Raw genomic sequence first — 56348 nt, 5'->3', positions numbered from 1 at the left:
CCAAGACGCTCAACGACGACGTGCTGGTGCGCGACTGGAGTGAGATGTTCACCATGTGGCCCACCAAGCAGACACCGGGGCTGGTGGCCCAGTCCGACGCCGCTCCGGTGGGTAACCGGCTGCCGGCGTACCAGGCCATCACTGCGCCAGTGCTGGTCATCGGGTTCGCCGACGACGTGGTGCTGCCGCCGCACCTGAGCCGTGAGGTGGCCGACGCGATTCCCACAGCCCGTTACCTGGAGATCCCCGACACCGGCCATCTCGGCTTCATCGAGAGGCCCGACGCCGTCAACGCCGCGCTGCTCGAGTTCCTGGCCGGGCAGACCGGGCAGACCGGCCGGTACTGACGAATAAGGTGGAGTGGTGAACCCCTCGACGGCACAGGCGCGCGTAGTCGTCGACGAACTGATCCGCGGCGGTGTCCGCGATGTGGTGCTGTGCCCGGGCTCGCGGAATGCGCCGCTGGCGTTCGCGCTGTCCGACGCCGACCGTGCCGGCCGCATACGCCTTCACGTCCGCATCGACGAGCGCACGGCCGGGTACCTGGCCGTCGGTCTTGCAGTCGCCGAGCGGTCCCCGGTCTGCATCGCGATGACCTCGGGCACCGCGGTGGCGAACCTCGGCCCCGCGGTCGTCGAGGCCAACTACGCCCGGGTGCCGCTGATCGTGCTGAGCGCCAACCGGCCCTATGAGATGTTGGGCACCGGCGCCAATCAGACCTTTGAGCAGTTGGGTTATTTCGGTACCCAGGTGCGGGCGAACATCAGTGTGGGTCTGGCGCCCGAACTCACCGGGGCGAAGCCGGGCGAACTCATTTCGCTCAACGCCCAGTGGCGCTCGGCGACCTGCCGGGTGCTTGCGGCGGCCACCGGATCGCGTACCGCCAACGCCGGGCCCGTGCAGTTCGACATCCCGCTGCGCGAGCCGCTGGTTCCCGACAGCGCGCACGGGGATGCGTCCTTCCCGCCGGGCCGCCCGGACGGCAAGCCCTGGACCTACACCCCGCCGGTGAGTTTCGACCAGCCGCTGGAGATCGACCTCACCCCGGACACCGTGGTGATCGCCGGCCATGGTGCCGGCGTCCACCCCAATCTGGCGGGGTTGCCGACGGTGGCCGAGCCCACCGCGCCGCTTCCGGAGAACCCGCTGCACCCGCTGGCGCTGCGCCTCGTGCACCCCAAACAGGTCATCATGCTGGGGCGTCCCACCCTGCACCGGCCGGTCTCGGCACTGCTGGCCGATCCGGCGGTGCCGGTCTACGCACTGACCACGGGCCCGCGCTGGCCCGACGTCTCGGGCAACTCGATGGCCACCGGCACCCGCGCGGTGACGACCGGCACCCCGGACCCGGCCTGGCTGAGCCGCTGCACCGAGCTCAACCAGCACGCCGTGGCGGCGGTGCGGCAGCAACTCGCGTCGCACCCGCTGACCACCGGTCTGCACGTGGCCGCGGTGGTCGCCGATGCGCTGCGCCCGGGGGATCAGCTGGTGCTCGGGGCGTCCAATCCGGTGCGCGACGCCGCCCTGGTCGGGCTGCGCACTGCGGGCGTCAAGGTGCGGTCCAACCGCGGTGTCGCCGGTATCGACGGCACCGTGTCGACGGCGATCGGTGCGGCGCTGGCGCACGATGGCCGGACCATTGCGCTGATCGGGGATCTGACCTTTGTGCACGACAGCTCGGGGCTGTTGGTCGGGCCCACCGAGCCGACGCCGCGCAACCTGACCATCGTGGTGTCCAACGACAACGGTGGCGGCATCTTCGAGCTGCTCGAACAGGGTGATCCACGGTTCGCCGACGTCTCGTCGCGAATCTTCGGAACCCCGCACGATGTGGATGTCGCGGCGTTGTGCCGCGCCTATCACGTGGACAGTCAGCAGGTGGAGGCTGACGCACTCGGCGCTGCGCTGGCCGAACCCTTCGACGGGATGCGGGTGCTGGAGGTGAAGGCCGACCGGTCGTCGCTGCGCGCCCTGCACGCGTCGATCAAGGCCGCCTTGTGAGGCCCGCGCAGATCGCGGCGCGTTTGCGGGCGATGGTGCAGCCGCTGATTCCGCACCTGTACGGCGAACCGGGCGAGACGCGGTCCCAGCGGATCATCCGCCGGGTGCGGATCGGCGTGGTGATCGCCGCGTGCCTGGTCACGTTGCAGTCGGTGCTGCTCGTGCTCGGCGCGTGGCGCAATGACCAGCAGATCGAGAGCAACATGGGCGTGGCCGCCGCCGAGGTGCTCAGTGCCGGACCGCGGCGCTCGACGATCGAGTTCGTCACGCCCGACCGCGTGACCTACCGTCCCGAGCTGGGCGTGCTGTATCCGTCCGAACTCGACACCGGGATGCGGATCTACGTCGAATACGACAAGAACAATCCCGATCTGGTGCGGGTCCGCGACCGCGATGCCTCACTGTCGATCATCCCGGCCGGGTCGATCGCGGTGGTGGGCTGGTTGGTTGCGGCCGCGGCGCTGACGCTGCTGGCGTTCCTGCAGCGACGGCTGAGCCGGGTCAGCTCCGCGGCGTAGCCAGCAGTTTGGCCAGCCAGTCAGGGTCGCTGGTGTCGACAACCTGCTCGCCGACGAGGTCGTAGATCGCCGGGGTGGACACCTCATATTGGGTTTCGGTGAGCAGTTCGGCGTTGGCGTCGTTGAGCTGGTCGGCGTCGACGGCGTGCTCACCCGCGGCGATCTTTTCGGTCTGCTCGGCGCCGACCCCGCTGTCGGAGGCCATGGCGGCGATCTGGTCGTCGGTCGGGCCGGGCGAGCCCTCGGGTTCCTGGTGGCCCCACAGATCCTGCACGAACGCCTGGAATGCCGCCCCGGTGGTAGTCGGTCCCGCGGCCAGGAACAGAGCATTGGCCACGTGGGCCGAATACTCGGTGACCGAGCGGTCCAGGAAGGTCAGCGGCCGGTACGTCACCGCCAACTTGCCCTGGCCGACGGCGTTGGCGATAGCGTCGCCGAACTCATGCTGCAGGTGTGCACATGCCGGGCACTGTGGTTCGGTGAAGAACTCGATCCGCGCGGGCGCATCCGGATAGCCGATCTGGACCCCCCAGCCGTCCTGGGTGATCGCGCTGCCGGGTTTGTCTCCGTTGGCCTGCGCGGTGCCGTCGACGAGCCGGGTGCAGCCCGTGGTGGACCCCGCAACGGACAAGGCCAGCACGGCCAGCATCGCTGCAGCAACGCGGGACAAACGCATGCCGCAACACTAGCCCCGCGCATCAGCTTTTAGCGTGTCGTATCCCCGGACGCTACCTAGGCGACAGGTGCCGCTGAGACCATTCCGGTGTGCGCGTTGCGATCGTTGCAGAGTCCTTCCTCCCGAATGTCAACGGCGTCACCAACTCGGTGCTTCGGGTGATCGAGCATCTCCGCCGCACCGGCCACGAGGTACTCGTCATCGCCCCGGACACTCCGCGGGGTCAGCCGCCCGCCGACCGCGTCCATGACGGTGTACGTGTGCACCGGGTGCCCTCACGGATGTTTCCCAAGGTGACCTCGCTGCCGCTGGGTGTGCCGCGGCCCCGGATAGTGAACGTGCTGCGCGGCTTCGACCCCGACGTCGTTCACCTCGCATCGCCGGCCCTGCTCGGCTGGGGCGGCGTACATGCCTCCCGCTACCTGGGGGTGCCGACGGTGGCGGTGTTCCAGACCGATGTCGCCGGTTTCGCCGAGAGCTACGGCGTCGGCGTCCTCTCGCGGGCCTCGTGGGCGTGGACGCGGAGGCTGCACAGCAAGGCCGACCGCACGCTTGCCCCGTCCACCTCAGCGATGGAAAACCTTGAAGCCCACCGGATTCCCCGGGTTTTCAAGTGGGGGCGCGGGGTCGACATCACGGGTTTCGCGCCGTCGGCCCGCGATGAGCAACTGCGGGCGACGTGGTCTCCCGAGGGCAGGCCGATCGTCGGGTTCGTCGGGCGGCTGGCGCCGGAGAAGCACGTGGAGCGGCTGGCCGCGCTGGCCGGGCGGGACGACCTTCAGCTGGTGGTGGTGGGCGACGGGGTGGACCGCGCCAAACTCCGAACAGTCTTGCCCACCGCCGTTTTCACCGGTGAACTGCACGGTGAGGCGCTGGCTGCGGCCTACGCCAGCATGGACGTCTTCGTCCACCCCGGTGAGCACGAGACGTTCTGCCAGGCCGTGCAGGAGGCGATGGCCTCCGGCCTGCCGGTGATCGCTCCCGATGCCGGCGGACCCAGGGACCTGGTGGCGCCGTACCGCACCGGGTTGTTGCTGCCCGTCGAGGAATTCGAGTCCGCCCTGCCCGCATCCGTGGAGCATCTGATCGCCGAGCGGTCGCGCTACTCGGTGGCCGCGCGTCGCAGCGTGCTGAGCCGTACCTGGCCCGCGATCTGCGATGAGCTGATCGGGCACTACGAGGCCGTGCAGGGCCTGCGTCAGTTGCGCGCTGCGTGACCTCTACCCGGCGAGCGAACTCAGCCCTGTGCCAGGACCGACACCGGCTGCCACTGCTCCCAGGTCGCCAGCCGGCTCTCGTAATCGGCCTTCGCCAACTGCAGCGGTAGTTCGCCGAAAAACACTCGCAGCGGCGGGTTTTCGGCGTCGACGATCTTCAGCACCGCCTCGGCCGAGGCCTTGGGATCCCCGGGCTTGGCGCCGCGCTGTGCCCGGGCGCGTTGTGCGGCCGCGCGGGCCTCGTCGTAATCGGCAAGCGGGGCAGCTTGTCTGGCCGAGGATCCGGCCCAGTCGGTGGAGAACCCGCCCGGCTCGATCAGCGTCACATGGATACCGAACGGTGCGACTTCGGCGGCCAGCGACTGCGAGAACCCTTCCAGCGCCCACTTGGACGCGTGGTACATGCCGACCAACGGGAACGCGGTGATTCCGCCGATCGAGGACACCTGGATGATGTGCCCGCTGCCTTGCGCCCGCAGGTACGGCAGCGCGGCCTGGGTGACCCACAGCGCGCCGAAGACGTTCGTCTCGATCTGATCGCGGGCGTCGGCCTCCGACAGCTCCTCGATGAACCCGAACTGGCCGTAGCCCGCGTTGTTGACGACGATGTCGAGGCGGCCGAAGCGATCGTGGGCCGCTTTCACGGCGGCGAAGTCCGCCTCGCGGTCGGTGACGTCCAGCTTGATCGGCAGCAGCGCGTCGCCGTACTTGTCGGCCAGATCGGCCAGTGTCGCGGTGTCACGCGCGGTGGCGGCCACCTTGTCCCCCCGATCCAGGGCAGCGATCGCCCACTCCCGTCCGAAGCCCCGCGATGCACCGGTGATGAACCACACTTTTTCGCTCATGATCAGGTTCAAGTCGTGCCGGTGGGCGCCAATTCCCGGTCGCAGGAAGTTCACAGCGAGGACTACGGGTACCGTCGGCGGCGTGAGTCGCGCGAGCCTGGAGAAGAACCCCCACGAAGTGGCATCGATGTTCGATGCCGTGGCACGGCGCTACGACCTGACCAACACGGTGCTGTCACTCGGGCAGGACCGGTTCTGGCGTCGGCAGACGCATGCGGCGCTGGGCATCGGCCCCGGCGACAAGGTGTTGGACCTGGCCGCGGGGACCGCGGTGTCGACGGTCGAGTTGGCGACATCGGGTGCCTGGTGTGTGGCCGCGGACTTCTCGGTGGGCATGCTCGCCGCCGGGGCGTCACGCCCGGTGCCCAAGGTGGGCGCCGACGCCACCCGGTTGCCGTTCGCCGACGGGGTGTTCGACGCGGTCACCATCAGCTTCGGGTTGCGCAACGTGGTCGACCACGTGGCGGGCCTGCGTGAGATGGCCCGGGTGACGCGGCCCGGTGGCCGGCTGGTGGTGTGTGAGTTCTCCACGCCGACCAACCGTGCGTTCGCAACGCTGTACAAGGAGTACCTGATGCAGGCGCTGCCGCGGATGGCCACCGCGGTGTCGAGCAACCCGGACGCATATGTGTATCTGGCCGAGTCGATTCGGGCCTGGCCGGATCAGGATGAGCTGGCGCGCCGCATCGGCGAGGCCGGCTGGTCACAGGTCAAGTGGCGCAACCTGACCGGTGGCATCGTGGCGCTGCATGCGGCGACGAAACCGGTGTCAGGTCAATAATCGCCAGACGATCATGCCCAGAGGACCAAGTACAAGCGCGGACATCAGGGCCATCTGGAGGTAATCGCGCACCTTGAGCCGGGTCAGATCCTGCGCACCGCGCCGCAGCGGCACCCACCGCTTGCCGGTCGGGGTCTGCATCTGTGCCTGATATGCGGCAGCCCATTGCGACGTGGCCTGGAGCGCCTGGTTGCGTTCTGCGCCAGAATCGAGTTGCGCCTGGGCTTCCCACAGCCGAGCATTGCGCAGCGCCACCAGAGCGTCGGGTGTGGGGCGCGGTTGCTTGGTCATGTGGCCCCTCCGAACAGCCCGGTGACCGGGCCCTGTTGGAGCCGTTCCTCGAGGTATTGGAGGAACAGCACTGCCAACATCAACTCGGGCAGTGGGTAAGGCTTTGGTTGTGGGCTGTCGAGCAGATAGTCGGAGAACGACCGGTGGGTGCTCTTATAACCGGTGGAGTACATCACTTGGCCGTGGATACGGCCGATCCGGGTCCCGGTGCAGTCGAAGATCGGTATGGGTTTGTCCGTTCTGCTTTGGTGTATCTCGGTGGCGCCCAACCACTGCCGGTTCGCCTCCAATCCCAATGTGCCACCGTGGCAACGGGAGAACTGCGCAACCGGAGCGGTGCGGCGGAGGCGTCCCACGAGATGACCGCTCGCGTCAGTGACCTGCATCGCCAGGTCCGGCCCAGCGTGGGACCGCTCATCGAACCAGCTGAGGTACAGCAGAACTGCCCCATCGGGACGGAAGATGGCGAAGTGCCGTTCGCCCTGCATCACAGCGAGGGGTTGGATCAGGGCCAACTGTTGGTCGAAGACGTTCTCGAGCGAACAACAGATGTTGCGATCTTTGGGATCGGTAACGGCGCGCAGGTAGAGCAGAGGTTCGCCGAACGGGAATCCAGCAACGGGCCGGGCGTGCGGAGGCAATTGTGCCTGCGCGGCCGGCGATGGTGCGCTTTCGATGACGGTCCCCCCCTGGTGTACGTCTACCTGGCGACGATGCTAGACCAGAGTTGCGAGTGTGAATCCGCTGCGAGTAGTGGGTACGACCCTAGGATCGCGATGGATCGCTGTGGTGACGAGAGGACCTTGCGTGTACCCACCTGCCGGCGGCCCTCACCAGGGGCCGCAGCCTAACCCGCCGCACCACCACGGCTACCCGCAGCATCTGCCGCCCCGCTACCCGATCGAGCCGATGCCGCCACCGCCGTGGCAGGACCCGTCCATCGCGCCACCGCAGAAACCGAAGGGGCGTGCCAGGTACCTGCCGATCGTCGTATCCGGGCTTTTCGGTGCGCTCTTGGTCACGGTCGCCATGGTGATGCTCCGCGGGGACACTGGTGGCTATTTCGACAGCGGCGATCGGGTGACACCGACGGCTGACGGGCACATGGTGTTCGCCAAAGAGAAGCACCTCGACGGAAAGCCGCCGAGTTCGGTGCGCTGTACCGCGATCACCGATGCCGGCGAGGAGTTGACGCTGCCCGCGCCGGATGAGGTCAAAACCACGTCCCGCGGTGCCCGGCCCACAATCAGGTATGTGTCGGTGGCCGAATTACCCACCGACCGAGGCCCTTTGGCGGTGACCTGCATCAGAGTCGGGTCGGATTTCAGCCCCGAACTGGTGCTGGGCAAGCCGGAATCGTCCACCAGCGTGCTGGTCTTCTTCGCCGGGTATGGGGCGCTGATGGTAGTTCTAATCGGCGTGGTGATCGTCGCGAACCGCAGGTACATGAACCGCTACCCGGCGCCGCAGGGCGATGGACAGAAATGGCAGGTTTGAGCCCCGGCTGAGATTCTTACGACAGCATCCGGCTGGTCAGCACGAACCGCCGCAGGGACCGGCGATCGCGGGGGCTCACCGAAGTGCCGGTCAACTCCGCCGCCCGCGGATGTTGCATGGCCCGGATCGCCCGGCGCGGCACCGCCCGCGGCCACCAGTCCGTCGGCGCGAACATCTGCCGGCGGAACGGCTCGAAATGCTCGCCCGCGGACAACCGGGTACTGCACTCGTCCTCGAAGTACTCACAGAACTCGGGCCAGCTTCCCGGCACCGGTCGGGTGGATATGCCGTAGCGGCGGTACCACGCGCAGCACTCCTGGTAGAGCTGCTCGTGTTCGTGCTCATCGAGCTTCCGGATGAAGGTATTGACCATCATCACAAGGCTTTCCACGTAGGTGGCGTGCTGGAAGTGGAAGACGTCGGGGTTCAGCGCGTGGTACTTCTGCCCGGCCGGGTCGCGGCCCTTGACCTCTTCGTGTGCGAACCGGATGTACGGCCGCATGTCGACTCCGGTGAAGGCGATCCTGATCGCCTGGGTCACCGTGCGTTTGTGGTGCAACCAGACTCGCCGGTGCAGCAGTGCGTGCTGCGAGATCCCGGTGGCGATCGTCGGATGCAGGGACTGCAGGCAGACCGCCCTCGGCAGGACGAACAGGAACCGCCGGTCCCGGAGATACTGCGACAGCAGCGTGTCCGGGACCGGTTGGATGGCCGCCCTGCTCAGATCAGGGCCTTCCTACGGCGGATCCGGCGGCGCAGATCCTTCAACAGCACCGCGTAGTTGCCGGTGCGCAAGGACTTCGGCAGGAAGCGGTTGACGAACGCCACGAACAAGAAGAGATGCTCGAAGCGGCGCCGGTCGGTTTCGGTCCACTCCAGTTCCATGGCGTCGCGGAACACCGGCGCCAGGAAGCCGATGGTCAAGAACCGCAACAGCGGTGCCAGCATCATCCGCATCGGCCAGTTGATCATCCGCAACTCCACCAGAACCATGAGGTAATCCCGCACGAACGGGGTCATCTCGACGCGTTCGCACGCGGTGTTCCAGTACGCGTCGAAGTCGGTCCTGGTGGCCGGCCACATCTCCTCGAGCACCTGCAGAGTGGTGCCGATCGTCATGGCGCTCTGGTAGAAACCTTCGGCCTGCTCCTCGGTCATCTTGCCGTAGAGCAGCTGATGGGTGTCCTCGTAGAAGATGAAAAGGCATGCCGCCACCCACAACTGCAGTTCGCGGTTGAACGCGTTGTACTTGACCGGACTGTCCTCGGTGGAGCGAACCTGCCGGTGCGCGACGTTGACCGCCTCGCGATAGGCGTTCTTCTCCTCGTCGCTGCCGAGGATCGCGACGGTCAGGTACTGCGCGGTGGTGCGCAGCCGCTTCCACGGGTGATGCACCAAACTGCCTGATTCCACCCGGCTTTCGGAGACGCCGTAACCGACCTCTGGCCAGCTCATCTGCATGATGACGTTGGCCGCCGCCCCGGCCGCGGACCAGAAGTCCAGCGCGTCGGACAGGTCGACGTCCTTCTTCCTGATCCACCGCGGCACCCGCTGAGTGACGGTGATGCGGGTCTCGGCAGTGGTCAGCCGCGGCTCGGCGGCCAGATCCACGTATGTCGCTGGCATGGAACTCCTCTCAGGGACGAACTATGGCTAACAGTGGGTCATACGGTCTGCACGTCGTCGACGATCCAGCGGTCGCCGCTGCGTACGAGCTTGACCACCATCCGGTACTTCTGATTACTTCCCTGTGGCGCAGTCACATTGGTGACGTGTTGGTCGACGAACGCGACGACCGTCGCGGTGCCGCCGTCGAGCGAGTCGACGACGACGTGATCGGCCGTTGCGGTCGCGACGCCTTTGCTGGTCACCACGATGTCGCGAAGCGCCTTGACCATCTCGTCGTACTTGGCCGCGAACCCGGGGGTGGAGTTGGCCACGATGTGCTCACGGTTGGCGTCCATCTTCTGGTAGTCGAATGCGGCCATCGCCACCAGATAGTCACGCGACATCTGCACGGCCTCGGTGCGCAGCGATTCGTCCTGGCGGTGGTGGTACTCACTGATCGACAACACCACCAGCGCGGCCGTGGCGGCCGCGGCCAGCAGCGCAACCAGGCCCGCCACGAGCCGGTGCTTGCGCCGGCCGGGCGCGGAGGTTTCGTCTACCTCCGCCTCTACGGCAGTCTCGGGTGCGTCGGCTTCGTCTGCTGTGTCTTCAGCGGGATCCTCCAACGTCAGCACCGATTCAATGCGCTGGTCGCCATCATCGGAATTGCTCACTGCGGGCCACCTTTCAGGATGCTGCGCCACTTGTAGGCCAGCTGGGCCAGGGTCGGGATCTGCACTGGGTCGTTGACCACTTCGGGTCCGATCGGATACCCCGGGGTCTGTGAGTTCTGCAGGCCGAGATCGTTGGGTCGGGGTGCGTTGACCGCACCCCGCATCAGCATGTCGGGCGCGGGTGGGCAGTACATCACCAGGTTGGGCTCTTTCGCGCTGACATCGCCGATGGCCCGGCGGTCGACGTCGTAATTGCACACCGGCCCCTGGGTGGCGATCAACGAGAAATCGGCCCGGGTCTGGCCGGTGGCGTCGACCTTCACGATGGAGGTCAGATCCTGCAGGCCTTTGGGGATCGTCGACAGGCCGGTCTGCAGTGAGTCGGTGCGGTCCCCGATGATCGGGGTGACGGTGGCCAGGTTGGCCAGGGTGGCGCCGAACGTGCCCTGATAGGTGTCCAGAACCCGCTGCAGGGACTTCAGCGCAGCCGGTGAGCGGTCGGTCAGGTACAGGAAGGCCGGGCCGCTGCCGTCGAGCTGATTGGCCAGACGGGCGCTGGCGCCCATGCCGCGGACGAAGGGATCGCCCTGGCCGGCCATGGTGGTGACCAGCTCGGCGGTGCCGTCGATCAGAGGCTGCAGCTGGCCGGTCTGGTTGCGGATGCGGGTGGACATGTCCGACGCGTTGTCGATCAGCATGGCGAGATCGGGGCCCAGCCCGTCGAAAGCATTCGACAGTTCGGTGCCGACCGATTGAACCGCCTGGGTGTCAATGCCTTTCACCAGTTGCGCGGTGTCGCCCATGATGCGGTCCATCTGGATGGGTTGCCGGTCGGCCGGTGCGGCGATGGTGTCGCCCGAGGCCAGGTACGGCCCGGCGTCGGACTGCGGCATGATGTCGACGCTCTGAATACCCGCGGCCGTGCCCATCCCGACGGTCAGGATCGCGTCGCGCGGGATCCGGGTGGCCGGGTCGATCGCCAGCCGCACCATCGCGGTCCCGTCGGGGGCCAGCCACACATCGTCGACGGTACCGACCTGCACGCCGCGTACGGTGACGCTGGTTCCCGCGGTCAGGCCGAACGCGTCGGTCATCGTCGCGGTCAGGGTCATCGGTGTCCGGAAGCCCTGGGGCCCGGCCACATAGCGGATTCCGAACGGGATGACGATCACGGCGATCACCGCGAAGATCGCCAGCTGAACCACTACCAGGCGTCTCAATTCAGACCTCCCGACAAGAACCCCTCCAGGGCCACGTCCCCGGTGATCGGGGTGCCGTTGACGATCAACCCTCCGGTGAGCAGTTTGTCGATGGTGCCCGGAATGTCCAGGGCGCCATCGAACATCAGGTAGTCGCCGTGGACGGAGTTGCCGAACTTCTCCAGGAAGGTGTTCATCGCGGTGAGCATCCCGCCGAGCCGGTCGTTGAAGGTGCCCATCATGCCGATGACGGTGCCCGCGTCGGTCACCATCGCGTTCAGGTCGGTCGACGACAGCACACTGTTGGCCGTGGCGGCCAGCGCGGTGGTCGAGGAGAACAGGGTCTGCAGCTTGGCGCGCTGCACGTCGAGCATCGCCACGACTTTGGGTACGGCGTCGAGGTATCCCGCCACGGTTTTCTGCTCGCGGCCGAACTGCCCGGTGATGTTGGCGGCCAGGCTCATCGCCTGATCGAACTCGCCCTGGTGCTCAGAAGCCTTGTCGGCCAGCAGCGACATCGAGTCGATCAGCCCGCGCACCTTGTCGCCCCGGCCTCCGAATGCCTTGTCCAGTTCGGTGACGATGGTGGCGAGCTGGTCGACACCGCTGCGGGACAACAGCGCCCCGAAGGTGGCCAGCGCACTTTCGATCTGCGGCCCGAGCTCGGTGTGGCTGGGCGGGATCACGTCGCCGTCGCGCAGCGCACGCTGGGGTGCCAGCTGTGCGCTGCTGAGCCGGACGAACGGATTGCCCAGGGCCGATGGGAGTTCCACGCTGGCGACGGTTCCGGAGTCGAGGCCGTCGGCGTCGGCCAGGCTCAGCTGCACCGAGGCTCCCGAGGCGGCCAGGCTCATTCCGCTGACCCGGCCCACCACCTTCTGCCCGTTGCGGACGTCGGCGCCGATGGTGATGCCGTCGGCGGTCGGCAGCACCACCGTGACGGCCATGGTGTCGGTGGGGGAGGTGCGGCCCAGGGGAAGGTCCTGAATTCCGATATCGCTCAACGCCCATACGCCTGCGGCGGCCACGACCACCGCGCAGCCGGTCGAGAGGCGAACCAGGGATCTAGACATGACCGTTCACCTCGGGTACTTCGGGTTCGGCGGCGGGGTGTTGCCGGTGACCGCGGTGACGATGCCCAGCGGGTCCGACCGACTGATCGGGTAGGAGATCGGGTTGGTGATCCCGGCCCCCACGCACATCGGCAACATGTTGCGGTCGCAGAAGTTCTGCGCCGCGGCGAACTGGGTCAGCACCGTGGATACGTTGAGCCGGATCCGGCCGCGCCGGTCGGGGCCGACGGTGTTGGACAGGTTCTGCATCATCAGCGGTACCAGGTCCATGAATTCGGCCAGCTGGGGTTGATTGGCGGTCAGTACGTCGCCGACGGCGTTGAGGTTGGCCGCGATGGTGCCGAGGTCGTCGCCGTGCTGGGTGACGAAGGTGTCGACCTGATCGAGCACGACCTTGAGATCGGCCATGGGCTGGGCGATGTCGACGTTGGCGTCGGCCCAGCTTCCGCCGACCTGGCCGAGTTCGTCGACCATCTGGTTCAGCGACACCTGCCGCTGGTTGAACGCGGCCATCAGCGTGCTGAGGTTGTCCACCACCGCGCCGATGTCCTCGGCCCGGGCGCCGAGTACGCCGCTGGCGGCGCTGAGGTTGCGCATCGCGGAGTTGAACAGCTTGCCCTGGTCGTGCCACTGTTCGGCGCCTCGGGTCAGCACTGCACCGATGTCGCCCTGTTGCGGGCCGATCGCCGAGGTCAGCGTGCTCAGGCTGCCGAGCATGCTGTCGAAGGTGATCGGGGAGTGGCTGTGGTCGGCTCCGATCACATGCCCGTCGGTCAGGGTGGGCCCGGTTCCGCTGTAGGCCGGGCCGAGTTCGACACTGCGGTCACTGATCAGCGCCGGGCTCACCACATAGGCGTCCGGTTCGGCGGGCAGCATGACGTCGTCGGGAAGGGTCATGGTGACCCGCACCGTGGTGCCCTGCGGCGTCACCGCGGTGACCCGTCCCACCGGCACCCCGAGCACGGTGACCTTGCTGCCCGGGTAGATGCCGTTGATGTAGCCGAAGTCGGCGTGCACGGTCCGGGCCCGGTCGGTGCGGCCGAACACGTACCAGCCGCCGGCGGCCAGACACAGGACCACGACGAGTACGGAAGCGATGCTCCGGTTTTCACGAGTCATCGGCACTCCCGCTGAACGTTGAGGAAGCACAACAGGTTGTCGGGCATCACCACGGACGGTGAGTTGACGTCGGCCCAGTTGCCGTTGCCGGTGGCGTTGGTGACCGCCCGGATCGCCGGGGGCATCTTCTGCAGGGTCTGGTCGATCTTGTCCACGTTGGCCTTCAAGGTTCCGGTGACCGCGGTGAGGCCGGTGATCAGACTGCTGAAATCGGCCTGCTTCTCGGTGTAGATCGCGGCCAGGTGCCGCATGATCGCGGTCAGGTTGTGAACGATGTCGGTCAGTGCCTGGCGCCGCGCGGCCAGTGAGGACACGATGTACTGCGCGTTGGCCGCGGTGTCGGCCAGTGAATCCGTCTGGTGGGACAGCATTTCGGTCATCGACCGGCTGATCCGCAGGATCTCGTCGATCTTGTCGCCGTTGTCGGCGAACGCCGAACTGGCCGCGCTGATCCCGGCCAGGGCCTTGCCGAGCTCGGTGCTGTTGCCCGGCATCGTCTCGGCCAGGGTGCTCATCATCGCCGTCAACGGCTGCTGGTCGACGTGCTCGGCGGTGTCGGCGGCCTTACGACCCACCTCGTCGAGGCTGTAGGGGACGGTGGTGCGCGACAACGGGATGACGTTGGAGTCCAACCCGTTGATGGTCCCGGCGGGCATCACGTCGAGGAACCGCTTGCCCAGCACCGTCCGCAGTCGCACCGTGACGGTGGTGCGGTTGCCCAGCGCTTGAGCCTTGTCCAGCCGGAAACCGACGCGGACCCGGTCGCCGGCCAAGGCCACGTCCTCCACCCGCCCGGCCGGGACCCCGGCGACATACACCGGATCGCCACCGGACAGTCCGCTCGCATTGGCCAGCTCGGCGACATACGCGTTGGTCCGTATGTGGTAGACGGCGCGGGGGATCCCGATCGAGACGACCATGATGGCGACCAGGGTGATCGTGCCGATCATGCCCAGCGCCAAGGGGATTGACGGGTTGTGTTTGCGCTGATCTTTGACGAAGAGGAAGATCACCGCGCCGACGAAGAGGTCGATCAGTTTGACGAGGAACATCTACAAACACACCTCGGAATGTCTGCTGCCGAAGATGTTGGCTTCGTGGCTGCGAATCTTGAGGGTGAAGTTGCACAGGTACAGGCTGACGAACCCGCCGTAGCTGGAAGTCCGGTTGATCGCATCGCCGAACTCCGGGAGCCGGGCCAGCAGCGTGGTGAACTGCTCGGTGTTGGGCTGCCAGGTCTGCAGCATGGAATTGAGATTGGTGATGGTGTCTCCATAGGCGGCGCTGGAGTTGTTCACCGTGTTGGCCAGAGTGGCCAGCACGGCGTTGCCCTGGTCGATGAGCATCTCGAACTGCCGGTCGCCGGAGGTCACCGCGGCGCTGAGCCGGTTGAGCCCGGTGAGCATCTGTTCCAACTGCGGCTGACGGGTGTTCATGGTCCGCATGAGTGCCGACATGTTGTCGATCAGCTGGGTGAAAATCCCAGCGTTGTTGGTCAAACTCGATGTCATGGCTGCGATCTGGGTGAGCAGCGTCGTCAAGGTCTGGGCCTGGCCGCTGAAGGTCTCGACGAATCCGCGGGTAAGGGTGTTGACCTGCTCGGGGGCCAGCGCGTCGAACAGCGGCTTGAACCCGTTGAGCAATGCGGTCAGATCCACCGCCGGCGAGGTCTGGGCCAGGGGGATGACGCCGCCGGCGGCCAGCCTGGCCGGCGGTTCGTCGGTGGAGACGTCCATGATGGCGCCGCCCGGGTCGGACAGGGCCACGTAACGGGCACCGAGCATGTCGCCGTAGCGCACCGCCGCGGTGACGTTGCCGGTCAGGGTGAAGTCGGAGTTGACCTCGATGTCGACGTCAGCCCGGCTGGTGCCGTCGGCGTTGGAGGCGAACCGGATCGAATCCACCCGGCCGATCCGAATACCGTTCATGGTCACCGGGTTTCCGACGTTGAGGCCCTCGACGCTGGTGAACTGCGCCTGGTAGGTGACGGTGCTACCGCGCACCGGCACCGACAGGGTGTTGATCACCAGCACCGCGCTGAGCATCCCGGCCGTGCCGAAGGCGCCCAGCTTGGCCCACGACTGCCAACCACCGTTGCGGTTCATGAGACCTGTACTTCCGTGCCGCGCACGAGCGGGCCCAGCATGAGCACCGTGGCGATGTTGGGTTGGGTCGAGGGGGCACCGGTCGGGGGGATCAGTTGGTCCTGCAGGACCGCCAGGGCATGGGCCTGGCGGTCGGCGTCGACGACGGCTGACGCGGGTGCGGCCCCTGGAACCGCCTCGGCGGGAAGCGGTTCCGTGGGGATCGGCGCCGACTGCGGCAACCCGGGCCCCGGCGGCAGGAACGAATTCGTGGGCAGGTGCGGGGCCGGCGGGGTAAGAGGATTGACGGGTAGGTCGGCGGCCGGGCGGGCCAGGACGTCGGCCGGCTGATCCGGCACCTCGCCCGACGGTGCGGATTCGGCGCAGCGCGCGCCCTGGGTGTTGCCGTAGACCGGACAGTCCTGCAGCGAGTACGGCATCGGTCCGGCGAAGGTCGCCACGGCGGTGATGTTGAACTTGCCCGTCGCGAACACCTTGGCGCCGGCCTCGCCGAACGACTGTGCGCCGGCGAGGGTGTCGACCAGACCCAGGGGCTGGGCGGCGGTGGTCGCCATGATCTTCCCGGCCGAGTCGACCACGGTGATCAACTGCTCGCGGTGATCGGACATGAACGAGGTGAGCACTGAAGAGAACCGGGCGAAACCGTCGATGGCCGAGGCGAACTTCTTCTGGTCGTCGACCATCCGATTGGACACCGACGTCGCCGCCGACAGCGTCGAGATGATGTCGGGGGTCGCGGTGTTCAGCGAGGCCATCACATCCCGGAACTGCGGTGTGGTGTCGAGGAATCGCACCAGCGACGGCGTGAGGACCTGCGCGCTGGCGCTCAGGTTGTCGATCGTGGTGCCCAGCTCGGTGCCGCGGTTACGCAGCGACTGGCTGATCGCGGTGAGGGCGGTCTGCATGCGTTCGGGTTTGATCTGCGAGAACAGTTCGACGATCTTGGTGAACACGTCGTAGAGCGCCATCGCGTCGGGGCTGTCATCGATCGCCACGGTGTCTCCCGGCTTCAGCCCGGTGGCCGACCGGTTGCCTTGCGGGTCAACGAGTTGCAGATAGATGTCGCCGAAAAAGGTGCGGGGCACGATCCGCGCGACCGCCGAGGACGGGATGATGCCCAGGCTGTCGGGTTCGATCGCCAGCCGGACCCGTGACGTGCGGGTGCCCGACTCGATGTCGGCGATGCGCCCGACGTTGACACCGTGGTAGCGGACCGGGGATCCGCCGGTGATCAACCCGGCCGACACCGGCACCCCAACGAACACATCGGCGCTGCGTTCCAGATGTCCCGAGGCTCGGGCCACCAGCACGGATGCCACGGCCATCGCCACGGCGGCCGCGGCCAGCCCGCGCAGCGCCAGTTTCGCCCGGCTGGGGTCGGTGCGCCTGCTTCGCTTCCTGGATCTGCCTGGCCCGTTCACATTCCCATCCCGGGGATCTCGGGGACCAGGCCCCACAGCGCGAAGGTCAGCAGCACGTCGAGGATGCCGACCGCGAGGATCGCGGTGCGCAGTGCCCGTCCCGCGGCCTGCCCCACCCCGGCGGGCCCGCCCGAGGCGAAGTAGCCGTAGGTGCAGTGCACCAGCGCCACCACGATCGCGAAGACGATGGCCTTGATCCCGGAGTAGAGCAGGTCTCGCGGACCGAGGGCCAGGTGGAAGAAGTAGTCGTAGGTGCCGGGGGAGGCGCCGTTGAAGATCACCACCACGGTGCGGGTGGACAGGTAGCTCGCCAGCAGTCCGATCATGTAGATCGGGATGACGCAGACCACCGAGGCCAGCACGCGGGTGCCGACCAGGTAGGGGATGGAGCGCAGCGCCATGGCGTCGAGTGCGTCGATCTCGTCAGAGATCCGCATGGCCCCGATCTGGGCGGTGAATCCCGTTCCGACCTTGGCGGCCAACGCGATTGCCACCACCACGGGCGCCAGTTCGCGGGTGTTGGCGATCGCGGCGAGCATGCCCGAGAGCGTGTTCATCCCGACCAGATCCAGGCCGCGCTGGGTCTCGACGCCCAGCATCATGGCCGCGGCCAGCGACATGGCGAACACGATGCCGATGGTTCCGCCGCCGGACAGCAGCGAGCTGGTGCCGAAGGTGACCTCGCCGATCTGTCCCAGGGTGTGCTTGCGGTAGCGGACGAGGGCGTACGGCAGGGACCCCAGGACTTTGGCGTAGAACGTGACGTGCTGGCCGGCGACGGCGAGTGCGTCGTACCCGGCGCGCGCGGGCCGCGAAATCCGGTGCAGGGCAGCGCTGCTGGTGATCGCGGTCACCGGTAACTGCCCACGGCCGGAACCACCACGGTGTACAGCGCCGACATCGTGGTGTTGAGGATGAAGACCAGGGCGAAGGCCAGCACGACGGCCTCGTTCACCGCGTTGGCCACGCCGCCGGCCCCGCCCTTGGCGTGCAGGCCCTTGAAGGTGGCGACCAGGGTCGCGGTCAGCCCGAACACCGCCGACTTGATCAGTGCCATAACGAAATCCGACACCTGACCGTATTGGCTGAAGGTGGCCAGGAACGTTCCGGCGGGCAGGTGCTGCACGCTGATGTGATACAGGTAGCAGGCCATCACGCCGCCGAAGGTCACGATCGAGCACAGGGCCAGCGCCACGATGACGGAGGCGACCAGACGCGGCGCGACGAGACGCTCGATCACATCCAGCCCCATGACCTCCATCGCGTCGATCTCCTCGCGGATGGTGCGCGATCCCAGGTCGGTGCAGATCGCCGAACCGGCCACACCGGCCATCATCAACGCGCACACCAGGGCCGCGGCCTGGCCGACGATGATGAACGCCACCACTGCGCCCGAGTAACCCCCGGCGCCGATGCGCCCGGCCAGCTCACCGACCGACACCGCGATGAACACGCCGATGGGCATCATCAGTAGCAGGGCGGGACCGGTGCATACCCGGCCGATGAACAGGGTCTGGGTGACGACCTCGTCGAGCACCAGGCGCCGGCGGACCACCGCGGTGACAACGCTGACGAGCGCCTGCACCGAGAAGCCGAGCACGTAGCCGCCCTGGACCAGGACATCCCGTACGGGACCCTTGGACGCCGGTAGCTCGTAGGTCATCGAGTTCCTTCCGCGCTCGTCGTGGCATGCGCGGGGCCGGCCGGTGGCACCGGCTGTGCTGAGCACCGTTTCGACCCCCCGGTCGTCTGTGGAGCATGTCACATTTCATGACGTCGCCGCAACAATTAAGTGAATGAGCATTCTCGAGTCGCAGTACCCGTGTTGTGGCCTCTGTAGTGGTTCAATCCCGAGTGATGTGATCAATCGATCGGATCAATTCGGACGGCATTCAGGTCGGCGTGTCGGGCCTGTTCGTTGGAGAATCGCCGTTAACTTAGCGCGCACAGGGGTTGCCGAACTGAGGTGGTGTCGGTATGTCGGGTGGGGTTGGGGAGCGTCATGTTTCGCGGCGGTCGTTTCTGGCCGGCACGGCCACGGCTGGGGTGGCCGCGGCCGCGCTGAGCAGGCCGGGAGCCGCGCGCGCAGCGCCGGGGTCCACGGTCGCGGTATTCGGTGCCGGGGTGGCCGGCCTGACCGCCGCGCACGAACTGGCCGAGCGCGGGTACCGCGTCACGGTGTTCGAACGGAAAGCGCTGGGCGGCAAGGCAAGGTCGATCCCGGCGCCGAGCGCGACGGGCAGTCCGCTGCCGGCCGAACACGGCTTCCGGTTCTTCCCGGGCTTCTACCGCAACGTGACCGACACCATGCGGCGCATCCCGTTCGCCGGCAACACCTTCGGAGTTTGGCAGAACCTGACCCGGGCCACGTCGTACCTGCACTCGGGGCTGGGGCGGGCGGATCTGACCATCCCGCTGCCGTTTCCGATCCCGACGCTGCCCAACCCGATCACCCCGAAGGCGTTCACCGAGTCGGTGGCCGCGGTGTTCCAGACGTTGTTCCGGCTGCCGCCCCTGGAGGCGGTGTACGCCGCTCAGAAGCTCGCGGTCTACGTCACCAGTTGCGACGAGCGCAAGCTCGGCCAGTGGGACAACATGACGTGGGAGAGATACATCGGAGCGGACCGGAAGAGCAAGGAGTACAACCGGTATCTGGCCGACGGCATCATCCGGAATCTTGCCGCCTCCAAATCCAAAGACGCCAGCGCACATTCGATCGGGTTGGTCGGTGAGGCCTCGGTGTGGTCGATCCTGTTGTTGGGCAACGATATCGACAACAAGGGATTCGACCGGGTGCTCAACGGGCCCACCAGCCTGCAGTGGATCGACCCCTGGGTGGCGCACCTGCAGTCGCTGGGAGTGACGTTCCGGCTCGGGCAGGCGCTGGCCCGGCTGACTCCCAACGGCCGCCACATCGCCTCGGCGACGGTGGTCGACGGCAACGGGGTGGCTCAACCGGTGGTAGCCGACTGGTACATCTCCGCCGTGCCGTGCGAGAAGCTGGCGGCGGTGTTGACCCCCGACGTGATCGCCGCCGATCCCAAGCTGGCCTCGGTGGCCGCGCTGCGCACCGAGTGGATGAACGGCCTGATGTTCTTCCTGCGGGAACGCGTCGACGTCACCAAGGGCCACGTCAACTACGTCGACTCCGGCTGGGGGCTCACGTCGATCAGCGAGGCACAGTTCTGGAAACGGCCGCTGACGTCGTACGGCGACGGGACCGTCAAAGACTGTCTGTCGGCGATCCTCTCGGACTGGAGCACCCCGGGCAATTTCAACGGGCTCAGCGCCCGGCAATGCACGCCACCGCAGATCGCGGCCGAGGCCTGGGCGCAGATCAAGGCCCACCTCAACGACACCGGCATAGTGCTCACCGACGCGATGCTGCACTCGTGGTTCCTCGACCCGGCGATCATCGACTCGGGCACGCCGAATGTGCGCAACGACGAACCGCTGTTCATTCAGGACCCTGGGTCGTGGGCGCGCCGGCCGGAAGCCACGACCGGGATCGACAACCTGTTCCTGGCCGGCGAGTGGATCAAGACCGACCAGAACGTCACGACGATGGAGGGCGCCAACGAGGGCGGTCGCTACGCCGCCAACGGGGTGCTGCTGGCGTCGGGCTATGCGGGCCCGAAGGTGAAGATCGTCGAGCTGTTCCAGGCGCCGTGGTGGGCCCCGTTCAAGGCCGCCGACAAGGCGCGGTACCGGGCCAAGCTGCCTAACGTGCTGGACATCGTCGATGCCCGCTGGCCGACCTGACCTGCTCAGATGAAAACCATTCCCAATAACCCTACGATGGCCCGGTGACGTCGACCGGATCCGTACCCGTGCTGGCGGTCGCCGGGCATCTCGGCGCCGGCAAGACCACCCTGCTCAACCACCTGCTGCGCAACAGCCGCGGCGTCCGCATCGGTGCACTGGTCAACGACTTCGGCGCGGTCAACATCGACGCCATGCTGGTGGCGGGTCAGGTCGACGCGATGGCGTCGCTGTCCAACGGGTGCATCTGCTGTGTGGTCGACGGCGAGGAAGTCGGCGAGATGCTGGGCAAGCTCGCCGCCGTCAAACCCCGGCTGGATCTGATCGTGGTGGAGGCCAGCGGTGTGGCCGAACCGGCCTCCCTGGCCCGCACCATCATCACGGTCGACGATCCCCGCTTCCACTACGCCGGGTTGGCCCTGGTCCTCGACGGACTGCAACCCGACCTGAGTCACGGGCTGCCGGTCGCCGATCTGGTGGTGCTCAACAAGGCGTCCTCGTGCACCGACGTCGAGGGATTACTCGCGCGGATCCGCGAGCTCAGTCCTCGGGTTCCGGTGCTGCCCACCGACTTTGCCCGCATCGACCCCGAGATGCTGATCGAACCGCCGAAGCGGGCGCCGCAGGCCCAGCTGTCCTTCGACGAGCTGCTGCACGACCAGCATGACCACGACCATCCCGAGTATCAGAGCGTCGAGTTCCGCACCGATGCCGCGGTCAACCCACGCTTGTTCATGGAGTTTCTGCGGGATCGCCCCGTTGGGCTCTACCGTGCCAAAGGTTTCGTCGACTTCGGCGCCCAGAGCTTCCTGCTGCAGCTGGTCGGCAGCTCGCTGCGCTTCGAGAAGCGGCGCGCGGGTGCCACCGAGTTGGTGCTGATCGGCACCGGGATGGACACGTCGGCAGTGCTGGCCGCACTCGAGCGGTGCGCCGGTGAGCCGGCCGACGAGAACGCGATGCTCGGGGTGCTCAAGTACGTGGTGTAGCTGGTGGCGGGTGCTTTTCGCCCGGGTATTCTGACCGCTCACCCGACTTCAAGGAGCCGCATTGTTCAAGGTCAACGAGTACTTCGGTGGCGACGTCGCATCGATCGGCTTCACGACGCCGGAGGGGCCCGCGACCGTGGGCGTCATGGCCGTCGGCGAGTACGAGTTCGGCACCACCCAGCTCGAGATCATGCGGGTGGTTTCCGGTGCGCTCACCGTCAAGCTGCCCGGCAGCGAGGATTGGGAGACCTTCGCGGCCGGCACTCAGTTCACCGTGCCCGCCGACAGCAAGTTCCAGCTGCGCGTCGAGACCGAGACCGCCTACCTGTGCGAGTACCGCTGACGCTAGGTCGTTCTGCTCAATCGTCACCGTTTTCTACGCCAGGGTTGTTCAAGGCGCGAATCACGACCCGGGTGTAGAAATCGGCGAGCAGCACGTGGGTGTGCGCGCCACCCGATCGGGGTAACCACACCGGCATGCGACCGATCACCCTGGCCAAGACGGCCACTGCGGCATTGACCACCGCGCTCGTCGGCGGGCTGGCCAGCAGGCCCGCGCAGTCGAACTGGTACGAGTCCTTGCGCAAGCCGTCGTTTCAGCCTCCGCGACAAGCGTTTCCGATCGTCTGGCCGATCCTGTACGTCGGTATCGCGGTGGTGTCGGCCCGCACGATCGACCGGCTGCGCACCGACGGGCATCAGGATGAGGCCCGCGCCTACACGGTGGCATTGGCCGGCAACCTCGCCGTCAACGCCGCATGGTCATGGGTGTTCTTCTCCCGCCGCCAACTCGGCGCCGCGGCCGTCACCGCCGCCGTGCTGACCGGCAGCAGCGCCGACCTGACCCGCCGGGCGGTGCAGGCGCAGGGCGCGTCGGGCGCGGCGCTGGCGCCCTATCCGCTGTGGTGTGCATTCGCGACGGCGCTGTCCGCCCGGATCTGGATGCTCAACCGCAACTGATCGCGATCAGCTGAACGGTTTGCGCTGATCGAGTCGACGCGAGGCCAGCCCGGCCGTGCGCCACACCCGTGCGACCCAGTCGTCGTCCTCCTCGGTCACGAGGTTGCCCATCACCCGCACGGCGATGTTCATCAGGAACGACGAGCGGATCGCCAGCGGGCCGGAGGCCGGTAGGAACCGGGGCAGCGTGAGCAGCAGGGCCAGCCTTCGGGCGATCGAGAACCCCTGGGCGTAGTGGTCCTGCAGTAGTGCGGGCCAGGCGTGTGAATAGTCGCCGGACCCCAGCAGTTCGGCCGCCAGCCGGCCGGTTTCCAGCCCGTAGTCGATACCTTCGCCGTTGAGCGGGTTGACGCACGCCGCTGCATCGCCGACCAGCATCCAGTTGGGCCCGGCCACCCCGGATACCGCGCCGCCCATCGGCAACAGCGCCGACAATGCGGCCCGCGGCTCCCCGGTAAATCCCCATTCCTCGCGGCGCAGCTCGGTGTAGTACGACAGCAGCGACCGCAGCGCGGCGTGGGCGGGACGTTTGGCCGTCGCCAGGGCGCCCACGCCGATGTTCACCTCACCGTTGCCCAGCGGGAAGATCCAGCCGTAGCCGGGCAGCACCTGGCCCTCGGGGGAGCGCAGCTCCAGATGCGAGGTGATCCACGGCTCGTTGGCGCGCGGTGAGGCGATGTAGCCGCGGATCGCGGTGCCGTAGACGGTTTCCTTGTGCCAGGTGCGGCCCAGCACGCGGCCCAGGGTGGAGCGGGCCCCGTCGGCCACGATCAGGTGCGTGCAACCGATCGTGGCGCCATCGTCGAGCTGTACGGATTCGACCCGCCCGCGCGAGTCGTAATTCACTCCAACGACTTTGGCGCCCAGGCGCATCTTCGCGCCGTCGTCGGCGGCGACCGAGCGGATCCGGTCGTCGAGTTCGGTGCGCGGGACCGCACTTCCGGTGGACGGGAACGACGGCCCGGGCCACGGGACTTCGACGTCGGCGCCGAATCCCGACAGCCGCAGGCCGTGGTGCCGGATCCGGGTGTCGAGCCACGGGCCCATGCCGAGCCGCTCCAGCTCGGCAACGGCCCGCGGCGTCAGCCCGTCGCCGCAGGACTTGTCCCGGGGGAACTGCGCCGCGTCGACCACCTGCACGTCGCGACCGGCTCGAGCCGCCCATGCGGCGGCCGCCGACCCGGCCGGTCCCGCGCCGACGACGACCACGTCTGCCTTGATATCCATTGCTCCCAGTATGTTGGACGAATGAGGACACCAGCGACTGTGGTGGCAGGCGTTGATTTCGGGGACGCGGCGTTCGCCGCCGACGTCCGGGACAGCGTCGCCAGGATCGAACAACTGATGTCTGATGAGCTCGGCAAAGCCGATGAGCTCATGGCCGAGGCAGTCCAGCACCTGTTCCAGGCCGGCGGAAAACGGTTCCGCCCGCTGTTCACCGTGCTCTCGGCGTCCCTGGGCCCCCGGCCCGACGATCCCGAGGTCGCGATCGCGGCTGCGGTGATCGAGCTGGTGCACCTGGCCACGCTGTATCACGACGACGTGATGGACGAGGCCCAGATGCGACGCGGGGCGCCCAGCGCAAACGCCCGCTGGGGTAACAACATCGCCATCCTGGCCGGCGACTACCTGTTCGCCACGGCCTCGCGGCTGGTTTCACTGCTCGGGCCCGACGCGGTGCGTGTGATTGCTGACACATTCGCGCAACTGGTGACCGGTCAGATGCGCGAGACCCGCGGCGCGGCCGAGCATGTCGACTCCGTGGACCATTACCTCAAGGTGGTCTACGAGAAGACCGCGTGCCTGATCGCCGCCTCGGGGCGGTTCGGCGCGACGTTCTCGGGGGCCGACGCCGACCAGATCGACCGGCTCCACCGGTTGGGCGGCATCGTGGGCACCGCCTTCCAGATCTCCGACGACATCATCGACATCGACAGCGATCCCGACGAATCGGGCAAGGTCCCGGGCACTGACCTGCGTGAGGGCGTGCACACCCTGCCGGTGCTCTACGCGCTGCGCGACTCGGGCCCGGACTCGGACCGGTTGCGTGAGTTGCTGGCCGGCCCGGTCGAGCGCGATGAGGACGTCGCCGAGGCGCTGACGCTGCTGCGGCGGTCGACCGGTATGGCACGCGCCAAAGAGACCGTGGCCGAGTACGCGGCGCAGGCTCGCGACGTGTTGGCAGACCTCCCGGCCGGGCCGGGGCGGGACGCGCTGGCCACTCTCGTGGACTACACGGTCAATCGTCACGGCTGATTCCGGAACCACGGGCGGTAACTGAGCGTTTAATCAGCGATGGTTGCCGAGTAGTTGCCTAGGAGGAAACTGCGATGACGTGGAACCCGCACGCGAACCGGATCAAGACATTCTTCCTGCTGGTCGGAATGTCGGCATTTATCGTGTTCGTCGGTTCGTTGTTCGGCCGCAACGTGATGTACCTGGCCGTGCTGTTCGCCGTCGGCATGAACGCCTACGTGTACTTCAACAGCGACAAGATGGCGCTGCGCGCCATGCACGCCCAGCCGATCACCGAGGTACAGGCGCCCGAGATCTACCGGATTGTGCGGGAGTTGGCCACCACGGCGCATCAGCCGATGCCGCGCCTGTACATCTCCGACACCGCGAACCCGAATGCGTTCGCCACCGGACGGAATCCGCGCAATGCCGCGGTGTGCTGTACCACCGGCATTCTGCAGCTCCTCAACGAGCGTGAACTACGTGCGGTTCTCGGCCATGAGCTTTCGCACGTCTACAACCGCGACATCCTGATCTCGTGTGTGGCGGGCGCGATGGCGTCGGTGATCACCGCCCTGGCCAACATGGCCATGTTCGCGGGAATGTTCGGCGGCAACCGTGAGGGCACCAATCCGCTTGCCATGCTTCTGGTTTCGCTGCTGGGTCCCATCGCGGCCACCGTGGTGAGGCTGGCGGTGTCGCGTTCGCGTGAGTATCAGGCCGATCAGTCCGGTGCCGAATTGACCGGTGACCCACTGGCATTGGCCTCGGCGCTGCGCAAGATCTCCGGTGGGGTCGAGGCGGCGCCGCTGCCCCCGCAGCCCCAGTTGGCCGATCAGGCGCATCTGATGATCGCCAGCCCGTTCCGGGCCGGCGAGCGCATCGGCAAGCTGTTCTCGACGCATCCGCCGATCGACGACCGGATCCGCCGCCTGGAGGACATGGCCGGCCGCGGCCCGGGCCACTACTGATTCGCGCTACGTACCGTCGTCGCCGTCGCGCAGGCACCGGATCATGCTCTGCAGGGCCCGGAACGCGTCTGACTGCTCGGTCTCGGTCATGCCGGCCAGCATTCTGACCTCGACGGACCGAACCGCCACGGTCGCCTTGTCGAGGCTGCGCCGTCCGCGCGCGGTGAGCCGGGTGGGGAGAACCTTCCCGACGGGCGCTTCCGCGGGCCTGGTCACGTAGCCCTCTCTTTCGAGGGCCTGGAGCAGCACGTTCATCGACTGCCGAGTCACGAAGGCGCCCCGGGCGAGCTCGGAGTTCGACAAGCCCGGTCGTTGAGCCAGCAGCTCGAGGCAGGCGTAGCGCGTCACGTTCATCCCGAGCGGCCGCAGCGCCTCCTCCATGGCTGCGCGCAGGACACTGGACGCCTCTTTCAGCAGATAACCCAGTGACGTCTGGAGGTCGACGCCGTCTTGACTCATGTCAGCATTCTGACATAGCTTCGTTCGTGTCAGAAAACTGACACGAACGAAGGAGCATCGTCATGCCCGCCACCGGCCCCGACTTCATCTCTCTCCAAGCGCGCGACCTCGAAGCTTCGCAGGCGTTCTACGAGCGGTACCTCGGCCTCGTCCGCTCGCAGGCGGGACCTCCGCACGCTGTTGTCTTCGAGACCGAGCCGATCGCGTTCGCACTCCGGGAGGTCCTTCCCGGAACCGGCCTTGCCTCTGTTGCTCAGCCCGGCATCGGGGCCGCGATCTGGCTGCACGCCACGGACGTTCAGGCCATTCACGATGCTCTCGTCACCGACGGGCACACCATCGTCTCCGCGCCGATCGACGGACCCTTCGGTCGGACGTTCACCTTCGCCGACCCTGACGGCTATCAGGTCACTCTCCACGACCGCGCCTGATCAACTGGAGGACTGACAAGACACCGCGAGCGTGCGTGAACTGCTGCCGAGACACAGTGTGTCGGGCACCAGACACGCACACTCGCGGTGCAAGCCGTGCGGGGAGAGAACCTACGCGGCGTCGGCGAGGGTCTCGACGTGCGTCGGCGTCACCCGCAGCACGCCGGCGCTGGCGATGTCGTAGAACAGGCCGATCACGTTGACCCGTCGCGCCAATGGGTGTGCCTGCAGGGTCTGCACCTGGACTGCGATGTTGACCATCGACAGCTGATCCACCGTGCCGAAGCCTGCCTCAGCCGCCGACAGCGCCACCGGGTGACGACCCTCATCGAATGCGTCGACGGATGGATTGCCATGGGCCAGCCAGGATTCCAGGTGTTTATCACCCGCGTCGGTCTTGCCCATCATCGCGGTCATCGCGCCGCAGCTGGAATGTCCGCACACCACGATCGAGGAGACGTTGAGCTTGTCCACCGCGAACGCGATGGCCGCTTCGATCGAGGCGTCCGCCTGGCCGGCCGGCACCATGTTGCCGACGTTGCGCACCGTGAACAGGTCTCCCGGACCGCTGCTGGTGATGACGTTGGGCACCACCCGCGAATCGGCGCACGTGAGGAACAGCGTCTCGGGCCGCTGCGCATGCGCCAGTTCCTGCATGTGCGGGCGCAGCATCGGGGCGGTGCGACGGTGATAGGCGGCCAGGCCGTGGAGTACCGAAGCCGACTCCTCGCGCTGCCAGGAACTCCACGGCACCACGCCGGAGCGTTTGTCGAACGGTGTGAAGCCCCGCATCGGCGGACCGGTGACGGCGCTACCCATCTCGACCACACCGACGTCGTGGATGTCGACCGTGCCACCGGTGGCCACGTGCTGGCGCTGCCATTCTTCGATGGTCTCGTGGGCGGCGTGGTCGATGAAGTCGACCGACAGCTCGACGGTCACCGCCGTACCCGACGGCACCTGCGCCAGCGCACTGGTCAGCGTCGGCAGGGACAGGAACGTGCAGGAGCCCTCGATCGCGACCCGCCAGGTGTCCTTACCGGTGGGCTCGGCGACGATGTTGGTACGCACCACCCGCCACACGGTCAGCGCGACCGCCAGTGCCAGTCCGATCAGCACGCCTTCGAGCAGGTTGAGGAACACCACGCCGACCACGGTCACCGCGTACACCGCGAGATCACCTGTGCGCCGGGCTGTTTCGATGTGCGCACGCTTGACCAACTGGCAGCCGATGACGATCAGCAGGCCGGCCAGGGCGGCGGTCGGGATCATCTGGGCCAGGCCGGCGAACGGCACTGCGAACGCCAGGATCCACACGCCGTGCAGGATTGCCGCGGCCCGGGTGCGGGCTCCGGCCGCGACGTTGGTGGAGCTGCGCACGATCACACCGGTGACGGGCAGCCCGCCGATGGCGCCGGAGGCGATGTTGGCGGCGCCCTGGCCGATCATCTCGCGGTCGAAGTTGGTGCGCGGGCCGGTGTGCATACGGTCCACCGAAACCGCCGACAGCAGGCTCTCGACACTGGCGATCAGTGCGACGGTGAGCACACCGGCGGCGAACGCGCTCCAGTTGCCGTCGGGCAGGCTGGGCAGGGCCAGCGCGTCCAGCAGCGAGCCGTTGATCTGGATGCGGGTGACGTCACTGAACGGGGCCAGCAGCGACAGCGCGGTGACGCCGACGATGGCCACCAGCGGGCCGGGCACCTTCTTCACCGCTGCCGGTGCCCAGCGCCACGCCACCAGGATCGCGATCACCAGTGCGCCCAGGATGACGCCGTGACCGTGGGCGTTGACCAGCTGACCTGGCAGTTCTGCGACGTTGGCCCAGGCCGAGCTGTTGGAGCTGCCGCCGAGCAGCACGTGGATCTGCTGCAGCGCGATGGTGATGCCGATGCCGGCCAGCATCGCGTGCACGACGACGGGGGAGATTGCCAGTGCGGCGCGCGCCACCCGGCTCAGGCCGAACAGCACCTGCAGCACGCCCGCGCACACCGTGATGGCGCAGGTGACCGCCCAGCCGAACTGTGAGATCAGTCCGGCCACCACGACTGTCAGCCCGGCCGCGGGCCCGCTGACCTGAAGCGGCGATCCGCCCAGGGCTCCGGCGATGATGCCGCCGACGATGGCGGCGATGATGCCGGCCAGTACCGGAGCGCCGGAGGCAACGGCGATACCCAACGACAACGGCAGGGCGACCAGGAAGACCACCAGGGAGGCGGGTACGTCGTACCGCAGAACGGCCCGGGCCCGTTCGGCGAGTTGGGTGGTTTGCTGCATGGTGCGCCTCCGTCTGGAGTTGGTGATGCGCGGACCCGCCTCGTTGCGGACCCGCACAAAGTTATTGACGTCGTTGTCGGTAAACAACTTCGAAAGGTGTTGGAGCACAGTGCGACACAAGTCGACTTATGGCTCAGTTGTAGCTCGGCAACACCCAATTACTGTGGGCGAGAGTATTTATCGCTGTGAGCGCGTGCAAGGAAGTTTGGGCCATGCATAGAGAACCCAAATGTTTCGGCGGAGTATCGAGCCGCGCGAATATGCCTGGTGCGCAGGGCAAACCATTCAACAAATGGTTGCAGGCGGCACCAATTGTTCACCTACTCGTTTGAAACTGTATGTATCGCAATGCGTTTGATCTAGATCACCACTGGTCACGAACGTGACGACGGTCATAGAGGAATCATAGAAACAGCATTCCCTTAGAACTCCATATGAACTCCGTGACAACACTCTGTGTACTCCGCACAATGGAAATATGACGACGATGTCCGTATCCCCCCGAGCCCAGCAACCCCGCCAGGCCATCCTCGGACAGTTGCCGAAGATCCACCGCGCCGACGGATCAGCTATCCGGGTGTTGCTGGTCGATGACGAGCCGGCGCTGACCAACCTGGTCAAGATGGCCCTGCACTATGAGGGCTGGGAAGTCGAAGTGGCCCATAACGGCCATGACGCGGTAGCAAAGTTCGACGAGATCGAACCGGATGTGGTGGTCTTGGACATCATGCTGCCGGATATCGACGGGCTGCAGATCCTGCAGCGGATGCGTGAGGCCGACGGCTACACGCCGACGCTGTTTCTGACGGCCAGGGATTCGGTGCTGGACCGGGTGTCCGGTCTGACCGCGGGGGCCGACGACTACATGACCAAGCCGTTCAGCCTCGAGGAGCTGGTGGCCCGGCTGCGCGGGCTGTTGCGCCGGTCCAGCCACACCACACCGCCGGCCGACGAAACCCTGAAGGTCGGCGACATGGTGCTCGACGGCGCCAGCCGCGAGGTCACCCGTGCCGGTGAGCCGATCAACCTCACCGTGACGGAGTTCGAGCTGTTGCGTTACCTGATGCGTAACCCGCGCCGGGCGCTGAGCCGCGCCGAGATCCTCGACCGGGTGTGGAACTACGGCTTCGGCGGGAAGTCCAGCATCGTGGACCTCTACATCTCCTACCTGCGCAAGAAGGTCGACACCGACCGCGAGCCGATGATCCACACCGTGCGCGGGGTGGGTTACATGCTGCGGCCCGCGTCGTGACCCGCTGATGCCGCCCAAAACCAAGTGGTGGTGGCCGCGCTCGCTACGCCGCCAATTGGTGCTGGGTGTCAGTGCGATCGTCACGGTGGCGCTGGCCGCGGTCGGCGCGTTGTCGGTGTACAGCCTGCACACCTATGTGTCGACGATGAGCGATGCCGAGGTGACGCGGTCGTTGGCGGCGTTCAGCCACTCCTATGAGAAGTGGCGCGAAGGCCAGACCGGGCACGTGCTCACCGCGGATGCCGAGGCGCTCACCGCGTTCGTCGGACAGGCGCCCGGCAACCTGATCGCGGTGCTGCACGACGGCGAGGTGATCCAGTCGGCCGTGTTCTCCGACGGTGAGCCGCACCCGGCCCCGGTCTCGGTGACGCGCGCCCTCGACCAGTACGCCTGGACCGACGAGCACCCGCGCACGGTGAAGCTGCCGGTGCTCGGCTCGTATCGGCTGGCCAGCCAGCCTGCGGGCAACGGCGATGTGCTGGTGTCCGGGGTGTCCATGGAGAGCGCGAACCTGGTGATCGCGCGCAAGACGGTGACTGTCGCGGTGATGATCGTCGTTGCGCTGATCGCCACGGCATTGGGCACGGTCGCGGTGGTGCGTATCGCGCTGCGGCCGTTGCGCCGGGTCGCGGCCACCGCCGCCAAGGTGGCGACACTGCGGTTGGACGCCGGCGATCACCGCATCACGGCGCGGGTGCGTGACAAGGACACCGATCCGGACAACGAGGTCGGCATCGTCGGCGAAACACTCAACCAGCTGCTGTCCAACGTCGACAGTGCGCTGGCCGAGTTGGCGGCTTCCGATCGGCGCACGCGGCAGTTCCTCACCGATGCCAGCCATGAGCTGCGCACCCCGCTGGCGGCGATCCAGGGTTATGCCGAGCTCACCCGGCAGGACAGCGCGAACCTGCCGCCGACCACCGAATACGCGCTGGCCCGCATCGAGGCCGAGGCGCGCCGGATGACCGGGCTGGTCAGCGACCTGCTGTTGTTGTCCCGGCTCAGTGAGGGCCAGGACCTGGAGACCGACGACATCGACCTGAGCGATCTGGTGGTCGACGCGGTCAACGACGTGGCAGTGGGCGCACCCGAACATCACTGGGTGGCCGAACTGCCCGACGATCCGTTATGGGTGCGCGGCGATTTGGCCCGGCTGCACCAAGTGGTCAGCAATTTGTTGACAAATGCCCGGGTGCACACGCCGCCCGGTGTGACGGTCGCCATTGCATTGACCGAGACCGATGAATTCGCGGAATTGACCGTTACCGACGACGGGCCGGGAATTGATGCGGAATTGTTGCCGAATCTCTTCGGCAGATTCGTCAGAGCCGATAAATCGCGGTCGCGAGAATTGGGTAGCACCGGGCTGGGCCTGGCCATCGTGGCGTCGATCATCGAGGCCCACCAGGGCACCGTGGCCGTCGCCTCGAAGCCAGGTGAGACGGTGTTTACTGTGCGTATCCCGCTGGCCGGCGAGTCCGCTCCGGACGCTGCCGGGCACCTGAAAAATATGAATTCCGCCTGAATATTCAATGCCCGGCAATTCATATGCGCTCATTCGTATGTGTTCAATATGAGTTGATGGACGCGGGTGAATTACCTGAATAGGCTGAAATCAATTCAGCAAGGAAGGCAGGTAGTTCAATGAGGAACACCGTCAAAAACACCGTTGTCGCCACCGTCGGGGCCGGTCTGGCCCTGAGCGCGCTGGCACTGGCCGGCCCGGCCGCGGCGGCACCGAGTGGCGCCGGATCGGCCCAGCAGACCATCAAGCAGTTGGAGGACGAGGGCTACCGCGTCATCTTGTCCCGAGTCGGCAGCGGCTCGATCGATGCCTGCAACGTCAAGGCGGTCCGTCCGGGTCGTGACATCACCGAACTCAAGGCGGCGCCTCGGGGCAACACCGAGGAGCGGGTCCGCTACACCACGGTGTACGTCGACCTCGCTTGCGGCCAGGGCAAGTAGCCGAACCCGGAGCGGTGGACCGCACTATCGCCCCGGGTTAGGGTGACGGCGTGCTGAGCAGAGTGGTGATTGGCCTGGTGAGCGCCGCGGGGGCGGCAGTGATGAGCGTGCCGCCGGTGGCGGCCGCGGAACCGGCGCCGGCTCCCGCCGTCCCCAACGTCAACGCGTACGCGCCGGTCAAGACCTCCGAGTACGCGGTGATGGACAACAACTGGTACGCGTTCGGCATCCCGGACGGCATCACCTGCGTACTACAGCGCTCCGGCACCTACGGCTGCAGCGGACCGATCCCGGCCGCACCCAACGGGGCCAATCTGGTCAGCGGCGGGCCCGGGGTGCCCGGGTTCGCCAGCTCGCCGGCGCCGGTGTTCGGCGTCGTCGAGAACCCCAAGCCGTTGCCGCCGAACTCGCGGATCAGCTACCAGACGATCAGCTGCGGCACCGACGGCGTGACGACCTCCTGCATCGATGGACGCAATCAGTCCGGCTTCGTGATCAGCCCGGCGGGCAGCTTCGTCATCGGTAAGCAGGAATCGGACTTCAAGCCCACCTTCACCATCGGCTGAGACCGCCATCGGCTGAGTCAGCCGATTCCTTCGAGCGTCTCCATGTCGCTGGTGCCGATCTTCGCGATCACTTCCGGTGACCGACGGCTCAGAATCCAGTACCAGGCCAGCGCGGCGGCAACCGTGGCCAGGAACAGCCACGGGATCACATTGAGCGGGTAGGCCGGCACCGGATACACGTTGGCGTAGAACACATATGCCATTGATCCGATGGCCAGCGCGGCGGCCGGCCAGACCAGCGGGACGCGGACCTTGATGCTGCGCAGGAAGACGACGGCCGCGATCGCAGCGGCGGCGTACGCCACCATGTAACCGTAGGTCCCATAGGTGTCCACCCAGGTCACCACGTCCATCGCATCGACGCCGCCCAGGTACAGGACCACGGGCACCGCGATCACCAGTGGGCTGACCGAGATCAGGGCGCGGTGCGGGGTCAGGTGCGTCGGGTGGGTCCGGCCGATCGCCGACGGCACCACACCCTCTTTGCCCATCACGTACAGGATGCGGCCGATGACGTTCATCGGTGCGACCACCACGGCGAAGAACGATGCGGCGATACCGAAGTTGAGGATCGGGTTGAACCAGCCCGGCATGCCGACCAGGGTCGCGAGATCGTTGAGCGGCTGCGCGGATTCGCCGAGGTCGGGTCCCAGCGCGGCCACCTGGGTGTAGGCGGCGAAGACGTACAGCACACCCACGCCGGCGGCGCTCCACATGATTGCCCGCGGCACCGCGCGGTAGGGATCTTTGGCCTCCCGGGCCAGGGCGTCGGCGCTGGAGAATCCGACGAAGCCCAGGATCGCCAGCACCATGCCCACCGCGATTCCCGACGGCTTGGCGCCGCTCAGGTCGAACTGGTCGGCGTCGAAGGCGTCCGCTCCCAGGTGCACCAGGGTGAAGACCAGCAGCAGGGTGATGATGGACACCGAAACCAATTCGAGCACAAGGGAAACCCGTGCGGAGAGGCGGATGCCGCGGATGGTGAACAACGTGGCCAGTGCGCCGAGAACGGCGGCGAGCACGATCTGTGCGGCCACCCCGTGGACCGGAATGCCGAGTTGGTTGAGCAGGGTGGCGGTGTAGGCCACCGAGCCGCTCAGTGAGCCTGCGGCGATACCGAAGCATCCGATGATCAGGCTGACGCCGGTCAGGTAGGCGCCGAACGGTCCCAGAGCGGTCGCGGCATAGCTGTACAGCGAGCCCGCGCTCGAACGGCGCTTGGCGAACTGCGAGATGCAGTACCCCACCGCGAGTATGACCACGGTGGCCAGCGCGAACGAGATCCAGGTGCCGTTACTGGCCGTGGTGTAGATGGCGGCAGCGGTGAACGCGATGACGGCGCTGGGCGCGATGTTGGCGATGGCCTGTGCGGCGAGTTCGCCGCCACCCATCACTCCGCGGCGCAGGCCGGCATCCCCGTTCGGGGTCTCGGCCCGGGTCTGAAGATCTTCAGTCACTTGGGATCTCGATTCTTCTCAGGCGTTCGGGACGAGTAGTTGGCGCAGTGCGTGGCCGGCGGCCAGATCATCGAGGGCGGCCGCGGCTTCGGCCAGTGGCCGCCGGGCGGAGATCATCGAGGCCAGGTCGAGGTTGCCCGCCATCACCTCGTCGACCAATTGCGGGATGTCCCGCTCGGGCACCGCCGAGCCGTAATTGGAGCCCAGTATCCGTTGATCGGCCTCGGCCAGCGCGAGCGGGTCGAAGCTGGCGCGTTCGCCGGCCGGTGGCAGGCCGACGATGACGGCGGCCCCGCCGAGGCCCAGCGCGGCGATGGCCTGTTCGGTGGTGGCGATCTTGCCGATGGCGTCGAAGATGTAGTCGTATCCGTCGGGCACCGCCTCACGCAGGGCGGTCACCACGTCCTCGACCGCCGAGGCGTCGACGGTGTCGGTGGCTCCGAGTTTGCGTGCCAGGTCGAGCTTTTCGGCGACGACGTCGACCGCCACGATGCGTGAGGCGCCGGCCAGTCGGGCGCCCTGCACGCAGGCCAGGCCGACCCCGCCGCAGCCGATCACCGCGACGGTCGAATCGGGTTGTACGCCGGCGGTATTGCGCACCGCGCCCACTCCGGTGGCGATCGCACAGCCCACGATCGCGATGTCTTCCAGGGGCGCGTCCTTGCGGACCTTGACCGCGCCGCTGCGGGGAACCACGACCTGCTCGGCGTAGGAGGACACCCCGAGGTAGTGGTGGATCTGGCCGCGTTCGTTGGACAGCCGGGTGGTTCCGTCGTACAGGGTGCCGCCGGTGGCCACGACCGACGCGACCAGCGCGCATTGGGCCGGTCGGCCGGCCAGGCAGGCGCGGCATTCGCCGCAGCCGGGCACCCAGCTGAGCACCACATGGTCGCCGGGTTCGAGGTCGTCGACGCCGGCACCGACCGCGGTGACCACGCCGGATCCTTCGTGTCCCAGCACCACCGGCGCCGGGACGTCCCAGGCTCCGGTGGTGACGTGCAGGTCGGAGTGACAAACGCCGGCGGCGGCGATCTTGACCCGCACCTCACCGGGGCCGGGGGCGGCCAGGTCGACGTGCTCGATGGTGATGGATCCGTTGCCGTCGAGTACGGCGGCCTGAATCCGCGTCGACTCGCTGTTGGGCTCGGTTGCAGGTGCAGACACCGCGTGCCTTTCTGTGCTTCGGGGGGCACCGCCACGTGTAGGGTTCAATGCCATAAAACGATGGAACGTGTTTTACACCACTAAACGAACGTGCGTCAACAGGAAGGGGAAGCTTCAGTGGGGGACGGCCAGCAGACCGGCACGGAGACCGGCATGGGGCGGGCTGGGGCACGGCTGCGCGAATTTCGTGGTCAGCGCGGATTGAGCCTGACCGAGGTGGCCGCCCGGGCCGAGGTGACCAAGGGTTTCCTGAGCCTGGCCGAGCGGGGGATGACGAATGTCTCGGTCCCGGTGTTGATCCGGATCTGCGACGCACTGGAGATCGGCATCGGCGACCTGTTCGAGTACCCCTCGGCGCCGGTGGTGCGCAGCGGGGCCGGGGCGCCGCTGGAGATGGGCGGCCACGGGGTCCGGGAAGAGTTGCTGACCCCGAAGTCCGAACACCATGTGCAGGTGATGCACACCGTCATGCGGCCGGGCGGAGGCTCCGGCGGGGCCTACCGGCTCGATGCCGCAACGATTTTCGTCTACGTGCTCAAAGGCGAGCTCAGCATCACCGTCGAGGGGCAGGCCACATTGCTGAACACCGGCGACAGCATGACCTTCGGTGCGACCCAGCTGCACGACTGGCACAACCCGACCGAGGGCGAGGCCGAGGTGCTCTGGACCATCGCCCCACCGGTCGGGGCCGAGGACTTCCGCGCTGCGGTGCGGGGCGCCTGAAGACTCAGAACCCTGAGCCGTGCACCTCGTGCCCCGGCTTCTCGACCATCAGGCCGTAGTACGCGTCCTCCACCTTCGCGCCGTGGTTGATCACGCGGTCCACCTCGCGGGCGATGGGCATGTTGAGCCCGTACTTGTCGGCGAATTCCATGATCACGCTGGCGGCCTTGACGCCCTCGGCGACCTGATTCATCGAGGCGATGATCTCGTCGATCTTCTTACCCGCGCCCAGTTGCTCGCCGACGTGCCGGTTGCGGCTGCGCTGGCTGGTGCAGGTGACGATGAGGTCTCCCATGCCGGCCAGGCCCGCGAAGGTGTCGCGGTGTCCGCCCATGGCCTCGCCGAGTTTGGACATCTCCCGGACCGCGCGGGCCATCACCATCGCGCGGGTGTTCTCGCCGATGCCCAGCGAATAGCCCATGCCGACGGCGATGGCGTAGACGTTCTTGAGCGCCCCGGCCATCTCCACCCCGATCACGTCGTCGGTGGTGTAGGTGCGAAATCGCTTGGTGCGGAACAACTGTGCGAGATTCGCCGCGAGGTGTTGGTCGGGCATGGCCAGCACGGCGGCGGCGGCATAGCCCTCGGCGACCTCGCGGGCGATGTTGGGCCCGGCCAGGATCCCGGCCGGATGCCCGGGCAGCACCTCGTCGACGATCTCGCTCATCCGCCGGTTGGTGCCCTGCTCCAGGCCCTTGACCAGCGAGACCACCGGCACCCACGGCCGCAGTTCACGGGCCAGCTCGGTGAGCACCCCGCGGAAGCCGTGTGACGGCACGCCCATCACGATCACGTCGGCGCAGTTGGCCGCCTCGCTGAAATCGTTTGTGGCCTTCAGGCTTTGCGGGAGTACGACTTCGTTGCCCAGGTAGCGCGTGTTGCGGTGGTTGTCGTTGATGTCCTTGGCGGTCTCCTCCGAGCGCACCCACTGCAGCGTCGGCCCGCGCCGAGCACAGATGGAGGCGACGGTGGTGCCCCAGGATCCTCCGCCGAGGACGACGACGTTGGGTTCGCGTTGCGCTGGTGCCATGGCGATCAGAGTATTGCCGCGACGCCGTTGCTGAGCCCAAGTTGTCGAACTGGGTCAGTCGGTGCCGGTTCCGCGTCGACTCAGTGCGCCGATGCCCGCGGCGGCCAGGCAGGCCGTCGCCACCGCGGCGGCGAACCACGGGAAGACGGTGGCCAGGTCCCAGCGGGTGGCGGCCCAGCCGGCCAGCAGTGTCGGGACGGCCATCGCGGTATAGGCCAGCAGGTAGAACGCGGACATGGTCTCGCCGCGCTGGTCGGCCGGGACGACGTGCGACAGGTGCCGCAGCGATCCGCCGAAGCCGAGCCCGAACGTCGCGCCCAGCATTGCTGCCGCCGCGAACACCAGGGGCCAGGATTGGGTGAGCAGCACCGGAACGGTCAGGCCCAGGGCGATCGCCATTCCCACGTCGCCGGCGATCGCGGAGCGGTGTGCCGGGATGCGGGTGGCGGCCAGTTGGGCCATCGCTGCGGAGAACGCGGTGATGGCCACGACTCCGCCGCCGAACACCAGGTTCTCGATGTGGGTCTGGTGTGCGGCCAGCGACGGATACAGCGAGAGCAGCACACCCAGCACCGACCAGGATGCCATCGCGCCGAGTGCGGCGAACCAGAAGTCGGACCGGATCTCCTTGGCCACAGCAGGTTTCGAGATTCGGATAGGGCCGGGGGAGCGGGTGGTGTGGGTTTCGCGCAGGGCGAGGACGCCGACGCCGACCAGGACGCAGATCACCGCCACCACGGCGTAGGGGGTGCGCAGTGGGTGTGGGGCGTATTGCGCCAGGACGGCGGAGCCGATGATCGCGACGGTCATGCCGATGTTGAATGCGACGCCGCTGAGCTGTCCCGAGCGCACACCGCGGTGCGGACGCAGGTCGAGCAGCGCGGCGGCGGCCACCACCACGATCGAGCCGACGGCCGCGCCGTGGATGGTGCGGGCCAGCAGGAGCAGGGCCATGTTGTCGGCCACCAGGAAGACGCCGAGTCCGATGATCATCGCGATGAGGGCGCCCACGAGCACGGGCTTACGGCCGATGACGTCGGATATGCGGCCGGACACGAGCACAGCGGCCAGCGCGGCCAGTGCGTAGACCGCGAAGACGATCGTGGTGGCCAGCGGAGTGAGGTGCCAGGCGGTTTCGTAGATCCCGTACAGCGGCGCGGGCAGACCCGAGACTCCGAGGGCGACACCACTGAGGATCAGTAGCAGCGGGTAGGCCCAACGCTGGTTGTCCGGGCCGAGCGAACCTTCCGCCGAAATCCCCGCCATCGTCATGCCCCGTCCGGTAGGTTTGACGTTCATCGAACCTGGCTGAGCTTACGCCCGGTTTGACGTTCATCAAACTTATTTTCCGGTGGCGGAGGGCGCATGGCAGAGGCTCCGGCGGTCGAGGCGCAATGTCCCGTCGGGGCGTTGCCTCAGTTGCTGGCCGCCCTCCAGGACCCGATCCGGCTGGAGATGGTGCGTCGTTTGCACGAGGTCGGTGAGCCGGTGAAATGCGCGGCGCTGTATGACGGCATCAACAAGTCGACGGCGACCCACCACTTCAACATCTTGCGCGACGCCGGGCTGACCGAGCGGGTGGTCAGCGAGGGGCACATCTATCAGCGGCTGCGCACGCGGGACGTGGACGCTGCGATGCCGGGCCTGCTGGATGCGATCGTGGCGCAGGCGAACCGGGAATCCGGCCGCCACTGAGCGGGTCCTGCCGGTGCGCGCACGAGATGTTCCGAAACCCGACTGACATCGCCTGTAGTCAGTAGACTTCGGCGCAACGGCGCGGCAGGGGTACCGGGCGCCACCCGTCAGCAAGATCTGGCAACTTTTTCCGCGGTTTCGACACGATCGGCAAAGTTAACGTGCATGCCGGGCACTGATTCCGTGGTGAGTTTGTCCGTGGGGCGCGAATCCCTGACCGTTCGGGGTGTGGCCCTTACGTCGGCGTCAATGCGAATGGCGCTCACTTTGGCCTGAATGCACTGCATTTACACGTGATACGGGAAGTGGCAATTGATCGCCCGCACGTGGGAGCGGCGGTGGCGGTGCGCCGGCGGTGACGACGGATTTGCCGGAAATTGATGAGCCAATCTCGCTAAGTGAATGAGAATTCGGCAAAACATTGACGGGGGATGAGCGCCGACGCTACGGTGCCAACCACTGCGAGTTATCCGGCCGGCGGTGGCCATATCTCTGCCTGGGGAGGGATGGATCTGTGTTGGTTCTGCTGCTTAATGAGAGAGGATGACGGCGCCGCCCGAGAGCGTGGCTGATGGGGTCGAGTCGGAACGGGGAATCGACGCCATCGAGAACTGGGCCACCGGCTATGCCAGGCGTCATCCGCTGGCCTCGCTCACCACGGTCGGGGACCAGTTCGTGCTCGGAGTCCGGACCGTTCAGATTCTCTTCCTCGACCTGGTGACGGGCCGCTTCCAATGGCAGGAGTTCGTCCGCCAGGGTGCCTTCATGGCCGGCACGGCCGTGCTCCCCACCGTGCTGGTGGCCCTACCGATCGGCGTCACCCTCTCCATACAGTTCGCCCTGCTGGCCGGGCAGGTCGGCGCGACGTCACTGGCCGGTGCGGCCAGTGGCCTGGCCGTGATTCGGCAGGCCGCGTCGCTGGTCGCGGCCGTTCTGATGGCCGCCGCGGTCGGGTCGGCGATCACCGCCGACCTGGGTTCGCGGACCATGCGTGAGGAAACCGACGCCATGGAGGTCATGGGCGTCTCGGTGATTCAGCGGCTGGTCGTGCCGCGCTTCGTCGCCGCGATCATGATCGGCGTCGCGCTCACCGGGGTGGTGTGCTTCGTCGGCTTCCTGGCGAGCTTCCTGTTCAACGTCTACTTCCAGAACGGTGCCCCCGGCAGCTTCGTGGCAACCTTCGCCTCGTTTGCTACCACCGGTGACATGATCGTGGCTCTGTTGAAGGCGGTGATCTTCGGCGCCATCGTGGCCGTGGTGTCGTGTCAGAAGGGGCTGTCCACCAAAGGCGGCCCCACCGGCGTCGCGAACTCCGTGAACGCGGCAGTGGTGGAATCGATTCTGTTGCTGATGGTGGTCAACGTGGCGATCAGCCAGCTCTACATCATGTTGTTCCCCCGGGTCGGGCTGTGACATGACGGCCTCCACATTCGTCCCACCGTTGTTCGCGCCGTGGGTGCGGCTGTACAAACGGGCCTCCAAGCCGGTGATGCGCTTGGGCCACATGATGGTGTTCTTCGTCCGGGCACTGGCAGCGGTACCGATCGTGCTGCGGCACTACCGCGCAGAATTCGTCCGGCTGCTGTCCGACATCGCCTGGGGCAACGGCTCACTCGTGGTCGGCGGCGGAACCATCGGGGTGGCGGTGGTGCTGGGCATCACCATGGGGGCGCTCGTCGGCATCGAGGGATACAACTTCCTCGACCTCCTCGGGCTCGGCCCGGCCACCGGCATCATCTCGTCCCTGGTGAACACCCGTGAACTGGCGCCGATCGCCGCCTCACTGGCCTTCGCAACACAGGCCGGATGCCGGTTCACCGCGCAGCTGGGGTCGATGCGCATCGCCGAGGAGATCGACGCGCTCGATTCCATCGCGATCCGCCCGATCCCGTACCTGGTCACCACACGGCTGATGGCTGCGGTGGTCGCGGTGATCCCGCTTTACGCGCTCTGCCTGGCGGTGAGCTATCTGACCACCCAGCTGGTGGTCTTCCTGATCAGCGGCGGCTCGACCGGTTCCTACCTGCATTACTTCAGCCTCATGCTGTCCGGGCAGGACATCCTCTACTCGGTACTGAAGGCGGTCATCTTCGTGTGGATCGCCTCCACCGTGCAGTGCTACTACGGGTTCTACGCCTCGGGCGGGCCGGTGGGCGTGGGCGTGGCCGCCGGCCATGCCATGCGGGCCAGCATCACCGTGGTGGTCATCGTGAACATGCTGCTCACCATGGCGCTGTGGACGGTCGATTCAGGAGCGAGGTTCGGCGGCTAGATGGGCAACTCGCTGGAAATGGACGGGCGTGGCCCGACCGACCGTCAACTGCTCGGCTGTGGTGCCGCCGTACTTGTTGTGGCAGTACTGATTTCGACATTCCTTCTGGTGAAGGCCACCGGGCGGCTCGACGCGCGGGTGCCGGTGGTGGCCGCCCTGGTCAACGTCGGCGACGGTCTGCCGCAGCGGTCCGACGTGAAGTATCACGGCGTGCTCGTCGGGATGGTCGACGACGTCGTCCCGGCCGCCAACGGCGATCCCAACTTCGTCCACATCGACCTCAACCCCGAATACGCGGGCGCCATTCCGAACACGGTGACGGCACGTGTGGTGCCCAGCAACGTCTTCGCGGTGTCGTCGGTGCAGTTGGTCGACCGCTCCGACGGACCGGCTCCGGCGATCTCCGCGGGCGCACAGATCCCCGAGGACACCGAACTGCCGACGGTGTTGTTCCAGACCACGATCAGCAAGCTGCGCGACGTGCTGGCCGCCACCGGGCGCGGTCGTGAGGACAAAACGGTGGGCATCCTGGCCGCGGTGAACGCCGCGACCGAGAACCGCCGAACCGAATTGCTCACCAGCGGAGCGCAATTGAACCGGCTGATCGATCAGCTCGACTCGGTGGTGGCCACCGAACCCGGCCAGACCACGGTCTCCGCACTGATCGACGCGACCCACGGGCTGCAGCAGACCGCGCCGGATCTGCTCGATGCCCTGCACAAGGCGGTGCAGCCGATGCAGACCCTGGTCGAGCAGCGCTCCCAGCTGAACACCATGATCAACGGTGGGATCAACACCGTGGGTACGACGCACACCGCGCTCGGCAACCACGCCGACCAGCTGGCGAAGACCACGTCGAACCTGACGCCGGTTCTGGGTGTGCTGGCAGACACCTCCAACAACTGGGTGCCGGCCTTCGTCAAGCTCAATCAGCTGTCGGGCAAGTTCTTCGAGCACGTCTGGATGTCCGACCATGACATCGGCAACATGCGGGTGAACCTCTCGTTGACGCCGAGCTACGCCTACACCCGTGCCGACTGCCCGCAGTACGCCGGGCTCAAGGGGCCCAGCTGCTTCACCGCCCCGCTGGTGCCGACCCGGCCCTCGCTACCGGATGTGCTGTTGCCGCAGAACTTTCAGCCACCGGCTGATCTGATGCCGCCTCCCGGAACGGCGCTGGGCGCCAATGGGAATCTCGTCGCGGTCGGTCCGCCGTTGGTCAATCCGAACCCAGACCTGTCCGACCCGAATCCGCCCCTGCCGCCGTGGATGCCGGCGTCCGGACCGGTGCCGGGAACGGCGAACCCTGCACTGATGCCGGCGCCGCCCCCGCCGGTGCCACTGTCGCCGGTCGCGCCGGTGGCCCCGGGCGGCCCGCTGCTGCCCGCGGAAGCCGCACCCGCCGCCGGACAACCCGTTTCTGGAGAGGGAGGCCGATGAGGTACCGCGGTGCGACGATCGGCCTGTCGCTGTTCATGGTGGTCGCGCTGGGGCTGACCTGGCTCGTCTATGTCACGCTGCGCCGTGACGTGGCCGGCAAGACCGTGCCCTACGCCGCCCTGTTCTCCGATGTGTTCGGCCTGCGTGAGGGTGACGACGTCCGGATGGCCGGGGTACGGGTGGGGCGCGTCGAGAAGATCGAACTGCAGGGCGCCCTCGCCAAGGTGTCGTTCGTGGTGCAGGACAACCAGCCGATGTACGGCCGGACCGCCGCCTCGGTGACCTACCAGAACATCGTCGGGCAGCGTTATCTCGGCTTGTCGCTGGGCAATATCGGTGACCCCGGCCCGCTTCCGGCCGGGAGCGTCATCCCCGTCGAACAGACCGATCCGTCCTTCGACGTCGGGACGCTGCTCAACGGGTATGAGCCGCTGTTCAGCGTGCTCAACCCGCGCGACGCCGACAATCTCACCAAAGGAGTGATCGCCTCGCTGCAGGGCGACAATTCCTCGATCGTCGCGCTCGTAGACCAGACCGCGCAGCTGACGGATTCCTTCGCCGGACGGGACCAGGAACTCGGAGAGGTGATCAACAATCTGAACGCGGTGGCCAAGAACCTGGCCGAGCACAACGACAGTCTCGACGAGGTGATCACCCAAACCCGGGGAATGGTCGCCACATTCGACGCCCGCCGGCCGGAGATGGTGGACTCGCTGGGTTCGATCTCCAAAGTGGTGCGCCAGTTGTCGACCATCAGCGGTCAGGTGTACCCGTCACTCAACGAGCTCGTGACCCGGGAACCCGGGTTCGTCTCGCACATGGTGGGCATCGAACCGCAACTGGCGTTTACCGGCGCGAATCTCCCGCTGCTGCTCAAGGGATTCGCCCGGATGACCAACGAGGGCGCCTACGCCACCACCTATGCGTGCGACCTGAATGCGACGGGATTCTTCCCAGGCCTCAACGACGTCACACCGATCATCGTCGACGCCGCCACCCCGGGGAACAAGGCGCAGTACACCCCCAAATGCAGGAATTTGGCCAATGGTTGATCAGCTGACGAAACCGGAGACACCGACGGTGCCGGAGGCACCGAAGAAACCGCGCCGTCCACTGGAGAGCTACAACCGGACGCGGCTCGGGATCATCGCGATCGCCGTGGTGGCCGTTCTGATCGGGGCGATGTTGATCGTCAAGGTCGCCGATGTCGGCTACCGGCAGTACACCGCGCGGTTCCAGCAGGCCGCTGCGCTCAAGGCCGGTAACCCCATCACCGTTGCCGGCATGCCGGTGGGCGAGGTCAAGAGCATGAAGCTGGCCGGCGACCACGTCGAGGCCAAACTCAAGGTGCGCGATGACGTTCCGCTCGGAAAGGACTCCCGGGCAGTCATCAAGATCACCACCATCTTGGGATCGCGTTATCTGGCCCTGCAGCCCGCGGGCTCAGGTTCCCTGCCCGACAACACCTTTGACCTCACTCACACCGAGGTGCCGTATGACCTGCAGGAGGCGCTGGGGGACGTCACCACCACCTTTGAGCAGGTCGACTCCGACAAGTTCGCCCAGACGCTGAGCATCCTCGGCAAGCAGATGGAGGGCCTGCCGGCAGTGGTGCCGCGGGCGCTGCAGAACACCCACACCCTGGCGACCATCATCGCCGACCGGCGGAACCAGCTGGGTTCCCTGCTGGAAACCACTGACCTGGTCGGCAACACCCTGCGTCGCCAGCAGGCCACGATCGGCAGCCTGGTCAACCAGGGCAACGACCTGGTCGGCGAATTCGTCATGCGCCGGGCGTCATTTCAGGCCATGCTCGCGGCCCTGACCAATCTGGTCCAGACCCTCACCGGCATCGTGGTGGACGACCGGCCACAGCTCGAGCAGCTGCTGACGAACCTGCGCGACCTGTCGAACATGTTGGGTCAGCACGACGATCTGCTGCGCAGCGTCCTGCAGTCGGGTCCGGTGGCCCTGCGCGGACTCGCCAACGCCACCGGCAATGGCAATGCCGGGGAGATGCACGTCGGCAACGGGTTGCTGATCGACTCCTGGATGTGTGCGATCAGTGGCCGGGCCAAACAGTTCAACATGATCCAGTACTACAAGGACTGCAAATGAGGGTGATCCGTAGCAAGGTGTTGGCCCTGTGCGTCGCCGGTGCGGTGCTGATCGCCGCAGTCGTCGGCACCGGCTGGTGGTTTGTGAAGGAGCGGACCAATACCATCACGGTGACGGCCCAGTTCGACAGCGCGGCAGGGCTTTACGAGGGTAATACGGTCGCCGTGCTCGGTATGAAGGTCGGCAGCGTCAACAAGATCACGCCCAAGGGCAACTATGTCGAGGTCGAGTTCACCGTCGACAAGGATGTCCAGGTGCCGGCCGACGCGCAGGCGGTCACCATCTCCAATTCGATCCTCACCGACCGCCAGATCGAGCTGACCCCGGCCTACCGGGGTGGGCCGACGCTGCAGAATCACGACACGATCGGTCTGAATCGGACCAAGACGCCGGTCGAGTTCGCCCGTGTGCTGGATGTATTGGACAAGTTGTCCTCCTCGTTGAAGGGTGACGGCAAGGGGAACGGACCCATCGGGGACGTCGTCAATGCCAGTGCGGCGATCGCCGACGGCAACGGTCAGCAGATGAAGGACGCCCTCGGTGAACTGTCAGACGCGTTGCGGCTCAGTTCCGATCGTGGAGCGGTGACCCGCGACCAGCTCACCACGATTGTGCGCAACCTGAGCTCGCTGTTCGAGGCGGCCTCCCGCAACGACGCCACGCTGCGGGAATTCGGTTCGTCGGTACGTCAGCTCAGCCAGATCCTGGCCGACGAGAACTTCGGTAGCGGCACCACCGGCAAGAAGATCAACGAGGTGATCACCCAGGTGGGCGAAGTGCTGCAGACGCACCGCGACGAGGTCAAACAGATTGTCCTCAACGGGAATACCGCGCTGACCACAACGGTGGACCAGCGGCGAGATCTGGCCGAGTTCCTCGATCTCGCGCCGCTGACGCTGGACAACATCTACAACATCGTCGACCAGACGAATGGCTCGGCGCGGGCCCACGTCCTGGTGGACAAGGTGCTTTTCGATTCGCAGACCGTCAAGGAGGTCTGCAACATGATGGGGCTGCGCCAGTTGGGGTGCAGCACCGGAACCGTGCAGGACTTCGGTCCCGACTTCGGGCTGTCCTACATGCTCGACGGCATGGCGGCGATGGGACAGAGATGATCAGACCGGTGCGCAAATACGTTCTGCCCGTAGTGATGACGGCCTGCCTGACGATCTCGGGATGTGCCTCCGAGGGCCTGGCCAGCCTGCCGTTGCCGGCGCCCGGCGTCGGCTCGGGCGGCTACAAGCTGACCGCGATATTCGCCAATGCCCTGAACCTGCCGGCCAATGCCAAGGTGAAGTTGGCCGGTGCCGATGTGGGTGAGCTCGAGTCGATGGTGGCCAGCAACTACACCGCGGTGACCACCCTGCGCATCATGGATGGTGTCCGGTTGCCCCATGGCACCGAGGCCGAATTGCGTTCGGCGACACCGCTGGGAGATGTGTTCGTCTCGCTCAGGCCGCCGACCCCGGTCGACCCGAACGCGCCACTGCTCAAGGACGGCGACACCATCGACCTGGATTCGACACAGGCCGCCGCGACCGTCGAATCGCTGCTGGGTTCGGCGGCGATCCTGGTCAACGGTGGTGCGGTCCGTAACTTCACCAACATCATCAACGGTATGGGTAAGGCCACCGGTGACCAGGGCCAGGCGTTCGGCAATCTGATCGCCAAGACAAACCACACGCTGGGCACCCTGAACGCCCGCTCCGACCAACTTTCGACCGCGATGACCGAGACATCGCGGCTGTTGCGGCAGATCGAAGACAAGAACCAGACCGTGAGTGAGTTGATGGATGCGGCCGGGCCGGCTACGAACACGTTGGCCGAGCACACCACCCAGATCGCGGATCTGATCACCCAGATCGGCGACACCTCGGCGCAATTGCGCAAATTCCCGTCTGTTGCGGGCACCGACACCAGCGGGCGCAGCGTGATCGCCGATGCCAACAAGGTGGCGGGCGCCTGGAATGATGTGGCGCTCGCTCCCGATGCCTCGCTGTACGCGCTCAACCGGATGATGCCGCCCTTGGTGAAAGCGACTTCCGGCAGTGGCCTTTCGGTGCGCGCCAGCATCGACCGACTGATTCTCGGGTCGATTCCCGATATCGGGTTCGCCGGTGATCCGGGACTGCACGGCCCCAAGCGGTACAACTGGCATCAGCTGGTCGGCTCATTGCAGTACACGTTGTTGCGCCTGCAGGAGCGCGTCGTCGGCCGGGGCCCTTCGGTGCCGCAGATGCCGGTGATCCCGAGCCCGACCGAGCCCGGCGCGATCGTTCCCGCACCCGAGGCTCCGGCCGGGCCACCGCCCGGGGAGGTTCCGGCACCGGCACCGGCGGAGGCGCCACGATGATCAACGCACTCGCGGATTTCGTGGTCGGCGTGGTCCGGGCCGGGTACCGGCGCCGAGCCTGGCTGTCGGCCGGCGCGCTGGTGATGACCCTCGTTGTGGCCGGCGCCTACCTGATGATCGGGGCGCTGAGGGTCAAGCCTTTCGACTCCAGCTACCGCATCACCATCGAGTTGCCGGAATCCGCCGGCCTGCTGCCCAATCAGGACGTCACCCTGCGCGGCGTGCGGGTCGGGCGGGTGGAGCGGCTCAACATCACACCCACCGGGGTCCAGGCGGTGGTGAACGTGAATTCGGCCGTGTCGATTCCGAAGTCCAGCGATGTGCGGGTGTCCGGGCTGTCCCCGGCCGGTGAGCAGTACGTCGACTTCGCGGCGAACACGGCAGACGGCCCGTTCCTGACCGACGGCAGCGTGATCGGCCTGGGCAAGGCCACGGTGCCGGTCAGCCTGGCCCAGTTGCTCGCCGATGCCGACGGCGCGCTGTCCCAGGTCGATGTCGGCAAGCTCGAAGTGATCCGCCGGGAACTGAGTATGTCGCAAGCCGGTCCCCGCAAGTTGGCCGACGTCATCGACGGCGGCACGTTCCTCCTGTCGACGCTGGATTCGGTGCTGCCCGAGACGGTGAGCGTGCTGCGCAACAGCCGCGTGGTCTTCAACCTGATGTCGGAGAAGAACGCCGGCGTCGCGGTGGCGTCGGACAATTTGAGTTCGACGTTCGACGGGATCAACAAGATGCGCGAGGGCTTCCGTCGCCTCACGAACCAGACCCCGGGAGCGTTGAACTCCGTCGACAACCTGTTCGCCGACAACTCCGACACCATGGTGCAGCTGCTCGGAAGCCTCGCCAGCACTTCGCAATTGCTGTACCTGCGGGTGCCGGCGTTGAACGCGCTGTTCCCGAACTACCGCACGTCGGTGCTCGACGCCCTGGGCAGTGTCATGCATGACAACGGGCTGTGGGCCACCGCGGACATCTACCCGCGCTACACCTGCGACTACGGGACACCGCGTCGGCCACCGGCGTCGGCCGACTATCCGGAGCCCTACATGTACACCTATTGCACCGACGATCATCCGGGCGTCCTGGTCCGCGGGGCCAAGAACGCGCCGCGCCCCGCGGATGACGACACCGCGGGGCCGCCGCCCGGGGCAGATCTCGCGCGCACCACCGACCCGACACCGCGGGGGCGCTACACCATTCCGACTCCCTACGGCGGCCCGACCCTGCCGATCGAACCGCCCCGCTAATCCACCCAACCTCACCCAAAGGAGATGACGGTGACTGTTACGACTGACAAGAAGGCCGACGAAGATCTGGCCGAGATCGTCGACGACGCAATTGGTATCGAAGAGACGGCCGACGAGATCGTCGAGCCCGAAGTCGATTCGGACACCGAGGACAAAGAGGAAGCCAAGGCTGAGCCCGAGGCGGAGGCCGCGAAACCGGGCCGGCGCAAGTGGGTGCTGGTCGGCATTGTGGTTGCGGTATTCGTTGCCGTCCTGGCCCTTTCGGGCTTCCTGGGATGGACGGTGTTGCAAAACCAGCAGGTGGCACAGGCCGGCAAACAGGCCCAGGACGCCGCGGTGTCCTACGCCCAGATCTTGACGAGTATCGATTCCGACAAGGTCGACGAGAATTTCAACCAGGTGCTGGCCGGTGCGACGGGCGAGTTCAAGGACATGTACTCGCAGTCGAGCATGCAGCTGCGCCAGTTGCTCATCGACAACAAGGCCTCGGCGCACGGCGTGGTGATGGAGTCCGCCGTGCAGTCGGCGACCAAGGACAAGGTCGTGGTGCTGTTGTTCGTCGACCAGTCGGTGTCCAACAGCACCGTTCCCGATCCGCGGATCGATCGTAGCCGCATCAAGATGACGATGGACAAGGTCGACGGGCAATGGCGCGCAAGCAAAGTGGAACTCGCCTGAGCCGGCCCATGATGCGCATCGGCAAGCTGATCGGCGCGGCGGCCGTGGTGGCCGCGGCCATCACGACCGCGCCGTCCGCCGCGGCGTCGGCGGCATCTTTCTGCGACGACCTGGGCGCCCAGTGGGATGGGCAGTCCTGCCACACGTCGGTGACCTCGGACCGAAAGGCGGTTCGTGACATCAAGATGGCGCTGCCCGGCGATCTGGTGGAAAACCCCGTCATCCGGCAGTACCTGACCAACCTGATGAACAACTGGCGCAACGCCGCGCAGAAGATGGCCGCCGACAGCTTCGGCGAGGAGCAGTTCGAGATTTTCCAGCATGGTGACGCGATGACGGCCGTCTTCCATGAGATGTACTCAGGGACGGTCGGTACCGACGCCCTGTCACACCCGAACGCGCCTATCGTCAGCGACGCCTACCGCACCTTCACGTTCGCGGGCGGGCGGCAAGTGCAGCTGGCCGACCTGTTCAAACCGGGCGCCGACTACCGGGCCGAGATCCCGCGCCTGGGTGAGCCGTTCATCGTCGCCGCACTCGATGCCGCGCCGCCGCCGCACCAGCCCGGCACCTATCCGTTCACCCCGGACCGCTGGACCCCGGACAACGTCTACTCGGGCGGGTACAAGGCCTGGGCGCTGACACCGGACGAGCTGATCCTCTATATGCCGGACTATCCGGTCGGGCGGGACAGTCCGGTCGATTTCACCCCGGGCCGGATGCAGTGGGCGATGGACGGCGGCACGGTGCAGGCGCACATCCCGCTCTCGGCGCTGGCCCCGGTGCTGCAGCCGCAGTTCGGCGGCGCCTGACCCGGTCACAGTCGGCCTATTCGATTCTTCGCGAGGCTAATGGGTTACCCGGCCTGAGTTTGTTGCCACCATGAGCCGCACCAATCAGTGCGACTCCATGGGGGACAACGGCCATGCGCCTATTCAGTTCGGTACTCGCGATGCTCAGCGCACTCGTGGTGGTACTGACCGCGTGTGGCTCATCCGGTGAGTCGGCGCGCACGGAAGACGGCAAGACCGTGGTGCGTTACCAGGGCTGGGCCGGTGAGGTTCGATTCCAGGAGCTGGCCGAAGACCTCGGCTACTACCAGAAGATCAAGCTCGATTGGGTCGGGAACACCACCAGCGGTCCGCAGGACATCCAGTCGGTGGCCACCGGCGATATCGACGTGGGTGAGGCGTTCAACGGTGCGGTGGTCAAACTCAACGCCGCCGGCGCGCCGATCACCTCGGTGCTCAGCTCCTACGGCGCCGACGAGGGCGAGTACACCGGGTACTTCGTGCTGGAGAACAGTCCGATCCACTCAGCTCGGGACCTGATCGGCAAGAAGGTCGGGATGAACACCCTTGGCGCCCACCACGAATTCCTGACCCGGGAATGGCTGGCCAAGGAGGGACTGACCAACGACGAGATCAAGACGGTGACCCTCACCGTGGTACCGCCGGTCAACACCGAGCAAGCGTTGCGGGAGAAGCAGATCGACGTCGCGGCGCTCAACGGGATCTGGCGCGAAACCGCGCAACAACGCGGGGGGATCCGGCCGCTGTTCACCGACAAGTCTCTGTTCGGGGCGTTCAGCTACGGCACCTACGTGGTCCGGGACGAATTCCTGGCCAAGAACAGGGATGCGGTGGCCGATTATGTCCAGGGCACCGCGCGGGCGATCCGCTGGACCCAGGTGACCCCGCGCGACGAGGTGGTGGCCAGGTTCCGAGAGATCATCAACAAGCGACAGCGCAACGAGGACACGCAGTCCATCGAATACTGGCGCAGCTCGGGCATTCCGGTTCCCGGCGCGGTGATCGCCGAACGCGAACTGCAGACCTGGATCGACTGGCTCGTGCGCAACGGTGAGCTCAAGGAAGGCCAGCTGAAGGCGAAAGACCTCTACACCAACGAGCTCAACCCGTACGCGAACGGCACTTACCCCGACGGCAGCGGCCCCGATGGGAAAGCGCTGGCACACAAGTGAGTACGCAACCCAAGCTGCGCCTGCGCAATGTGACCAAGCAGTTCCCGATCCGGGGTGAGAAGGCAGGTTTCACGGCACTCCAGGACATCAGCATCGACCTGGCGGCAGGGGAGTTCCTGGTGCTCGTCGGGCCGAGTGGCTGCGGCAAGTCGACGCTGCTGGACCTGCTCGGTGGGCTGACCCAGCCGACATCGGGGGAGATTCTCCTCGACGGCAAGCCCGTCACCGGCCCGGGGCTGGATCGTGGCATCGTCTTCCAGCAATATGCCCTGCTGCCGTGGCGCACCGCCCGCAAGAACATCGAATTCGGCCTGGAGGCAAAGGGTTTACCCTCGGGCAAGCGGCGCCGGCGGGCCGAGGAGTACCTCGAGCTGGTCGGGCTGCAGGGCTTCGCCGATCGCTACCCGCACGAACTGTCCGGTGGAATGAAGCAGCGCGTCGCGATCGCCCGCAGCCTGGCGTTCGATCCCGAGGTGCTGCTGATGGACGAGCCGTTCGCCGCGCTGGACGCCCAGACTCGCGAATCCCTGCAGGACGAGCTGCTGAGGATCTGGCGGGCGACCGGCAAGACCATCCTGTTCATCACCCACGGCATCGACGAGGCGCTGTACCTCGGTCAGCGGGTCGCGGTGCTGACGTCGCGGCCCGGCCGGATCAAGCAGATCGTCGACGTCGACATCGATCGCAGCACCGACGACATCCGCTCCAGCGAGGGATTCCGGGCGCAGCGCCACCGCATCTGGTCGCTGCTGCACGACGAGGTGCAACGCGCCCGGTCCGAGGAGGTTCAGCATGTCTAGCGCCATCGCGGTCGCACCCGTCGAGTCACAAGTAGAGATTCCAACCGAGACGTCGGCGGCGCCGGAGCACGAGCATCGCGGCCCCCGGTTACAGGCCCTGGCCTGGCGTCTGTTGCGGCTCACGGTGGTTGTCGCCGCGTTCCTGGCGCTGTGGGAGGCGGCCCCGCGGATCGGGCTGGTGGACAAGGTCTTTCTGCCGCCGTTCTCCGAAGTCGTCAGCGCGTGGTTCACGCTGCTGGGCAACGGTCAACTGGCCGAGCATGTCTCGGCCAGCCTGTCGCGCGCCCTGGCCGGATTGGCGATCGCAATCGTGGTCAGCATCCCACTAGGGGTGGCGATCGCCTGGTACCGCCCGGTCGCGGAGTTCCTCAACCCGATCCTGGAGTTGTTCCGCAACACCGCCGCGCTCGCTCTGCTTCCGGTATTCATCCTCATTCTGGGGATCGGGGAAACATCGAAAGTGGCGCTGGTGATCTATGCCGCGTCGTTCCCGATCCTGCTCAACACCGTTTCCGGGGTGCGCACCGTGGACCCCCTTCTGATCAAATCGGCCCGCTCCCTCGGGCTTTCCCCGATCCGGCTGTTCCACAAGGTGATCCTGCCCGCGGCGGTGCCGACCATCTTCACCGGTCTGCGCATGGCAGCGGCCTCTTCCATCCTGGTGCTGATCGCCGCCGAGATGGTCGGCGCCAAGGCGGGTTTGGGATATCTGATCACCGCATCACAGCTCAACTTCCAGATCCCCAACATGTACGCCGGCATCGTCACGATCGCCCTGGTGGGCGTCATCTTCAACGGCATCGTGGTGGCCATCGAGGGGCGGCTGTCGGGCTGGCGGGCCACCACCTAACCGAAGGACTTTCCATGACGCGACAACTTCATCTCAACGCCTTCCTCATGGGAGTCGGGCACCACGAGGCGGCGTGGCGGCACGAGCGCACCGATGTGCGAAACCTGACCGACGTCAAGCACTTCCAGCGGCTCGCGCAGGTGGCCGAACGCGGCAAGTTGGATTCGGTGTTCTTCGCCGACGGGTTGGCGGTGGGGCCGCGGGTGAAGCACAACACGCAGGCGATCTTCGAACCGATCACGCTGCTGACCGCGATGGCGACGGTCACCGAGCACGTCGGTCTGATCGCCACCGCGACCACCGGCTACATCGAGCCCTACACCCTGGCCCGCAGCTTCGCCTCGCTGGATCACATCAGCGGCGGCCGGGCCGGATGGAACATCGTCACCTCGGCCGGTGAGGACGAAGCGGCCAACTTCGGTGTCGAGGGCATCCCGGACCATGCCGGCCGCTATCGGCGGGCCGCTGAATTCGTCGATGTGGCAACGGAACTGTGGGACAGCTGGGAGGACGACGCTCTGGTCCTCGACGAGTCCACCGGCATCTTCGCCGACCCGGACCGGGTACACCGGATCGACCATGACGGCGAGCACTTCACGGTGCGGGGCCCGCTGAACTCGCCCCGGTCGGTGCAGGGCCGTCCACTGTTGGTGCAGGCCGGGTCTTCTGAGTCCGGCAAGGATTTCGCCGGGCGCTACGCCGAGGCGATCTTCACCGCGCAGCGCTCGGTCGACGAGGGCAAGGCGTTCTACCGCGACGTGAAGGCCCGCGCGGTGAAATTCGGCCGCAGCGCAGATGAGGTGAAGATCCTGCCCGGCATCGTGCCGTTCATCGGTCCCACCGAGGAGGCCGCGCTGGAGCTGGAACAGCAATTCACCGACCTGATCTCGCCCGAGTACTCGTTGCGTCAGCTGTCGCAGATGCTGGGAGTGGACCTGACCGCGCATGCGCTCGACGCGCCGCTGCCTGCCCTGCCGCCCATCGAGCAGATCCAGGGCAACAAGAGCCGCTATCAACTGGTCAAGGATCTGGCCAGCAGTGAGTCACTGACCGTGCGGCAGCTGATCGCCAAACTCGGTGGCGGCCGCGGGCACCGGACCTTCGCGGGCACCGCCGAGCAGGTGGCCGACAACCTGGAGCTGTGGTTCACCGCGGGCGCGGCCGACGGCTTCAACATCATGCCGCCGTATCTGCCGGGCGGCCTGGAGGATTTCGTCGAGCAGGTGGTGCCGATCCTGCAGCGGCGCGGACTGTTCCGGACTGACTACACCGCGACGACGCTGCGCGGGCATTACGGGCTGGCGCACCGGCCCAGCCGTTACACGGTGACGGCGGCCGAAACCAGCGCGTGAGCGAGGGTGTCCCCGGGGTAATCCGGTGTGACGGCCGTGGACGTGTTGACGGGCGTAGGTAACGGGCTCGGCAACGGCGTGATCATGACGCTGGGTGCCGATGTGGCGCCCACTGTGCGCTGAGTGCGCCGACTGTGCGCTCAGATCGCGATTTCGTCGTCAGACGCGATCTGAGCGCACACTCGAAGGTCGGCCCTAGCGGTAGTTGACGAACTGCAGGGCCACGTCGAGGTCCGAGCCCTTGAGCAGGGCGATGATCGCCTGCAGGTCGTCGCGCTTCTTCGAGCTGACCCGGATCTCGTCACCCTGGATCTGCGCCTTGACGCCCTTGGGGCCCTCGTCGCGGATGATCTTGGTGATCTTCTTGGCCTGCTCGCTGCTGATGCCCTGCTTGATGTCGCCGGACACCTTGTAGGTCTTGCCGCTGGCCTGCGGTTCGCCGGCGTCGAAGGCCTTCATCGAGATGTCGCGGCGGACCAATTTCTCCTTGAACACGTCGACCGCGGCCTTGACGCGCTCCTCGGTGCTGGAGGTGAGTTCGATCACCTCTTCGCCCTTCCAGGCGATGCTGGTGTCGGTGCCGCGGAAGTCGAACCGGGTGGACAGTTCCTTGGCGGCCTGGTTGAGCGCGTTATCGACCTCCTGACGGTCGACCTTGCTGACGACGTCGAAGCTGGAATCCGCCATTGGACGCCCCTCCTCTTTCCTCGCTGAATGCTGCCGGTTTGTAACTTGGGTACATCTTCGTTGTACCCTGCTAGTCGCACCAAACCGGAAACGGGGCGGGGCGAAACCAGGCAGATTGCCCGAGCGGCCAATGGGAGCGGACTGTAAATCCGTCGGCTTACGCCTACGCAGGTTCGAATCCTGCATCTGCCACCCAAGTCAGGCCCCCTTTCGAGGGGGCCTGATTGGTTTCGTGGGGCTCGATCGTCACGGCTTGTCACAGGCCGTGTTGATCTCGACGTCCACACCAATCGAGGGGCTGCGGTTGATGGGTGGTCGGCGCCGCCGAGGGGGCATTCGTGGCGGTCGAGGCTGTGATCGCGGAGGGACGCGCCAACTGAGCAGGTAGTTCCGGGGTTCTAGGAGCAGGTTGCTCAGGCTTCAACCGGGGCTGACGGCTTTCTCGGATCTCGGACTGATCTTGCCGCTCAGGCATTGGTGAGGCGGTGTTTTGGCGCTGTGATGACAAGATGCCGATTTCAGCTTTGCCCGGAGTGGTGCGTTTCTCTGACTGCGCTGAGGAACCGTGGGCGAATGGCGGTGGGAGCACGCGAGTAATCGCTGTCGGTCCTGCCGATTCGATGGTCGGTGGATTCGATTGGCGCTTGAGCGTCGCGTCGGTCACAAGTAGTGCCTTCTCCCAGTTCCCTGGAGTGGACCGGGTGATCGTATTGGCCGAGGGGCCGACGATGACGTTGGTGATCGACGGTGAAGAGTTCGAGCTTGATTCGTTTCGTCCCAGACAGTTCGCGGGTGAGTCGGTCGTTGCGTGCGAGACATCGACGCTGTCTTTTGATTTCAATGTGATGACGCGCCGACAGGTGTGTCGAGCTGAAGTCAGCATTCGTGTGGGTTCGGGCCATATCGGCGCGCCGCATGATGGCCTGACGTTTATCGTGGTGCTGGCAGGGTGTGCGACTGTTCGGTCAGCGGACGGTGGCGCGGTGAGACTCAGTCGCTTCGACAGCGTGAGGTTGTCGTCGGCATCTGAGCTATCCGTCGAGGCACAGGGGCGGGCGGCTCTCGTGCGTATCAGCTACACCGATCACCCGTGACGTGCTGACATAGATTCTGTTGACGCCGCCATGTTCGGATCGGATGTTGTCATGGCGAGATCCACTGGGGCCGGGTGTATCCGGTGATGTCGTCGTGCATGCGGGGTTCCCGCTGGCCGGGTTCGCAATAGGGGACGAGCCGCTACATTCGTCGCAGTCAGGTGCGGGGGGTGGCGTCGTCTGGATGGCCTTGGCCGGCCACCACGGTGTGGGCGATCAGGTTGACACCCGGCCGGTACGCCAGATGCAGATAGGTCGGTGCGTGCAGCCGGACGAAGTCGGCGCGGTGACCGGGATACAGCGCGCCGATGTCGTTGCGGCGCAGTGCTGCTGCACCGCCTGCGGTGGCGGCCCACAGGGCTTCAGCGGGAGTGAGATGCATATCGCGCACCGCTAGGGCGATACACAGCGGCATGCTGGTGGTGTAGGAGCTGCCGGGGTTGCAGTCCGTTGCGAGGGCCACCGTGGCACCGGCGTCGAGGAACCGGCGTCCGTTGGGCCACTGAGCCCGGGTG

58 protein-coding genes and 1 tRNA gene (1 of these 59 running past the window's edge) are annotated in these 56348 nt (G+C 66.6%); 35 read left to right on the top strand and 24 right to left on the bottom strand.

Annotated elements, in window-relative coordinates:
* The 3 genes in view from ACWEFV_RS31440 to ACWEFV_RS31430 are tightly spaced (at most 32 nt apart) and all read left to right on the top strand, a layout consistent with a single transcriptional unit that may run on beyond the window.
* A protein-coding gene (locus ACWEFV_RS31440) for an alpha/beta fold hydrolase (RefSeq protein ID WP_135458305.1) crosses the window boundary here: on the top strand, positions 1-347 show its 3' portion. The gene continues 454 nt to the left of window position 1, outside the view; the window shows 347 of its 801 coding nt (coding positions 455-801); the start codon falls outside the window, past its left edge; it ends in the stop codon at positions 345-347.
* A 16-nt stretch (positions 348-363) separates the two neighbouring features.
* Complete coding sequence (gene menD, locus ACWEFV_RS31435; protein ID WP_167857983.1) at positions 364-2001, top strand: 2-succinyl-5-enolpyruvyl-6-hydroxy-3-cyclohexene-1-carboxylic-acid synthase; 1638 nt, start codon at positions 364-366, stop codon at positions 1999-2001.
* A 32-nt stretch (positions 2002-2033) separates the two neighbouring features.
* Positions 2034-2519, top strand: coding sequence for a DUF3592 domain-containing protein (locus tag ACWEFV_RS31430; protein WP_135460277.1), 486 nt, complete (start codon positions 2034-2036; stop codon positions 2517-2519).
* Here the strand turns inward: ACWEFV_RS31430 and ACWEFV_RS31425 are convergent.
* A complete protein-coding gene (locus ACWEFV_RS31425) occupies positions 2503-3195 on the bottom strand; it encodes a DsbA family protein (protein ID WP_286175150.1) in 693 nt (230 codons plus the stop codon). The genes ACWEFV_RS31430 and ACWEFV_RS31425 overlap by 17 nt on opposite strands.
* Before the next feature lie 89 nt (positions 3196-3284).
* Here ACWEFV_RS31425 and ACWEFV_RS31420 point away from each other — a divergent pair, with 89 nt between their 5' ends.
* A complete protein-coding gene (locus tag ACWEFV_RS31420; RefSeq protein ID WP_450073064.1) occupies positions 3285-4412 on the top strand; it encodes a glycosyltransferase family 4 protein in 1128 nt (375 codons plus the stop codon).
* Positions 4413-4432: 20 nt separating this feature from the next.
* Here ACWEFV_RS31420 and ACWEFV_RS31415 read toward each other — a convergent pair whose 3' ends face one another.
* Positions 4433-5257, bottom strand: a complete 825-nt coding sequence (locus ACWEFV_RS31415) for an SDR family oxidoreductase (RefSeq protein WP_450073063.1) — start codon at positions 5255-5257, stop codon at positions 4433-4435.
* 82 nt (positions 5258-5339) lie between these two features.
* Here ACWEFV_RS31415 and ACWEFV_RS31410 point away from each other — a divergent pair, with 82 nt between their 5' ends.
* Positions 5340-6038, top strand: a complete 699-nt coding sequence (locus ACWEFV_RS31410) for a demethylmenaquinone methyltransferase (RefSeq protein ID WP_450073062.1) — start codon at positions 5340-5342, stop codon at positions 6036-6038.
* On the opposite strand, the gene ACWEFV_RS31405 is transcribed toward ACWEFV_RS31410, so the two are convergent.
* Together ACWEFV_RS31405 and ACWEFV_RS31400 are read right to left on the bottom strand one after the other, a co-directional pair.
* Positions 6027-6329, bottom strand: a complete 303-nt coding sequence (locus ACWEFV_RS31405; RefSeq protein ID WP_450073061.1) for a hypothetical protein — start codon at positions 6327-6329, stop codon at positions 6027-6029. The two genes, ACWEFV_RS31410 and ACWEFV_RS31405, sit on opposite strands and share 12 nt — an antisense overlap.
* Positions 6326-6970 (bottom strand): hypothetical protein, encoded by a 645-nt coding sequence (locus ACWEFV_RS31400; RefSeq protein WP_450073060.1) that lies wholly within the window; start codon positions 6968-6970, stop codon positions 6326-6328. The genes ACWEFV_RS31405 and ACWEFV_RS31400 overlap by 4 nt, the downstream gene beginning before the upstream one ends.
* A 166-nt stretch (positions 6971-7136) precedes the next feature.
* Between ACWEFV_RS31400 and ACWEFV_RS31395 the strand changes: the two genes are divergently transcribed.
* On the top strand, positions 7137-7826 hold the full coding sequence (locus ACWEFV_RS31395; protein ID WP_450073059.1) for a hypothetical protein: 690 nt from the start codon (positions 7137-7139) through the stop codon (positions 7824-7826).
* Positions 7827-7842: 16 nt separating this feature from the next.
* Here the strand turns inward: ACWEFV_RS31395 and ACWEFV_RS31390 are convergent, their stop codons facing one another.
* The 11 genes from ACWEFV_RS31390 to ACWEFV_RS31340 are packed head-to-tail and all read right to left on the bottom strand — an operon-like array spanning position 7843 to position 18688.
* Positions 7843-8511 carry an oxygenase MpaB family protein gene (locus ACWEFV_RS31390; RefSeq protein WP_450073077.1) on the bottom strand — a complete coding sequence of 223 codons (669 nt, stop codon included), beginning with the start codon at positions 8509-8511 and terminating at the stop codon, positions 7843-7845.
* 35 nt (positions 8512-8546) lie between these two features.
* Complete coding sequence (locus ACWEFV_RS31385) at positions 8547-9452, bottom strand: oxygenase MpaB family protein (protein ID WP_135458286.1); 906 nt, start codon at positions 9450-9452, stop codon at positions 8547-8549.
* A gap of 38 nt (positions 9453-9490) precedes the next feature.
* The gene (locus ACWEFV_RS31380) at positions 9491-10108 is read right to left on the bottom strand and encodes a mce associated protein mas1a (protein WP_450073058.1); all 618 of its coding nucleotides are present in this window, start codon (positions 10106-10108) and stop codon (positions 9491-9493) included.
* Positions 10105-11328: an MlaD family protein gene (locus ACWEFV_RS31375; RefSeq protein WP_450073057.1), complete on the bottom strand. Its 1224-nt coding sequence runs from the start codon at positions 11326-11328 to the stop codon at positions 10105-10107. Before ACWEFV_RS31375 ends, ACWEFV_RS31380 begins: the two co-directional genes overlap by 4 nt.
* Positions 11325-12380 carry an MCE family protein gene (locus tag ACWEFV_RS31370; RefSeq protein WP_450073056.1) on the bottom strand — a complete coding sequence of 352 codons (1056 nt, stop codon included), beginning with the start codon at positions 12378-12380 and terminating at the stop codon, positions 11325-11327. The genes ACWEFV_RS31375 and ACWEFV_RS31370 overlap by 4 nt, the downstream gene beginning before the upstream one ends.
* A gap of 6 nt (positions 12381-12386) precedes the next feature.
* Positions 12387-13499 (bottom strand): MCE family protein, encoded by a 1113-nt coding sequence (locus tag ACWEFV_RS31365; protein ID WP_450073055.1) that lies wholly within the window; start codon positions 13497-13499, stop codon positions 12387-12389.
* Positions 13496-14551, bottom strand: a complete 1056-nt coding sequence (locus tag ACWEFV_RS31360; RefSeq protein ID WP_450073054.1) for an MCE family protein — start codon at positions 14549-14551, stop codon at positions 13496-13498. Before ACWEFV_RS31360 ends, ACWEFV_RS31365 begins: the two co-directional genes overlap by 4 nt.
* Positions 14552-15604, bottom strand: a complete 1053-nt coding sequence (locus tag ACWEFV_RS31355; RefSeq protein ID WP_450073053.1) for an MCE family protein — start codon at positions 15602-15604, stop codon at positions 14552-14554.
* Positions 15601-17025, bottom strand: coding sequence for an MCE family protein (locus tag ACWEFV_RS31350; RefSeq protein ID WP_450073052.1), 1425 nt, complete (start codon positions 17023-17025; stop codon positions 15601-15603). The genes ACWEFV_RS31355 and ACWEFV_RS31350 overlap by 4 nt, the downstream gene beginning before the upstream one ends.
* Positions 17022-17852, bottom strand: a complete 831-nt coding sequence (locus tag ACWEFV_RS31345) for an MlaE family ABC transporter permease (RefSeq protein ID WP_450073076.1) — start codon at positions 17850-17852, stop codon at positions 17022-17024. Before ACWEFV_RS31345 ends, ACWEFV_RS31350 begins: the two co-directional genes overlap by 4 nt.
* 23 nt (positions 17853-17875) lie before the next feature.
* Positions 17876-18688 carry an MlaE family ABC transporter permease gene (locus ACWEFV_RS31340; protein WP_450073051.1) on the bottom strand — a complete coding sequence of 271 codons (813 nt, stop codon included), beginning with the start codon at positions 18686-18688 and terminating at the stop codon, positions 17876-17878.
* A 314-nt stretch (positions 18689-19002) separates the two neighbouring features.
* Here ACWEFV_RS31340 and ACWEFV_RS31335 point away from each other — a divergent pair, with 314 nt between their 5' ends.
* The 4 genes from ACWEFV_RS31335 (at position 19003) to ACWEFV_RS31320 (ending at position 22733) form a co-directional block, all read left to right on the top strand.
* The gene (locus ACWEFV_RS31335; RefSeq protein ID WP_450073050.1) at positions 19003-20787 is read left to right on the top strand and encodes a hydroxysqualene dehydroxylase; all 1785 of its coding nucleotides are present in this window, start codon (positions 19003-19005) and stop codon (positions 20785-20787) included.
* A gap of 44 nt (positions 20788-20831) precedes the next feature.
* Positions 20832-21773 (top strand): CobW family GTP-binding protein, encoded by a 942-nt coding sequence (locus ACWEFV_RS31330; RefSeq protein WP_450073049.1) that lies wholly within the window; start codon positions 20832-20834, stop codon positions 21771-21773.
* A gap of 61 nt (positions 21774-21834) precedes the next feature.
* Positions 21835-22116 carry a pyrimidine/purine nucleoside phosphorylase gene (ppnP, locus tag ACWEFV_RS31325; RefSeq protein WP_135458265.1) on the top strand — a complete coding sequence of 94 codons (282 nt, stop codon included), beginning with the start codon at positions 21835-21837 and terminating at the stop codon, positions 22114-22116.
* Between the two features lie 134 nt (positions 22117-22250).
* Positions 22251-22733: a TspO/MBR family protein gene (locus ACWEFV_RS31320; RefSeq protein ID WP_450073048.1), complete on the top strand. Its 483-nt coding sequence runs from the start codon at positions 22251-22253 to the stop codon at positions 22731-22733.
* Between the two features lie 6 nt (positions 22734-22739).
* Here ACWEFV_RS31320 and menJ read toward each other — a convergent pair whose 3' ends face one another.
* Entirely contained in the window at positions 22740-23960 is a 1221-nt protein-coding gene (gene menJ / locus ACWEFV_RS31315; RefSeq protein ID WP_135458260.1) for a menaquinone reductase, read from the bottom strand.
* Positions 23961-23981: 21 nt separating this feature from the next.
* Here menJ and grcC1 point away from each other — a divergent pair, with 21 nt between their 5' ends.
* Both grcC1 and htpX read left to right on the top strand, forming a co-directional pair.
* Positions 23982-24989 (top strand): nonaprenyl/(2E,6E)-farnesyl/geranylgeranyl diphosphat synthase, encoded by a 1008-nt coding sequence (grcC1, locus tag ACWEFV_RS31310; RefSeq protein WP_167857981.1) that lies wholly within the window; start codon positions 23982-23984, stop codon positions 24987-24989.
* 74 nt (positions 24990-25063) lie between these two features.
* Positions 25064-25939, top strand: a complete 876-nt coding sequence (gene htpX / locus ACWEFV_RS31305; protein WP_135458258.1) for a zinc metalloprotease HtpX — start codon at positions 25064-25066, stop codon at positions 25937-25939.
* A gap of 6 nt (positions 25940-25945) precedes the next feature.
* Here htpX and ACWEFV_RS31300 read toward each other — a convergent pair whose 3' ends face one another.
* A complete protein-coding gene (locus tag ACWEFV_RS31300) occupies positions 25946-26398 on the bottom strand; it encodes a MarR family winged helix-turn-helix transcriptional regulator (RefSeq protein WP_450073047.1) in 453 nt (150 codons plus the stop codon).
* A 62-nt stretch (positions 26399-26460) separates the two neighbouring features.
* Here ACWEFV_RS31300 and ACWEFV_RS31295 point away from each other — a divergent pair, with 62 nt between their 5' ends.
* Complete coding sequence (locus ACWEFV_RS31295) at positions 26461-26829, top strand: VOC family protein (RefSeq protein WP_450073046.1); 369 nt, start codon at positions 26461-26463, stop codon at positions 26827-26829.
* A 111-nt stretch (positions 26830-26940) separates the two neighbouring features.
* Here ACWEFV_RS31295 and ACWEFV_RS31290 read toward each other — a convergent pair whose 3' ends face one another.
* Positions 26941-29106, bottom strand: a complete 2166-nt coding sequence (locus ACWEFV_RS31290) for a SulP family inorganic anion transporter (protein WP_135458256.1) — start codon at positions 29104-29106, stop codon at positions 26941-26943.
* 478 nt (positions 29107-29584) lie between these two features.
* On the opposite strand from ACWEFV_RS31290, the gene ACWEFV_RS31285 reads away from it, so the two are divergent.
* The 4 genes from ACWEFV_RS31285 to ACWEFV_RS31270 all read left to right on the top strand — a co-directional run bounded on the left by ACWEFV_RS31285 (position 29585) and on the right by ACWEFV_RS31270 (position 32889).
* Positions 29585-30358 carry a response regulator transcription factor gene (locus ACWEFV_RS31285; protein WP_135458254.1) on the top strand — a complete coding sequence of 258 codons (774 nt, stop codon included), beginning with the start codon at positions 29585-29587 and terminating at the stop codon, positions 30356-30358.
* A gap of 7 nt (positions 30359-30365) precedes the next feature.
* Positions 30366-31883 (top strand): sensor histidine kinase, encoded by a 1518-nt coding sequence (locus ACWEFV_RS31280; RefSeq protein ID WP_450073045.1) that lies wholly within the window; start codon positions 30366-30368, stop codon positions 31881-31883.
* Between the two features lie 119 nt (positions 31884-32002).
* Positions 32003-32323, top strand: coding sequence for a hypothetical protein (locus tag ACWEFV_RS31275; RefSeq protein WP_135458251.1), 321 nt, complete (start codon positions 32003-32005; stop codon positions 32321-32323).
* 50 nt (positions 32324-32373) lie between these two features.
* Positions 32374-32889, top strand: a complete 516-nt coding sequence (locus tag ACWEFV_RS31270) for a hypothetical protein (protein ID WP_135458249.1) — start codon at positions 32374-32376, stop codon at positions 32887-32889.
* A gap of 17 nt (positions 32890-32906) precedes the next feature.
* Here the strand turns inward: ACWEFV_RS31270 and ACWEFV_RS31265 are convergent, their stop codons facing one another.
* On the bottom strand, positions 32907-34346 hold the full coding sequence (locus tag ACWEFV_RS31265; RefSeq protein WP_135458247.1) for an APC family permease: 1440 nt from the start codon (positions 34344-34346) through the stop codon (positions 32907-32909).
* 18 nt (positions 34347-34364) lie between these two features.
* Positions 34365-35510: a zinc-binding dehydrogenase gene (locus ACWEFV_RS31260; RefSeq protein WP_450073044.1), complete on the bottom strand. Its 1146-nt coding sequence runs from the start codon at positions 35508-35510 to the stop codon at positions 34365-34367.
* Positions 35511-35663: 153 nt separating this feature from the next.
* Here ACWEFV_RS31260 and ACWEFV_RS31255 point away from each other — a divergent pair, with 153 nt between their 5' ends.
* Positions 35664-36233 carry a helix-turn-helix domain-containing protein gene (locus tag ACWEFV_RS31255; RefSeq protein ID WP_450073043.1) on the top strand — a complete coding sequence of 190 codons (570 nt, stop codon included), beginning with the start codon at positions 35664-35666 and terminating at the stop codon, positions 36231-36233.
* Positions 36234-36237: 4 nt separating this feature from the next.
* Here ACWEFV_RS31255 and ACWEFV_RS31250 read toward each other — a convergent pair whose 3' ends face one another.
* On the bottom strand, positions 36238-37263 hold the full coding sequence (locus ACWEFV_RS31250; protein WP_135458241.1) for an NAD(P)H-dependent glycerol-3-phosphate dehydrogenase: 1026 nt from the start codon (positions 37261-37263) through the stop codon (positions 36238-36240).
* 54 nt (positions 37264-37317) lie between these two features.
* On the bottom strand, positions 37318-38529 hold the full coding sequence (locus tag ACWEFV_RS31245) for an MFS transporter (RefSeq protein ID WP_450073075.1): 1212 nt from the start codon (positions 38527-38529) through the stop codon (positions 37318-37320).
* A gap of 99 nt (positions 38530-38628) precedes the next feature.
* Between ACWEFV_RS31245 and ACWEFV_RS31240 the strand changes: the two genes are divergently transcribed.
* The 15 genes from ACWEFV_RS31240 (at position 38629) to ACWEFV_RS31170 (ending at position 54052) form a co-directional block, all read left to right on the top strand.
* Positions 38629-38958, top strand: coding sequence for an ArsR/SmtB family transcription factor (locus ACWEFV_RS31240; RefSeq protein WP_450073042.1), 330 nt, complete (start codon positions 38629-38631; stop codon positions 38956-38958).
* A 543-nt stretch (positions 38959-39501) separates the two neighbouring features.
* Entirely contained in the window at positions 39502-40371 is an 870-nt protein-coding gene (locus ACWEFV_RS31235; RefSeq protein WP_450073041.1) for an MlaE family ABC transporter permease, read from the top strand.
* Between the two features lies 1 nt (position 40372).
* Complete coding sequence (locus ACWEFV_RS31230) at positions 40373-41230, top strand: ABC transporter permease (RefSeq protein WP_135458234.1); 858 nt, start codon at positions 40373-40375, stop codon at positions 41228-41230.
* The gene (locus tag ACWEFV_RS31225) at positions 41231-42670 is read left to right on the top strand and encodes an MlaD family protein (RefSeq protein WP_450073040.1); all 1440 of its coding nucleotides are present in this window, start codon (positions 41231-41233) and stop codon (positions 42668-42670) included.
* A complete protein-coding gene (locus ACWEFV_RS31220) occupies positions 42667-43722 on the top strand; it encodes an MlaD family protein (protein ID WP_450073039.1) in 1056 nt (351 codons plus the stop codon). The genes ACWEFV_RS31225 and ACWEFV_RS31220 overlap by 4 nt, the downstream gene beginning before the upstream one ends.
* Positions 43715-44788: an MlaD family protein gene (locus ACWEFV_RS31215; protein WP_135458229.1), complete on the top strand. Its 1074-nt coding sequence runs from the start codon at positions 43715-43717 to the stop codon at positions 44786-44788. The genes ACWEFV_RS31220 and ACWEFV_RS31215 overlap by 8 nt, the downstream gene beginning before the upstream one ends.
* Positions 44785-45903, top strand: coding sequence for an MCE family protein (locus ACWEFV_RS31210; RefSeq protein WP_450073038.1), 1119 nt, complete (start codon positions 44785-44787; stop codon positions 45901-45903). Before ACWEFV_RS31215 ends, ACWEFV_RS31210 begins: the two co-directional genes overlap by 4 nt.
* Positions 45900-47141 (top strand): MCE family protein, encoded by a 1242-nt coding sequence (locus ACWEFV_RS31205; RefSeq protein ID WP_135458225.1) that lies wholly within the window; start codon positions 45900-45902, stop codon positions 47139-47141. The genes ACWEFV_RS31210 and ACWEFV_RS31205 overlap by 4 nt, the downstream gene beginning before the upstream one ends.
* Positions 47138-48388, top strand: coding sequence for an MlaD family protein (locus ACWEFV_RS31200; protein ID WP_135458223.1), 1251 nt, complete (start codon positions 47138-47140; stop codon positions 48386-48388). Before ACWEFV_RS31205 ends, ACWEFV_RS31200 begins: the two co-directional genes overlap by 4 nt.
* Before the next feature lie 24 nt (positions 48389-48412).
* Positions 48413-49066: a DUF3329 domain-containing protein gene (locus tag ACWEFV_RS31195; protein ID WP_450073037.1), complete on the top strand. Its 654-nt coding sequence runs from the start codon at positions 48413-48415 to the stop codon at positions 49064-49066.
* Positions 49067-49077: 11 nt separating this feature from the next.
* A complete protein-coding gene (locus ACWEFV_RS31190; RefSeq protein ID WP_450073074.1) occupies positions 49078-49878 on the top strand; it encodes a DUF3298 domain-containing protein in 801 nt (266 codons plus the stop codon).
* A 140-nt stretch (positions 49879-50018) separates the two neighbouring features.
* Positions 50019-51050 carry an ABC transporter substrate-binding protein gene (locus tag ACWEFV_RS31185; protein WP_450073073.1) on the top strand — a complete coding sequence of 344 codons (1032 nt, stop codon included), beginning with the start codon at positions 50019-50021 and terminating at the stop codon, positions 51048-51050.
* Complete coding sequence (locus tag ACWEFV_RS31180; RefSeq protein ID WP_450073036.1) at positions 51047-51850, top strand: ABC transporter ATP-binding protein; 804 nt, start codon at positions 51047-51049, stop codon at positions 51848-51850. Before ACWEFV_RS31185 ends, ACWEFV_RS31180 begins: the two co-directional genes overlap by 4 nt.
* Positions 51843-52700, top strand: a complete 858-nt coding sequence (locus tag ACWEFV_RS31175; RefSeq protein ID WP_450073035.1) for an ABC transporter permease — start codon at positions 51843-51845, stop codon at positions 52698-52700. The genes ACWEFV_RS31180 and ACWEFV_RS31175 overlap by 8 nt, the downstream gene beginning before the upstream one ends.
* A gap of 14 nt (positions 52701-52714) precedes the next feature.
* Entirely contained in the window at positions 52715-54052 is a 1338-nt protein-coding gene (locus ACWEFV_RS31170) for an LLM class flavin-dependent oxidoreductase (RefSeq protein WP_450073034.1), read from the top strand.
* Positions 54053-54247: 195 nt separating this feature from the next.
* Here ACWEFV_RS31170 and ACWEFV_RS31165 read toward each other — a convergent pair whose 3' ends face one another.
* Entirely contained in the window at positions 54248-54739 is a 492-nt protein-coding gene (locus ACWEFV_RS31165; RefSeq protein ID WP_450073033.1) for a YajQ family cyclic di-GMP-binding protein, read from the bottom strand.
* Positions 54740-54848: 109 nt separating this feature from the next.
* On the opposite strand from ACWEFV_RS31165, the gene ACWEFV_RS31160 reads away from it, so the two are divergent.
* Positions 54849-54931, top strand: a tRNA-Tyr gene (locus ACWEFV_RS31160).
* A gap of 317 nt (positions 54932-55248) precedes the next feature.
* On the top strand, positions 55249-55833 hold the full coding sequence (locus ACWEFV_RS31155) for a HutD/Ves family protein (protein WP_450073032.1): 585 nt from the start codon (positions 55249-55251) through the stop codon (positions 55831-55833).
* Between the two features lie 157 nt (positions 55834-55990).
* On the opposite strand, the gene ACWEFV_RS31150 is transcribed toward ACWEFV_RS31155, so the two are convergent.
* On the bottom strand, positions 55991-56348 hold a 358-nt coding region (locus ACWEFV_RS31150), incomplete at its 5' end, for an amidohydrolase family protein (protein WP_450073031.1).

The sequence above is a fragment of the Mycobacterium sp. NPDC004974 genome, from assembly GCF_053600815.1.
The sequence above is the reverse complement of the archived record's forward strand: the minus strand, read 5'-3'. Positions and strand labels throughout refer to the sequence as shown.

Coding starts and splice junctions, on each gene's coding strand:
- ACWEFV_RS31430 (WP_135460277.1), top strand. CDS start 2,034: ATGGTGCAGCCGCTGATTCCGCACCTGTACGGCGAACCGGGCGAGACG.
- ACWEFV_RS31425 (WP_286175150.1), bottom strand. CDS start 3,195: ATGCGTTTGTCCCGCGTTGCTGCAGCGATGCTGGCCGTGCTGGCCTTG.
- ACWEFV_RS31415 (WP_450073063.1), bottom strand. CDS start 5,257: ATGAGCGAAAAAGTGTGGTTCATCACCGGTGCATCGCGGGGCTTCGGA.
- ACWEFV_RS31405 (WP_450073061.1), bottom strand. CDS start 6,329: ATGACCAAGCAACCGCGCCCCACACCCGACGCTCTGGTGGCGCTGCGC.
- ACWEFV_RS31385 (WP_135458286.1), bottom strand. CDS start 9,452: ATGCCAGCGACATACGTGGATCTGGCCGCCGAGCCGCGGCTGACCACT.
- ACWEFV_RS31370 (WP_450073056.1), bottom strand. CDS start 12,380: ATGTCTAGATCCCTGGTTCGCCTCTCGACCGGCTGCGCGGTGGTCGTG.
- ACWEFV_RS31365 (WP_450073055.1), bottom strand. CDS start 13,499: ATGACTCGTGAAAACCGGAGCATCGCTTCCGTACTCGTCGTGGTCCTG.
- ACWEFV_RS31360 (WP_450073054.1), bottom strand. CDS start 14,551: ATGTTCCTCGTCAAACTGATCGACCTCTTCGTCGGCGCGGTGATCTTC.
- ACWEFV_RS31355 (WP_450073053.1), bottom strand. CDS start 15,604: ATGAACCGCAACGGTGGTTGGCAGTCGTGGGCCAAGCTGGGCGCCTTC.
- ACWEFV_RS31340 (WP_450073051.1), bottom strand. CDS start 18,688: ATGACCTACGAGCTACCGGCGTCCAAGGGTCCCGTACGGGATGTCCTG.
- ACWEFV_RS31335 (WP_450073050.1), top strand. CDS start 19,003: ATGTCGGGTGGGGTTGGGGAGCGTCATGTTTCGCGGCGGTCGTTTCTG.
- ACWEFV_RS31320 (WP_450073048.1), top strand. CDS start 22,251: ATGCGACCGATCACCCTGGCCAAGACGGCCACTGCGGCATTGACCACC.
- menJ (WP_135458260.1), bottom strand. CDS start 23,960: ATGGATATCAAGGCAGACGTGGTCGTCGTCGGCGCGGGACCGGCCGGG.
- grcC1 (WP_167857981.1), top strand. CDS start 23,982: ATGAGGACACCAGCGACTGTGGTGGCAGGCGTTGATTTCGGGGACGCG.
- htpX (WP_135458258.1), top strand. CDS start 25,064: ATGACGTGGAACCCGCACGCGAACCGGATCAAGACATTCTTCCTGCTG.
- ACWEFV_RS31300 (WP_450073047.1), bottom strand. CDS start 26,398: ATGAGTCAAGACGGCGTCGACCTCCAGACGTCACTGGGTTATCTGCTG.
- ACWEFV_RS31295 (WP_450073046.1), top strand. CDS start 26,461: ATGCCCGCCACCGGCCCCGACTTCATCTCTCTCCAAGCGCGCGACCTC.
- ACWEFV_RS31290 (WP_135458256.1), bottom strand. CDS start 29,106: ATGCAGCAAACCACCCAACTCGCCGAACGGGCCCGGGCCGTTCTGCGG.
- ACWEFV_RS31285 (WP_135458254.1), top strand. CDS start 29,585: ATGACGACGATGTCCGTATCCCCCCGAGCCCAGCAACCCCGCCAGGCC.
- ACWEFV_RS31280 (WP_450073045.1), top strand. CDS start 30,366: ATGCCGCCCAAAACCAAGTGGTGGTGGCCGCGCTCGCTACGCCGCCAA.
- ACWEFV_RS31275 (WP_135458251.1), top strand. CDS start 32,003: ATGAGGAACACCGTCAAAAACACCGTTGTCGCCACCGTCGGGGCCGGT.
- ACWEFV_RS31255 (WP_450073043.1), top strand. CDS start 35,664: ATGGGGCGGGCTGGGGCACGGCTGCGCGAATTTCGTGGTCAGCGCGGA.
- ACWEFV_RS31250 (WP_135458241.1), bottom strand. CDS start 37,263: ATGGCACCAGCGCAACGCGAACCCAACGTCGTCGTCCTCGGCGGAGGA.
- ACWEFV_RS31245 (WP_450073075.1), bottom strand. CDS start 38,529: ATGGCGGGGATTTCGGCGGAAGGTTCGCTCGGCCCGGACAACCAGCGT.
- ACWEFV_RS31240 (WP_450073042.1), top strand. CDS start 38,629: ATGGCAGAGGCTCCGGCGGTCGAGGCGCAATGTCCCGTCGGGGCGTTG.
- ACWEFV_RS31235 (WP_450073041.1), top strand. CDS start 39,502: ATGACGGCGCCGCCCGAGAGCGTGGCTGATGGGGTCGAGTCGGAACGG.
- ACWEFV_RS31230 (WP_135458234.1), top strand. CDS start 40,373: ATGACGGCCTCCACATTCGTCCCACCGTTGTTCGCGCCGTGGGTGCGG.
- ACWEFV_RS31225 (WP_450073040.1), top strand. CDS start 41,231: ATGGGCAACTCGCTGGAAATGGACGGGCGTGGCCCGACCGACCGTCAA.
- ACWEFV_RS31220 (WP_450073039.1), top strand. CDS start 42,667: ATGAGGTACCGCGGTGCGACGATCGGCCTGTCGCTGTTCATGGTGGTC.
- ACWEFV_RS31215 (WP_135458229.1), top strand. CDS start 43,715: ATGGTTGATCAGCTGACGAAACCGGAGACACCGACGGTGCCGGAGGCA.
- ACWEFV_RS31210 (WP_450073038.1), top strand. CDS start 44,785: ATGAGGGTGATCCGTAGCAAGGTGTTGGCCCTGTGCGTCGCCGGTGCG.
- ACWEFV_RS31205 (WP_135458225.1), top strand. CDS start 45,900: ATGATCAGACCGGTGCGCAAATACGTTCTGCCCGTAGTGATGACGGCC.
- ACWEFV_RS31200 (WP_135458223.1), top strand. CDS start 47,138: ATGATCAACGCACTCGCGGATTTCGTGGTCGGCGTGGTCCGGGCCGGG.
- ACWEFV_RS31195 (WP_450073037.1), top strand. CDS start 48,413: ATGACGGTGACTGTTACGACTGACAAGAAGGCCGACGAAGATCTGGCC.
- ACWEFV_RS31190 (WP_450073074.1), top strand. CDS start 49,078: ATGCGCATCGGCAAGCTGATCGGCGCGGCGGCCGTGGTGGCCGCGGCC.
- ACWEFV_RS31185 (WP_450073073.1), top strand. CDS start 50,019: ATGCTCAGCGCACTCGTGGTGGTACTGACCGCGTGTGGCTCATCCGGT.
- ACWEFV_RS31175 (WP_450073035.1), top strand. CDS start 51,843: ATGTCTAGCGCCATCGCGGTCGCACCCGTCGAGTCACAAGTAGAGATT.
- ACWEFV_RS31170 (WP_450073034.1), top strand. CDS start 52,715: ATGACGCGACAACTTCATCTCAACGCCTTCCTCATGGGAGTCGGGCAC.
- ACWEFV_RS31165 (WP_450073033.1), bottom strand. CDS start 54,739: ATGGCGGATTCCAGCTTCGACGTCGTCAGCAAGGTCGACCGTCAGGAG.
- ACWEFV_RS31155 (WP_450073032.1), top strand. CDS start 55,249: ATGCCGATTTCAGCTTTGCCCGGAGTGGTGCGTTTCTCTGACTGCGCT.